The following is a 56,992-nucleotide window of genomic DNA, read 5'->3' on the forward strand; positions in this document are numbered from 1 at the left end:
ACCGAAGGAATCAGCAATATTCTTCGGCATGATGCTCGCCCAGCGACCGGTCTGCACATGCGAAAACAGCACGATCATCGAATTGGATTCCAGCGTCGGCTTTGCCGTTGCGCCTGCCTCGGCAAGATGCCGATTGATGATGCGGCGATTCTGCATGTCGGCAGTCAATAGACAAAGCCGAAGATCGCCGACCTCCTTCCAGGTGACGGTCTTGCGCTCGGAAAACGGGCTGCCCGCCGCCGTGATGAGGTGATAGCGCTCGGCATAGAGCGGTACGCTGGTGACACGGCCGAGCGGCTCGTTTTCCAGATAGGTGATACCGGCATCGATCTCGAGATTTTCAAGCAGGCTCAAAACCTGCAGCGAATTGCGCGATAGAATGGAGAAGGTGACGTCCGGATGCCTTTCCTGGAAAGGCGTGGTGATTTTCTGCACCATCGCAAGCGCTGTCGGAATGGCGGCGATGCGGATATGGCCGGCAAGGCCCTTGCGTGCCGCTCGCATTTCCTCGCGCATGGTGCGGCTGTCGCCGACGATACGGCGCGCCCATTCCAAAACGCGCTGACCCTCAGGCGTCAGTCCCTGGAAGCGGGAACCGCGGCTGACGAGCATCACGCCCAGCTGGTCTTCCAGCTGCCTTATCGCCGCCGACAAGGTCGGCTGCGTCACGCCGCATTCCTCGGCCGCACGGCCGAAATGCTTCTGATTCGCCAGCGCGATGAAGAATTCCAGCTTGTCGATCATCCCGCTCTCCCGAAACGAAAGAGTTAGACCGGCAGCCCGGTGAACGCAACATGCGAGGCTGCTTCAAACCTCAACGTTCGCCCCGACAGAATGCCTTCTGCAACGAATCGACTACGGCGCAGATTTCCGAATGCGCAACGGCGTAGTGAATGAGTCGCCCTTCGCGGCGCGTATCGACGAGCTTGTCCAGACGAAGGCGTGCCAGATGCTGCGAAACGACGGCCTGTGGCAGATCGAGAAGGGCCTCGAGTTCCATCACTGTTTTCTCCCGCTTGGCAAGCATGAAAAGGATCGCCAGGCGGGTTTCGTGGGAGAGTGCTTTCAGCAGGACACTCGCCTTTCGAGCCCTGTCAGTCATTTCCTCGACATCATGCTCTGCGGCACCGCCTTGCGGTGGAGACGACAACATATCACGGCCTCTCGTGAGAACTCACACAGAGAAATGCTTATAATATTATCAAATCAAAAGCTGATTGAGAAAGATACGGAAAACCAAAAAAGGTCCGTTTTTTCAGCAGATAAGCTGGCCGCCATTGATCTCGATCACCTGTCCGGTGATGTAGCCGGACAACGTCGGCGCCGCCAGGAAAAGATAGGCGGGCGCACAATCCTCCGATGTGCCCAAGCGCTGCAGCGGGATCGATTTGCGCGTCTGCTCCAGTTTCTCTCTGGACGAATAACGCTCGTGAAAGTCGGTCGATATCGTGCCGGGCGAGACGCAGTTCACTCGAATGCCGTCCGGCGCCAATTCGCGCGCCAAGGCTTTCGAATAGGTCGAGACGAAGGCCTTGGAGGCGGAATAGATGGCGGAGCCGGGACTGCCGCCGGTGAGCGCGGAAATCGAAACCGTGTTGACGATCGCCGCCTGCCCGGCAGCCCGCAGCAGCGGCAGCAATCCCCGCGTGACCTCCACGACGGAGGTCTGATTGAGATGAACGATCCCTTCATACTGCTCATCCGTCAATTCACCGGCTGGAAAGCGCCCGACCATGGTGCCGGCATTGTTGACGAGGACGTCGACGCGGTCGAAACGCTCGCCGGCGGCGCTGACGAAATCCCGCGTGCCGTGGCCGGTGGCGAAATCGCCGGCAATGAGGAAGGCGCGGCGGTCGGCTTCCGCTTCCATCAGGAAATCAGGCAATTCGCGATCGGCATCACGGCCGATATGGACAAGCACGCGCGCGCCGCAATCGAGAAACTGCCTCGCGACTTCCAGCCCGATACCGCGGCCGGCGCCGGTGACGACGACGTTGCGATTTTCGAATAGCTTCGGATGAAACACGATAACCTCCTAAACCGCACTCAATTCGCGCGTCGGTAATTGCGGAATTTTCACTTTATCATATGATGACGAAAAAACGAAAGAAAGGGAGCGAAAACCATGTTCCTATCCGGACGTCAGACGGAGATCCTCGACATCGCCAAGGCGGAGGGCCGCGTGCTGGTGGAGGAGCTGGCGTTGCGCTTTTCGGTCACGCCGCAAACCATCCGCAAGGATCTCAATGATCTCTGCGATGGCCGCGTATTGTCGCGCGTGCATGGCGGCGCGATCTTTCCCGGCGGAACCGAGAATGTGAAATACGAGGCACGCCGCTCGATCGCCGCGCCCGAAAAGCAGGCGATCGGCCGCGCCGCTGCCAGCATGATCCCCAACAACAGCTCGCTTTTCATCAATATCGGCACGACGACGGAAGCGGTCGGCGAAGCCCTGCTTGGCCATCACGAGCTGATGGTCATCACCAACAACATCAATGTTGCCAATAAGTTGCGGATTTTCCCATCCATCGAAGTCGTCATTGCCGGCGGTGTCGTACGTGGCTCGGATGGCGGCATCGTCGGCGAGGCCGCCGTCGATTTCATCAGACAGTTCAAAGTCGACTATGCCGTCATCGGCGCCTCCGCGATTGATGCCGACGGCGCGCTTCTCGATTTCGATTTTCGCGAAGTGAAAGTGGCGCAGGCCATCATCGCCAATGCCCGCCACGTCATTCTCGTCGCCGACAGCACCAAGTTCGAACGAACCGCCCCGGTTCGCATCGGCCATTTGTCGCAAGTCCACACCTTCGTCACCGACGAATGCAGCATTGAATCCGTACGTTCCATCGCTGCAGAACATGACGTGCGCCTCATTGAGACCGACCGCCGGCCGGGCTAAGCGGCTCGCTTTCCGTCAAGAAACGTTCGTTTGACATTCGTATCTGTTTCGCTTTAGATGGATTAGTTTCGATTTTCCATCTTCACGGGATGGCTGACCTTTGCGGAGGGGCGGGTGAGCGAACAGGTCTACGATATTTTCGTTATCGGCGGCGGCATCAACGGCTGCGGTATCGCCCGCGACGCTGCTGGACGCGGCTACAAGGTCGCGCTCGCCGAGATGAACGACTTTGCCTCCGGCACATCATCCGGCGCCACCAAGCTCATCCACGGCGGCCTGCGTTATCTCGAGCATTATGAATTCCGTCTTGTGCGCGAATCGCTGATGGAGCGCGAAGTGCTCTGGGCGATGGCGCCGCACATCATCTGGCCGATGCGCTTCGTCCTGCCCTATCACAAGGGCGGCATCCGCCCGGCCTGGCTCATCCGGCTCGGCCTGTTCCTCTACGACCACCTCGGCGGCCGAAAACTGCTGCCGCCGACCGCGACGCTGGACATGAAGACGGATCCCGCCGGCAAGCCGCTGAAGGCGCTCTTCACCAAGGCTTTCGAATATTCCGACGGCTGGGTCGACGATGCCCGCATGGTGGTGCTGAACGCACGCGATGCGGCAGACCGCGGTGCGACAATCATGCCGCGAACGAAGGTGATTTCCGCCCGCCGCGACGGCACCACCTGGGCGATCGAAACGGAAGATACGATCAGCGGCCAGAAGCGCCGGTTTCGCGCGCGCATGCTGGTCAATGCCGCCGGTCCCTGGGTCGATCATGTCCTGTCCGATGCCTTCGGCAAGAACCAGGTGCACAATGTCCGCCTCGTTCAGGGCAGCCATATCGTCGTACGCAAGAAGTTCGACGACCCCCGCGCCTATTTCTTCCAGAACCCGGACAACCGCATCATCTTTGCCATTCCCTATGAACAGGATTTCACTCTGATCGGCACCACGGATCGCGACTACAAGGACGATCCTAAGGATGTGAAGATCACCGAGGAGGAAACCGCCTACCTGTGCAACGCGGCCAGCGAATACTTCAAGGAGCCGGTGCGACCCGAGGATATCATCTGGACCTACTCGGCCGTGCGCCCGCTTTATGATGACGGCGCATCCAAGGCACAGGAGGCGACACGCGACTACGTGCTGAAGGTGGAGGGCGAAGAAGGCCAGGCTCCGCTGCTCAATGTCTTCGGCGGCAAGCTCACCACCTATCGCCGGCTGAGCGAGCATGCGCTGGAAAAGATCGGCGAATCCATCGGGCTGAAAGGCACGCCCTGGACGGCCAGGAGCTCGCTGCCGGGCGGCGATTTCCCGGCTCGCGGCTATGACGCCGAAGTCTCGAAGCTGAAATCGCGCTATCCCTTCCTCGCCGACCAGCACGCGCGCCGCCTCATCCGGCGCTACGGCACCCGGGCCGCGATGATCCTTGGCGACGCCAAGGCGATCGCCGATCTCGGCCGCTGTTTCGGAAGCGATCTTTACGAGGCTGAGGTGCGTTACCTGATCGAACAGGAATGGGCCTATAGTGCCGCCGACATTCTCTGGCGCCGTTCCAAGAAAGGGCTCTACCTTTCGAAGGAAGAAGCCGCCGTTCTCGAAAGCTACATGGCCGAAAGCCGCGTCCACGCCTGAGCCTGCAATTTACTCTCCGGGATCGAGCAGCCGCGGTCCCGCCCCCTCCTCGGAAAGCCGGTCCCAGGGATTGCGCAAGGGACAGCTGTCGAGCGAGAGGCAGCCGCAGCCGATGCAGCCGTCCAACTGATCGCGCAGTCCCTGCAGGCGTTTGATCCTGGCGTCGAGATCGTCCTTCCACACTTCCGAGAGCGCCTTCCAGTCGGCCGCGGTCGGCGTGCGTCCCTGGGGTAAGGCTTCCAGCGCCGCCTGGATCTCGGCAAGCGGAATGCCGACACGTTGCGCCACCTTGATGACGGCGACCCGGCGCAGCACCTCGCGCGGATAACGCCGCTGGTTGCCGCGGCTGCGATGACTCTCGATCAGCCCTTTCGCCTCGTAGAAATGCAGCGCGGAGACCGCCACGCCGCTGCGCGCCGCCACCTCGCCGACGGTCAGCTGCCTGGAAAATTGACCAGGTTCGATTTTTCCCATTTTACGCTATTGACCTCAACTTTACTTGAGGTTTTATAACGCCAGCTCCGAACCGCGTAAAGCAGGAGCAAGACATGACAGAAAGAACCCGGCTGGCGATCATTTATGGCAGCACGCGTCGGGGACGGCTATGCGACCGGGTAGTCAACTGGGTCGCTCAGGAACTGGCACACTATCCCCTCATCGACATCGATCTGATCGACCCTCTCGAGTTCGACCTGCCCTTCCAGCATGATCGCGAGCATCCCGGCGTTGCCGCGCTTTCAGCGCGGCTTTCGGAGGCGGATGCCTTCATTGTCGTCACGCCCGAATACAATCACAGCTTCACGGCCTCGCTGAAATTCCTGCTCGATCTCGTCTATGAGCCGTGGCACGGCAAGCCCGTCGCCTTCGTTTCCTATGGCGGAATTTCCGGCGGGCTGCGCGCCGTCGAGCAATTGCGGCTCGTTTTTGCCGAGCTGCATGCCGTCACCGTGCGCGATACGGTGAGCTTCGCCAATCCCTGGGGCAGATTTGCCGAGGATGGCACGCTTGAAAACCCGCTGGACGCCCGGAAGTCGCTGGTGCTTCTAATCGCGCGGCTGAACTGGTGGAGCAACGCCTTGAAGCCCGCGCGCGCAACGCGCCCCTATCGCTCCGTCGCCGCCTGATCCTTTTTCCAACATCCGAATCCGGTCTCTCGTTTCTGGCAGGTACAGGAGACCGGTCGACGCCCGGACCTTGCACCACAGGTTCGGGCGTCGTGCTTTCATGCATCTGCCTTGCCGAAACCGCCGCGATGACCTAACCCAATGGAGACGGAGTTTCGGCGGATACGGGAATGGAGAACGGAAGACGTCTGGGAGGAGCGGATTTCATGCGCGCTGTCGCATGTCTGATGGTGCTTGTTCACCATCTCGTGCTTCGCATGAATTTCTACAAGATCCCACCGGATCTGGACATGACTTTCATAATCGCGCGCTTCGGCAATCACGGCGTCTCGGTCTTCTTCGTCCTCAGCGGCTTTCTGCTTGCCCGCCCCTTCTGGCTGGCGCTGGATAGAGCCGAATCCCTGCCTTCGCTGAAGATCTACGCCATGCGCCGCGCCGCACGCATCCTGCCGGGTTTCTGGTTTGCTCTGACGGTCGGCTTCCTGATCAGCTTCACGATCTACGGCTTTCCGCTCGATGGAGAGCTCGTCGGCCGCTACATCTCCGGTTTCTTCCTGATGAGTCAATGGCACTGGCGCACCTTCTTCCCGGTACAGGGCGATGGGCCGCTATGGTCGATCCCCTTCGAGACGACCTGCTATGTGCTCTTGCCGATCGGTTTCCTGCTGCTGTTTCATCCGAAATCGAGATCGCGTTCCATTCTTGTCAGCCGCCTGCTCTGGATCGGCATCATTGCGATATCATTGATCGGCCATTGGCTTGTCGTCACCTATCTTCCAACGGACACTGCCGGGCGCGGATGGCAATATGGCTTCCAGGGTGGTGCCAAGGAATGGATGCCGCGTTACAATCCCATCGGCTTTTTCGCGATATTCGCGATCGGCGCGCTGGCCGCCGGAATCCAAACCATCCTCCCGGCGCGGCGCTCGGCAATCTATGACATCATCGGCGCGCTCGCGATCGTCATGGGCGCATGGCAATTGCCGCAGTCGATCGGCGGCGCGGGAGAAGGCTATGCCTGGCTCGGCATTCCCTATCAATTCCCGCTGCTTCCCCTCGCGGTCGCGATCGCGCTTTGTGCGCTTCCGCAATCGCTGCTGCTGGCAAAGCTGCTCGACAATCCCGTGAGCCGTTATGTCGCCACCGTCTCCTTCGGCGTCTACATTTGGCAGGATATCGTGCTGACCTTGATGCCTCAGCTCTTTCCCTCATCCTTCGGCGCAGGTTCGGACGACGTTCTCGGCGGCTGGATAGTCTCAAGCCTGATCGCAACCGCCATCATTTTTGCCATCGGCACGCTGAGCTATGTGCTGCTCGAACGCCCCGTCATTCAGTGGGCACGCTCGCGGGAAAACACGCTGATACGGCCTGTCGCTGCGTGATATCGGGCCATCGCATGTGAGACACGTCGGCGGCGCGCTCCCCTTTTCCCCTCGGCGAGAAGGTGCCGTCAGGCGGATGAGGGGGAGCTCCCAAGAGCACGAAAATCCCCCGCATCCAAATCGCTCAACCCCCTCATCCGACCCTTCGGGCCACCTTCTCCCCAAGGGGAGAAGGAGCTGCGGTGTTCACGCACCTCACATGCCAGGCCTTGCTATCTAATTCAGCAGATGCCTTCAGATGCGCGTCGCCTTCAGACGCTCCTCATCGAGAACGATGCCGAGGCCTGGTGCGGCGCCGAGATCCAGCCAGCCGGCCTCGTGCTTGAGCGGCGAGGCCATCGGATAGTCGCGGCGGGCTTCACTCCATTCCGGATTGTCATAGGGGTATTCGAGCCAGGCCGCATCGCCCACTCCGGCGGTCAGATGGGCATTGGCGAGAACGCCGACGCCATTCGTCCACGAATGCGGCGTGAATTGCACACCCGCTTCGCGGGCCTGATAGACCAGCCGCCGGCAGCCCGTGATGCCGCCGACGAGCGCGACATCCGGCTGGATGACGTCGAAAGCGCGCTCCTCGATGATGTCGCGGAACTCGTAGAGCTCGCGCGTCATCTCGCCGCCGACGATTCTGACCGAGGTTGCCTGTTTCAACTCTTTCATGCCCTTGCGGTCGGAGCGGTGAAGCGGCTCTTCCATCCAGTAGACGGCGAGCCGCTCCAGCTCCCTGGCGACGGCAAGCGCATCCTTGAAAGTCCATGGCAGGGTCGTATCCCAGGGCATGCGCCAACCCTGATTGCAGTCGACCATCAGCTCCAGCCGATCACCGACGCGGGCGCGGATCGCTTCCAGTGCCTTGACGTCCTCGCGCCAGCCGCCGCGGCCGCCCGAAGACGAGGAGAAGCGCACCTTCATGGCAGGGAAGCCTTCGTCGATATAACGCTCGGCCTGATCCGCCATGGCAGAGGGCTCGCGCAACACGCCGGAGGAGGCATAGAGCCGCACCCGGCTGGCACGGCCGCCGAGCATCCGCCAGACCGGCTCGCCGGTAATCTTGCCGGAGAGGTCCCACAGCGCCAGATCCATCGGCCAGCAGCGGCCATAATGGAAGCTGATATGCGAGAGGACTTCATAGTGCCGTTCGACGTGCCGGGGATCCTGCCCGATGAACAGATCCTCATGGCCCTCGAAACCCTTCATCAGATCGCCGGAGCCGATGCCTTCGCGACCTTCATCGTCTCGGACGCGCACGATGGTCGCATCGAAATGCCGGCGTGGACGGCCATCCCAGCTCGCCTTGAACGCCGGATCGAGCTGCAGGCGATGATGGGTGATCTCGATGGAAACGATCTTGCTCATGGTCGTACCTCCCTACAAACCTCAGCCGAACTGCTGCCAGATCGTCTTGTAGTCGCAATATTTGTCGATCGCATGCACCGAGCGGTCGCGGCCGAAACCGGACTGCTTGAAGCCGCCGAACGGCGTCGCGAAATTCGACATGTCATAGGTGTTGATCCACACCGTACCCGCATGGATCTCTTCGGAAAAACGGTGGGCGCGATCCATGTCCCTGGTAAAGACCGCTCCGGCCAACCCGTAAATCGTGTCGTTGGCGATCTTCAGTGCCTCCTCCTCTGTATCGAAGGGAATGGCGGCGAGCACGGGGCCGAAGATTTCCTGCCGTGCCAGGCTCATGTCGTTGGTCATGTCGACGAAGACACCCGGCGAAACATAATAGCCGCCGGTCTCGCTCATGACGCGCTCGGCACCGAAGGCTCGGCGCGCGCCTTCCTTCTCGCCGGCCGCAATCATCGCCAGCACCTTGTTCATATGCTCTTCCTCGATCAGCGCGCCAATCTGCGCCGAGGGGTCGAGCGGATGCTTGAGGGCGATATCGGAGCGGGTGACAGCCTCGATCTTCGCGATCAGTCTGTCCTGCACCGAACGCTGCACGATGAGGCGGGTCGAGGCATGGCAAGTCTCGCCAGAATTGTAGAAGCAGCCCCAGGCAGCCGCGACGGCAGCCGCATCGAGATCGGCATCTTCAAAGACGACCAGCGGCGACTTGCCGCCAAGCTCGAGTGCCACCCGCTTGACGTTCGATTGCGCCGCATAACCCATGATCAGCTTGCCGACTTCAGTGGAGCCGGTGAAGGCGATCATGTCGACATCCATGTGCAGCGCCAGCGGCTTGCCGGTTTCCTCTCCGTAACCCGTCACCACGTTGAAGACGCCAGCCGGAAGGCCGGCTTCGACGGCAAGCTCGGCAAGCCGAATCGCGGAAAGCGAGGACTGTTCGGCCGGCTTCAGCACGACGGAATTGCCGGCGGCAATGGCCGGCCCGAGCTTCCAGGCATCGATGATCATCGGATAATTCCAGGGCGTGATCGCCCCGATGACGCCAAGCGGCACCTTGCGCACCAAGGCCCGCGCATTCGGGCCGGTCGGCGCAATCTCGTCATACATCTTGTCGATCATTTCGCCGTAGAACTGGATGCCGTCGGCGCAGAGCCGCACATCGACACCAAGCGACGCCATGACCGGCTTGCCGACATCGATCGTCTCGAGCATGGCCAGCTCGTCACCATGGGCGCGGATGAGATCAGCCCATTTCAACATGATCTTCTTCTTTTCGAGCGGCTCCTTCTTGCGCCAGATACCGCTCTCGAAGGCAGCGCGAGCCGAGGCAACGGCAGCGTCGACGTCAGCGGCATTGCCGCGCGCAAGCTCAGCGCCGGGCTTGCCGTCCATCGGCCGAATGCGGATAAAAGTCTCGCCGGATGCGGCGGCACGATGGGCGCCGTCAATGAAGTGCCGTCCTTCGGGCTTGAGGCCAGAGAGAACGCTTTCCCAATAGTCGCGCGTGTAATTCTTGGTCATTTCAGATTCCTTTCGGCAGCGCCATGACGGCGGCAGCAAAGCGGTCGATATCGGCATCCGTCACGTCACGGATCGTCGAACGCCGCATGGGCTGATTTTCGGTCGCGCGCATCTCGCGGGCGAGATCGGTTTCGTTGAACGGCTTGAATGCAGCCGGCAGCGCGCGCACGATGCCGCAGCGATCCATCCAGTCGGAGACGAAAGCGGGAAGTTCGGCGGCTTTATCGAGGCCGCAGGCCTTAGCCGCGGCATTCAGATCTGCGGTATCGGCCTCGACGAGCCAGGGCAGCGTCACCTCGAAGCCCAGCGCCGTCGCAAGCCCGTGATGGACAGGGCCGAGGCCGGCGAGCGCATGGCTGATATTGTGGGCAATCGCCGTGCCGCAATTGTCGATGGCAATGCCGGCAAAGCAGGAGCCAAGCAGCACGTCGCCCCGCGCCGCCATATCATTGGGCTGCTTGACGGCAGTCTCGAGAGCGCCGGTGATCAAACGCAGCGCCTGATGGGCATAGAACTGGGCGCCGTGATGCGTGTTGCGGTTCGTGGCTGCTTCGAAGGCATGGATGAAAGCATCGAGACCGCACCACGCAGTGAGATTAGCAGGCAAGGTCTTCGTCAGCGCCGGATCGAGGATGACGAGGTCAGCCTTCGTCTCCGGTCCCCAGATCCAGAGCTTCTTGCCCTCAGGCCCGGCAAAGATATTCGTCGCCGATGTCTCCGAACCCGTCCCGGCCGTGGTGGGGATCATGATTTTCTTCAGCGGGTTTTTCGGCAGGGGATTGGCGGCAAGCGCGTAATGCATCGGATCCTTGCCCGACGCGATGCAGCAGGCGACGATCTTGCCGATATCGAGCGCCGAGCCGCCGCCGATGCCGATCACCATATCCGCGCCCTGCCCCGCCACGATCGCCGCATGCAGATGCGCAAGCTTCGGCTCGCCGGCAAAATCGGAAAAGACCCGCGTCTTTACGCCTGCTTCCGCAAGCTCTGCGCTGACCCTGGCAGCAAGTCCAGACTGCGCCAGGAAGGCATCGATGACGAGCAGAACGGTGCGAACGCCATCGAAGGATTTGACCGCAGCGGGAAGGCCGGAGAGCGCACCGTCGCCGAAACGAATGTCAGGAATGGCGGAAATGGAAAAGGACACGTGGGATCCCCTTGGAAAAGCGGCCGAAAATGATGCCACAATCCTGCATCACAATTTCAGATCTTCAAATCCGGGCAATTATCGGGAATATTGATGATTTGAAGTCATGGAGAACAGATGCTGGAGAAAATACCGCTGGAGGCCTTCCGCGTCTTCGACGCGGCAGCGCGTGCCATGAACTTCTCTCGCGCCGGCCGCGAGCTCAACATCACCCAGGCCGCCGTCAGCCGCCGCGTCAAGGGACTGGAGGATCATCTCGGCGCGACGCTCTTCACCCGGCGTGGCCGCAATCTGGCACTGACACCGGACGGCGAGCGGCTGTTTCAGCGCGTCCGCGCCACGCTGGAATATCTGGAGGAAAGCCTGGAGCCCTTTCGCGCAGGCACCGGCGAAATCATCTCGATCGCGGCCAGCGGCTCCATCTCCCATCTCTGGCTCGGGCAACGGCTGCGGGATTTCGGCAAGGAGAGCTCCGGCATCTCCGTACGCCTGCTGACGACCGACGTTCATTCCGAACTCGCCTCGGAGAACAACGATCTCATCATCATCTATTCCACCGGAGAGCATCCGCGCTGGAGCCTGACGCCGCTTTTGAATGAAGTGCTGATCCCAGTTGCCTCTCCGGATTATCTGGCAGCCCGCGGTCTCGACCCGCAGGCACTGACGGCGGCCGACATTGCCGGGCTCGATCTCATCGATTACGAACGCGCTAACGCCCATTGGATCAGCTTCCGCCAATGGTTCGGCCGCGTTGGTGACCCCTTGAAGGGCAAGCTGCCGCGACCGCGCCTGTCCTTCTCGACCTACATCATGGCGGTGGAAGCAGCACTCAGGGGCGAAGGTATCGCGCTTGGTAGCCTCGGTCTCATCGAAGAATATCTGCAATCCGGCGCGCTGGTCACAGTGGGCCAGGATCGTGTCGAGAGCGGCTTCGGATATTATCTCGGTGCGCCGCGCTTTCGTGCGCTGTCTCCGGAGGCGGCACAGCTGTACCGCTTTCTGTTGGAGGGGCAACAGGTCTGATGCGGGCTCGGAAAAATTCCGGCTACCCTACAGGGCAACCGCATGTGAAATCGTTGCCTCCCCACCTTCTCCCCGCTGGGGAGAAGGGATTGCTGAGCTGACACGCCTCATATGCGACTACGCTAACTTCCTCGGTCATGACTTACCGAACAGCAGCACCAGCAAAGGCATGACATCACAACAAAAAAGCGGCCCAGAGGACCGCTTTCATCTCACTCATCGCTGTTCGGATCTCATCAATCCTGCGGGATCGAGCCGCGCAGATGCGAGAGTTCCATGATGAAATGCTCCAGGCGCGACTTGTGCTCATGATGCTCGGCATCTTCAAGCTCGGCCTTGGCGGCATTGATGCGGCGGTCCAGCTCGTCGCGGCTCATGTCTTCGACCGGAACGGCGGATTCGGCGAGCAGCGTGCAGCCGGTCGGCAGGATGTCGGCGAAACCGCCGAAAACGACGTAGTCCTGCTTCTTGCCCGAAGCCGAATGCACCTTGACGACGCCCGGCTTGATCGTGGTCATGGTCGGCGCATGGTTCGCCATGACGGTCATCTCGCCTTCGCTGGCGGGGATGACGACATCGATGACCTGTTCCGACAGCAGCAGGCGCTCCGGAGAAACCAGTTCGAAATTGAAATTGTCAGCCATGGCCCGTCACTTCTCGATTGTCTTATTCGCAAGGCAAGGGCGCGCGGACAAGGCCGCGCGCCGATGGATTGGCCTGATCAGGCAGCCAGCTTCTTGGCCTTTTCGATCGCTTCGTCGATCGAGCCGACCATGTAGAAGGCAGCTTCCGGCAGGTGGTCGTATTCGCCGTTGACGAGGCCCTTGAAGCCCTTGATCGTGTCTTCGAGAGCGACGAGCTTGCCCGGCGAACCGGTGAAGACTTCGGCGACGAAGAACGGCTGCGACAGGAAGCGCTCGATCTTGCGGGCGCGGGCAACGGCCAGCTTGTCGTCTTCGGACAGTTCGTCCATGCCCAGGATGGCGATGATGTCCTGCAGAGCCTTGTAGCGCTGCAGCGTCGACTGAACCTTACGGGCAACTTCATAATGCTCTTCGCCGACGACCATCGGGTCGAGCATGCGCGAGGTGGAGTCGAGCGGGTCGACGGCCGGATAGATGCCCTTTTCAGCGATCGAGCGCGACAGAACGGTCGTTGCGTCCAAGTGGGCGAACGAGGTTGCCGGTGCCGGGTCGGTCAAGTCGTCGGCCGGAACGTAAATGGCCTGAACCGAGGTGATCGAGCCCGTCGTCGTCGTGGTGATGCGTTCCTGCATCTGGCCCATGTCGGTTGCGAGCGTCGGCTGATAGCCCACGGCCGAAGGAATACGGCCGAGCAGAGCCGACACTTCCGAACCAGCCTGCGTGAAGCGGAAGATGTTGTCGACGAAGAACAGAACGTCCTGGCCTTCATCGCGGAAGTTTTCAGCGACGGTCAGACCGGTCAGAGCGACGCGAGCGCGGGCGCCCGGCGGTTCGTTCATCTGGCCATAAACGAGCGCGGCCTTGGAGCCTTCACCGCCGCCGTGCTTGTTGACGCCCGATTCGATCATTTCGTGGTAAAGGTCGTTGCCTTCGCGGGTACGCTCACCCACGCCTGCAAACACCGAGTAACCACCGTGCGCCTTGGCGACGTTGTTGATCAGTTCCATGATGAGAACGGTCTTGCCAACGCCGGCGCCGCCGAACAGGCCGATCTTGCCGCCCTTCGCATAAGGAGCGAGCAGGTCGACGACCTTGATGCCGGTGACCAGGATCTGCGCTTCCGTGGACTGCTCGACGTAGGACGGAGCTTCCTGGTGGATAGCGCGCTTCTTGGAGGTGTTCAGCGGACCTGCTTCGTCGACCGGCTCGCCGATGACGTTCATGATACGGCCCAGCGTCTCGTGTCCAACCGGAACCGAAATCGGTGCGCCCGTGTCCTTGACCGGCTGACCGCGAACCAGACCTTCGGTCGAGTCCATGGCAATGGTGCGGACGGAATTTTCGCCGAGGTGCTGTGCGACTTCGAGAACCAGACGATTGCCGTTATTGTCGGTTTCAAGCGCGTTCAGGATCGCCGGGAGCTCGCCGTCGAAAGCAACGTCCACAACGGCGCCGATAACCTGAGTAACCTTACCGACAGAACCTGCGGGGGTAGCTGCGTCAGCCATATTCTTACCCTCTTTTCCCTAACCTCAGAGCGCTTCCGCGCCCGAAATGATTTCAATCAATTCCTTGGTGATCTGTGCCTGGCGCTGACGGTTGTAGTTCAGCGTCAGCTTGTTGATCATCTCACCAGCGTTGCGCGTCGCATTGTCCATCGCGCTCATCTTGGCGCCCATCTCGCCGGCGACGTTTTCGAGCAACGCGCGGAAGATCTGGACCGAGATGTTGCGCGGGATCAGGTCCGCGAGGATCGAAGCCGCATCCGGCTCGTATTCGTAGACGGCGCCCTTGTGGGCCGCATCTTCTTCGACGACGGCGGGAGCCGAAGCCGGAATGAGCTGCTGTGCCGTCGGGATCTGGCTGATCACCGACTTGAATTCGGAATAGAACAGCGTGCAGACATCGAATTCGCCGGCTTCGAACATCTCGATGATGCGCTTGCCGATGGCGTCGGCATTGTCGAAACCGATGCGCTTGACGTCGCGCAATTCCTTGCGCTCGACGATCAGCGAGGCGTATTCGCGGCGAAGGACGTCATAGCCCTTCTTGCCGACGGTGAAGATCTTCACCGTCTTGCCTTCGGCCAGAAGCTTGCGGGCATGATCGCGGGCAAAGCGCGAAATCTGCGAATTGAAACCGCCGCACAGACCGCGCTCGGCCGTGCAGACGACGAGCAGATGCACATCGCTCTTGCCGGTTCCGGTCATCAGCAGCGGTGCACCGTCAGCATCGCTGACGGCAGCCGAAATATTGGCCAGAACAGCGGCCATGCGCTGCGAGTAAGGCCGGGCGGCCTCGGCCGCCTCCTGCGCACGCCGAAGCTTCGCCGCGGCGACCATTTTCATCGCCTTGGTGATCTTCTGCGTCGCCTTGACGGAGGCGATCCGGTTTTTCAGATCCTTGAGTGAAGGCATCCTTGATCCGTCCTAGAGCTTGGCCCGATTACGCGAAAGACTTGGCGAAGCTGTCGAGAGCAGCGGTGAGCTTGCCCTTCGTCGCGTCGCTGATGGCCTTTTCGGTACGGATGGTGTCGAGGATGTCCTTGCCTTCCGAGCGGAGGTACGACAGCAGGCCCTGCTCGAACTTGCCAACCTGAGCAACAGGCAGCTTGTCGAGGTAGCCGTTGACGCCGGCGAAGATCACCGCAACCTGCTCTTCCGTCTTCAGCGGCGAGAACTGCGGCTGCTTCAGGAGTTCGGTCAGGCGAGCACCACGGTTCAGCAGGCGCTGCGTTGCCGCATCGAGGTCGGAACCGAACTGGGCGAAGGCGGCCATTTCACGATACTGGGCGAGTTCACCCTTGATCGAGCCGGCAACCTGCTTCATCGCCTTGATCTGAGCGGACGAGCCGACGCGCGAAACCGAGAGACCGACGTTAACAGCCGGGCGGATACCCTGATAGAACAGGTCGGTTTCAAGGAAGATCTGGCCGTCGGTGATCGAGATCACGTTGGTCGGAATGAAGGCCGAAACGTCGTTGCCCTGCGTTTCGATGACCGGCAGAGCGGTGAGCGAACCAGCGCCCTTCTCGTCGTTCATCTTTGCAGCGCGCTCGAGGAGGCGCGAGTGCAGGTAGAAAACATCGCCGGGATAAGCTTCGCGGCCCGGCGGGCGGCGCAGCAGCAGCGACATCTGACGGTAGGCAACGGCCTGCTTGGAGAGGTCGTCATAACCGATCAGGGCGTGCTGGGCGTTGTCACGGAAGTATTCGCCCATGGCGCAGCCGGCGAACGGAGCCAGGAACTGCATCGGAGCCGGATCGGAAGCGGTCGCCGCGACGATGATCGAGTACTTCAGGGCGCCGCGCTCTTCGAGCACCTTGACGAACTGGGCGACGGTCGAACGCTTCTGGCCGACAGCGACGTAGACGCAGAACAGCTTTTCACTGTCCGGACCGTTATCCTGAATGGACTTCTGGTTCAGGATCGTGTCGAGGATGATGGCGGTCTTGCCGGTCTGACGGTCACCGATGACGAGCTCGCGCTGGCCGCGGCCAACGGGGATCAGGGCGTCGATGGCCTTGAGGCCGGTCGACATCGGCTCATGAACCGACTTGCGCGGAATGATGCCCGGAGCCTTGACGTCGACGCGCGAACGGCGGGTCGCATTGATCGGGCCCTTGCCGTCGATCGGGTTGCCGAGCGCGTCGACAACGCGGCCGAGAAGTTCCGGACCGACCGGAACGTCAACGATCGCGCCGGTGCGCTTGACGGTGTCGCCTTCCTTGATATCACGGTCGGAGCCGAAGATAACCACGCCGACATTGTCGGCTTCGAGGTTCAGCGCCATGCCGCGGATACCGCCGGGGAATTCGACCATTTCGCCGGCCTGAACATTGTCCAGACCGTAGACGCGGGCGATACCGTCACCGACAGAGAGAACCTGGCCGACTTCGGAGACTTCAGCTTCCTTGCCGAAGTTTTTGATCTGATCTTTCAGAATTGCGGAAATTTCCGCGGCGCGGATATCCATCAGCCGACCTCTTTCAATGCAAGCTTAAGGGTGGAGAGTTTGGTGCGAAGGGACGTATCGATCTGACGCGAACCGACCTTGACGATCAGGCCGCCAAGGATCGACGGATCGACGGTGACGGCAATCGTCACGTCCTTGCCGGTGACGCCCTTCAGCGCCGCCTTCAATTCATCTTCCTGCGCCGGGGTCAGCGCATGGGCCGAGGTGACCTCGGCGGAAATCTCGCCGCGATGCTGGGCGGCGATGATGCGGAAAGCCTTGATCATGCCCGGCAGCGCAAAAAGGCGCCGGTTGCTGGCCACAAGCTTCAGAAAATTGGTGACATAGGCACCGAAGCCGACCTTCTTTGCCAGCGCCTCGATCGCGCCGACCTGCTCTTCAGCCGAAAAGACCGGGCTGAGGACGAAGCGCTTCAGATCGTCGCTTTCGTCGAGCATGGCTTGGAACCGATCGAGATCGGCGGTCACCGCCGGTACGGCAGCCTCTTCAAGGGCCAATTCGAACAGCGACGAGGCATATCGTTCTGCAACGCCAGAAACATGCTGGGATGTGTCTGCCACGGGCACAAAATTCCCTGATTTCAACCCAAGAACCAAACTTCCGGGTGACGGAAGCCATATGTCCTTGAATTCGTTTTGATTTCCCCCAGAAATCAGCAGGAGTGCGCTCCCACCTCATCCGAAATTCGGGGTTCGTCTAACATAGGATATTGAGACTCGCAACACGCGTAATCGACGAATACGCCATTCGGGCGAATTTATGATGGCAAAATTCTAAAAGCATGGGGATAGCGCGGCCGAAAAAGCCCGCATCGGCGCCATTTTCAGCTCAAATATAGCCGAGACCGTAGAGAAAAGGTAGCGCAGCAAGAATCGCCTGCACAACCAGAAGGAGAAGACTCAAAAATACACTGCCCCGATCGGACATCAGCGACAGGATGCGACCGAACACCGCGACGCCGAAGGAAGCACCGAGCGCGAGATAGATCATCGGCTGCGCAAGCAGGATCGCCACCAGCCCGAAGCCAACCATGAAGCCGCCGGCCGAGCGCGCCTCGGCATAAGCTTCGGATCGCCCTTCCTTCACCTGCAGCTTGAGGAAGCGGTAGGTGTAACCCGGCGCAAACATCAGGAAGAGGCCGATCAGCGCCGTGGCGGCAGCCGAACAATAGGCAAGCCGCTCGCCGAATTCTGTCGGAAAATAAAGCTCCATCGGTCGCCCTCAAATCAGCCCAAATCAAATCAATCACAGGAGGAGATCGACATATGGCATGAAGCGCAGGAAGAGGGAATACGGAATGAAAGCACTTCGTCGCAGGATATATGTAACTGCGTTAATGTTTTGAAAATACGTAGATTATCCCTTTTTTTATGTTATTCTTGAGGAAAGGGGATAATTTGCCGCTGACGCCGCCTCTTTGCGGAGGAGAATTTATCCCCTTTTAGCAAGATATTTTTCCAAAAGGGATAAATTGTTTTATTTCAGCGAATTAAAGAGCGATCAAATAAGGCAGACCATCGATACGGAGCAGCTGTTCGAGGCGTGGCTTGCCGTAAATGCCGAGTTGTCCCATCGATTTGCAGGCGCCATGGCGTGGAAAACAGTTTCCGGACGCGACTACCTTTATCGCAAGGCAAAGACCGCATGGAAATCACTTGGCCCACGCTCTTCCGACACTGAGCAAACTTACCACCAATTTCATGAGGGAAGAAACGAACGTCGGCAGCACTTGGCCACATTATCAACCAAGCTCGACGAAATGGCGGCTATCAATCGAGCTATGCGACTTGGCAGAATGCCATTAACAACCGCGCGTATTCTGCGGGCGCTCAATAGGGCCGATCTTATCGGTAGCGCTCTGGATATTGTCGGCACGAATGCGCTTTTTCTCTATGAGAGACTTGGCGGCATCAGGATCGAGAGCGGTCTCCTCGCAACCGGCGACATCGATCTGCTTTTCGACGCGCGAACAAACCTCAATCTTTTGCGAAGGAATATCGGCGCGGAAGGGTTGATGGGTATCCTACGCACTGCCGACAAATCCTTTCATTCACTTGGTAAGCGGAGTTTCCGCGCGGCAAACAAGGATGGATATCTTGTCGATTTGATCGGCCCCATGCCATCGCATCCCATCAGCAATTCAAGGCCCGCCAGTATTGGGCAGAATGAGGATGATCTGGCTGCCGTCGAAATAGAGGGCCTGCAATGGCTGGTTAATAGCCCTAAAGTGGCGGCCATTGTCCTTGATGAACGCGGCTACCCCGTACAATATACGTGCCCCGATCCCAGAAGTTTTGCCTTGCACAAGCTTTGGCTTTCACGCCGGGAAGATCGTGACCCACTGAAGAAACTCCGCGATGAAGCGCAGGCTCATGCGGTCGCAAACATGATAGGCCGTTATCTGCCGCATCTTCGATTTGACGACCCCGTACTCGGCGCTATTCCGAAGGGCCTGCGAAAGCTGTCTCATGAGTTGGAACAAACAGTCTCGAAGTCGCCAGACGATAAAATCGAGCCGAATTGGTAGCCTCACAGAAAGCTTTGCGGATCGATATCGAGCTGCACCTGCACGGAGCCGCGCTCCTTCGGGGATTGCGCCAGCATCGCGCGCAGAAAACCCTGCATGTCGGAATTGCGCCGGCCATGCACGAGCAGGCGGAAGCGATGGCGGCCGCGCACCAGCGCGATCGGCGCTTCTGCCGGACCGAGCACCGAAATACCCGAAACCTGCGGCGCCGCATTGCGCATGCCGCGGGCGTGGGTTTCGGCATCCTGCCTCGTGTCGGCCGAGACGATGATCGAGGCGAGCCGGCCGAAGGGCGGCAAGATGGCCCTCTCCCGCTCCGAAATCTCCCGCTCGTAAAAGGCGCTGGCATCGCCCGAGACGATCGCCTGCATCACCGGGTGTTGCGGCTGGTAGGTCTGCAGCAGACCATGGCTCTTGAGGCCGGTTCGCCCGGCGCGTCCTGTCACCTGCGACAGGAGCTGGAACGTCCGCTCGGCGGCGCGCGGATCGCCATTCGCCAGGCCAAGATCCGCATCGACGATGCCGACCAGCGTCATCAGCGGGAAATTGTGTCCCTTGGCGACGAGCTGCGTACCGATGACGATATCAGCCTCGCCCTTGGCAATGGCGTCGAGCTCCAGTCTCAGCCGCTTGACGCCGCCCATGATGTCGGAGGAGAGCACGATCGTCCGCGCCTCGGGGAAATGCCGCTCCACCTCTTCCGCGATACGCTCGACGCCCGGACCGCAGGCAACGAGATGGTCGAGCGTGCCGCATTCGGGGCAGGCCTCCGGCGTGCGCTCGGCATAGCCGCATTGATGGCACTGGATCTGGTTGCGGAAGCGGTGCTCCACCAGCCAGCTCGAACATTGCGGGCACTGGAAGCGATGACCGCAGACGCGGCAGAGCGTCAGCGGCGCATAGCCGCGCCTGTTGAGGAACAGCAGCGCCTGCTCGCCCTTGGCAACCGTCTTACCGATCGCGCGGATCATCACGGGCGAAAGGAAGCCCCCGCGCTCTGGCGCATGCCGGCGCATATCGATCAGATGCAGGTCGGGAAGAGCCGCATCGCCAAAGCGCGTCGGCAGGTGGATTGTCGTGTAGCGCCCGCTCTGGCCGTTGACCTGACTTTCCACTGATGGGGTCGCCGACACCAGCACCACGGGAAAATCGCCGATGCGGCCGCGCACCACGGCCATATCTCGCGCATTATAATAGACGCGATCCTCCTGCTTGTAGGCAGGGTCATGCTCTTCATCGACGATGATGAGGCCGAGATCCTCGAAAGGCAGGAAGAGCGCCGAACGCGCCCCGGCCACGACCCGCACCTCGCCGGTGACCGCCTGGCGCCAGACTTTCTCGCGCATGCGCGGCGCAAGATCGGAATGCCATTCGGCCGGCTTGGCGCCGAAGCGATCCTGAAAACGCTCCAGAAAGCTTGCCGTCAGCGCGATTTCCGGCAGCAGGATCAGCACCTGCTTGCCACGCCTCAGCGTTTCGGCGATGGCCTCGAAATAGACCTCCGTCTTGCCGGAGCCGGTAACGCCGTCGATCAGGGAAACCGCGAACTCGCCCTTGCGGACATCGGCCAGGATCTCATCGGCAGCATCCTTCTGCGGCCCCTGCAGCCGCGACGCGGTGAATTCGGGATCCGGTTTGGCGACGACGGGCGGCGGCGGCAGGAAGATGGTCTCGAAAATGCCCTGCGCGATCAGCCCGTCGACGACGCTGGTGGACACACCCGCCGCATGCGCAAGCCCAGTGCGTGTCCACGACAATCCATCGGCGGCAATCTCCATCACCTTGGCGCGAGCCGGCGTCAGCCGCTCCGGCTGCCCGCCGATGAAGTGCAAGCCTTCGATCATCGGTTCGGGGTCGAAGGCGGCCGGCGCTCGAAGCGCCATGCGTGCCACCAGCCCCGGCGGCGACAGCGTATAGGCGGCAACCCAATCGATGAAATCGCGCATATGCTTGCCGAGCGGCGGACAATCGAACACATGGCTGATCGGCCGAAGCTTCTTCGGATCGACACCGCCATCATCCTCGCCATCCCAGACGACGCCGATCACCTGCCGCGGCCCGAGCGGCACCTGCACGACCGAACCCGGCTCCACCGCCAATCCCTCGGGCACGGCATAGGAATAGGCCCGCGGCGCCGGCATCGGCACGAGAACGGGAACCGTACGGCTCATCATAGACTTCGCGGGCGCCGCCTCGAAAAGCGCACCGAACAGATCGGAAGAATCTTTGCTCATTGCGCCAGACCATGCCCCGGACAGACAAAAAAGAAAACCCGGATTGCCGCTACTCGTCGTCATCATCGATCTCGCCAGTCGACCTCATGCCGTCGATCCAGGTGGAGCCGTCCTCACGGATCACCCGGCGCGGCTTCGCGCCGCAGCGTTCGCGCACGGCCTCGGCCAGACGTTCGGAATGGGTAACGATCCAGATCTGGCTCGTCTTTGCGGCCTCAGCGATCATGTCGGCAAGCGGCACCAGCATGTCGGGATGCAGGCTCGCCTCCGGCTCGTTGAGCGCGATCAGCGGCGGCAGGCGGTAGGACATCAAGGCGGCGGCGAGACCAAGGAAGCGGATCTGGCCATCGGAGAGCTCGCGCGGCTGGAAGACGCGATTGGGAAACTCGGGCAGCATCAGGCCGAAATCCGCCGTTTCCTGTGGCTCCGGCACCACGAGCCGCGCCCCTCCGAGCGCTGCGGCAAGAACCCGGTCCAGCTCGACAGTATCCTCGCGCGTATGGACGAGGGTTGCGAAAACGGCGGCGATATTGGCGCCATCCTCATCCAGCATGGGAGACGTCACGGCAAGGCAAGGCGCACGCAGCGGCGAGCCGCGATCTGTGCGGAAGCCGTGGTAGAATCGCCAGGCGTCAACGGCGCGCCGGAACGTGCCGACCTCGGGAAAATGACCGGCATCACCCAGCAACGCGACCGCCGTTTCGGAAGTCAGGGCGTTCTCGGGATGCGGCTGCATGCGGCCGCTCACGCCGCGCACGGAAATGCCTGGCCCGTCGCGCTTCATCATCGTCACCGGCCGCCGCCCGGTCTCGACCGAAAGCTCCTCGGCCTTGACCTGCGGCTCCAGCGGAAAGCCGGCGGAGGCGCAGGGCGGCCGCATGCCCGCTTCGATCCAGTAACGGAACGTCGCCGCCCGTTCCATGTCGAGCAGCTCGATATCGAAGCGGATACGAGGGGACTCATGCGAACGCCGCTTGCCCGACCACATGGCCGAGAACATCCCGCCTTCGCTGGAGATTTCATGCGCCAGCCGGCCACGAACCGCCGCCTGCACGAGCTGCAGCGAACGATAGAGATTGGACTTGCCCACCCCGTTCTCGCCGATGAACAGATTGACATCGGAAAGATCCATGCGGATCGAGCGCAGGGAACGATAATTCCGGGCAAACATGGAGCGTAGCTGCATGCCACGCGGTTTAGCCGATTCCCCTGTCAAAGAGAATGCGAAACCAGGGGTTCATCCTGCTTTGGGGGCACAAGCGGCGAGAAGGTTGCGTTTCCATCCGCTGCAAGATCGAAGACCGTATGCTTCTCCAGCGCCTTCGTCACCTCGTTGACGTCGCCGTCCAGATGCTCGACGGGGATGAGATTGCCGACAAGGAAATCGAACCGGTCGCCGCGCTTGTTGAGCAGCTCGTGGAAGACGGTCATGTCGCGCAGCTCTGTCGACCATTTGGCGAACCAGTAGAACAGGCCGGAATTGCGCGCCGTCAGATGCACGGGCAGGATCGGCAGATTGTATTTGCGCGCCAGACCCACGGCCGAGGTCTTCCACGGCCGCTCATTCAGCTTGCCGTTCGCCCAATAGGCGATACGGCCGGATGGGAAGAGCACGGTGACCTTGCCCTCCGCCACGGCACGGTTGGTCAGCTGCAGCGTCTCGCGCGTCTTTGGCTTGCTCTTATATTCCTCGCGCCACTCCACAGGGATGATCATCTCGGCAAAGCGCGGGTTGACGCGTACCGCATCGCGATTGGCAAAGATCATCATATCGGGCCGGCGCGATTTCAGAAGATCGAAGACAGCGACGCCATCGGCAATGCCTGTGGGGTGATTGCTGACGAGGATGAAACCGCCCGAAGCGGGAATGCGGTCGGCATGGGTCACGCCGATATCGAGCCGCAACAAGTCGCTCATATATTCGAAGCACTGGAAGCCCGAAAGCTTGGCGACATCATCGGCGAATTCGATCGCCTTGTTGTAGCGCAGCAGCGTGTAGAGAAACGGGCGCATGAACGGCCAAAGCGGATTGCGCACGATTTTTTGCCCGCGCTCTGCGATCAGAGTATCGACAATATGCCCGGGCTGACCCTGGGACACCAAAGCGATTGCTTCTGCAATCTGTCCCAGTGCAGTTATCGACCCGCGGCGTGCCATGAAGTGTCCTGAATGGTTGGGAAATATTCTATCGCAATCGAATATGATCGAAGCATGACAAGCGCCTCGCATATGGAAGGCGAACCATCCGAGATTCGGAATCGACCATATGCAGTTTCATTGAAGTCGAGCTGCATCCCCGTAGCACGAAGGAAAACGCGCCGGAAGCAGCGGGAAAGTTAGCGATTCCATAACCTTCCTTCCTTCAAAGTGGCAGAAGGAATCCGAATTTCAAGGGGTTTTCCACTGAACGAGTTGTTGATCATCGCCGACCCAGGGTTGATGGCGGAGCGCGGCCGCTGGCTCGACGCACTCGGCCGGGAACGACGGCTCGCGGCTCACACGTTGAATGCCTATGAGCGCGATACGCGGCAGTTTTTGACGTTTCTCACCGGCCATCTCGGCGGTCCGGCGACGATCGCCGATATTCGCGACCTGCGCCCCGCCGACTTCCGCGCCTTTCTTGCCGCGCGCCGCAAGGATGGAGCCGGCGCGCGCTCGCTCGGGCGCAATCTTGCCGGGCTTCGTTCGTTGTTGCGCTACCTCGAAAAGAAGGGTTTGGTCAACGCCGCCGGTGCCGCCGCCGTGCGTTCGCCGAAGCAGCCGAAATCGCTTCCCAAGCCGCTCTCCGACAAGCAGGCGATCACTGTCGTCAGCGATGAGGCGCAGCTGCACGAGGAACCATGGATCGCCGCGCGCGATGCGGCGGTGCTGACCCTGCTTTATGGCTGCGGCCTGCGCATTTCCGAAGCACTGGATCTGAAGCCGCAGGATTTTCCGCCGGGCGCAACCTCGCTGCGCATCACCGGCAAGGGCAACAAGACCCGGCTGGTGCCGTTGCTGCCGATCGTTGTCGAAGCGGTCGGCCACTACCGGGCGATTTGCCCGTATCATCTCGATGCGGACGGTCCGCTCTTTCGCGGTGCGCGCGGCGGCAAGCTGCAGCCGGGCATCATCCAGCACGGCATGCAGAAAATGCGCAGCGCCTTCGGCCTGCCGGATACGGCGACGCCGCATGCCCTGCGCCATTCCTTCGCCACCCATCTGCTCGCCGGCGGCGGCGACCTGCGCACGATCCAGGAACTGCTCGGCCATGCGAGCCTCTCGACGACGCAGGTCTATACAGGCGTCGATTCCTCACGCCTGCTCGAGGTCTACGACCGCGCTCATCCCCGCGCGTAAGGCCTGTTCGCACGTGTAAGAAAAGATTAACTCCTTGCGTTAAGGAAATCTCCGTCTCGTGCGCATAAAGCAGAACCATGTCTCGGCATGCCTCCCGAAAGCCGCTTTCGAGCGTTAGGGATCACGCCTCTGCGAACGGAAGATTTTGATGATTTCTGCCCTCGGATCCAGGACGATGCGGTCGACGAAACCGGCACTCGGCGATATCCTGCTTTGGCTTGCCACGGCTATTCCGTTGATGCTGGCGATCCTGCTGATCGCGACGATGCTGACGCTGCAGCAGGCGCATGCGGAAGGCGCAATCTCCGATAGCTGCGGCGGCAAGGATCTCATGGCCGAACTTCAAAAGACCGATCCAGCCAAATATGCCTCCATCATCGCCGCCGGCGACAAGGTGGAGAATGGCAAGGGCATCTTCTGGAAGATCGAAAAGCCCGGCCTGAAGCCGTCATGGCTGCTCGGCACCATGCATGTCTCGGATTCCCGCGTGCTCACCATGCCGAAAGGTGCAGCCGACGCTGCTGCGGGAGCCGATACGATCATCGTCGAATCCGACGAGATCCTGGATGACAAGAAGGCGGCCCTTGCGCTTTTTTCCAATCCTTCCCTGACGATGCTGACCGACGGATCGACGATCAGCGAGCATCTGTCGCCTGAAGACAATACCCGGCTCGAAGCCGGTCTGAAGGAGCGCGGCCTGACGCTCGCCGCCGTCTCGCGCATGCAGCCCTGGCTGATCTCGAGCTCCTTCGAAATGACCGGCTGCGAGGTCCGCCGCAAGGCAGCTGGTGCAAAGTTTCTCGACCAGAAGCTCGCCGGCGATGCCGCCGCCGAGGGTAAGAAGGTCGTGGGCCTCGAAACGCTGGCCGAGCAGGCCAAGGCCATGAGCGATCTGCCGATCGCGCTGCATCTGAAGTCGCTGATGCAGACGCTCGAAATGGGCAACAAGATCAACGACGTCAACGAAACCATGACCGGCCTTTATCTCGCCGGCAATATCGGCGCGATGATCCCGATGCTGAAGGTGATCGAACCGGACCAGAAGATCACGGACGACGATACCGCCGCCTTCGAGCAGCGCATCATCCTCGATCGCAACAAGGTGATGGCCGAACGCGCCGCGCCGGTTCTCGACAAGGGTAATGCCTTCATGGCCGTCGGCGCACTGCACCTCGTCGGCGACCAAGGGCTCGTTGCGCTGCTGCGCAAGCAGGGCTTTACAGTGACGGCTGCGAACTGACCGCTTGCATCCGCTTACCCAAATTGGCAAGCGTCGTCGCGACGATCAGCCGGTGGAATGGCGTGATGATGGCGAGATAGATCCGGCCAAGCAATATGTTCCGCCGGACGAGCGTCGTGGCATCGATCAGCCGGCATCCCTGATCGTCATCACGCACGTCGATGACGACGCGAAAATCGAGATGCCGATCGTCGAACCCGAGCACGACCTGATTGTCTGATTTGCTGACGACGGGAAAGAAGCCGATCTTTTCCAACTCCTCTGCTCGAAGATCGCTGGTGGATCTCAAGCCGAACAACCCCGTTACCACATCGCGCACTCGTATCAGCAACCGCACCCAATATGGAAAGCGGCTGAGCATCGTTCGGGCGGCAGCAATGGCCGTCAGGTCCGAGTTCGGGATCTTCAGTTCGTAGCAGTCAGCCCAATCGGCATCCGGCAATGCGGGATGCGGCATAAGGGGCTTCACCATCAGAGGCCTTGCGGACATGGTTTCATCCGTCTTTATTCGACGTCTGAAGGCTACCACACATTGCGATGCGACCCGATCGGCAAATGCCGACTGCGGCAATTTGGCCGGCAGATAATGGACTAACGCACCGCCGATCCACCGGCCGGCAATATCTTCATCCGCCAGGAGGTTGCCGGCTTCAGATAGGTGGTCGCGATGGCGCGAACGTCCTGTGCTGTTACAGCCTGGTAACCGCCGATGCCGCTGCGAATCCGTTCGAGGCGACGCGGATCCGTCTGGGCGTTCTGCAGGCTTTGAAGCCAGTAGCTGTTGGTCTGTTGCGACCGTTTGACCTCCTCGATGATCGGAGCCTTCGCGCGCGTCAGCTCATCCGGCGAGACATCTCCGCTGCGCAGATCGCCGGCGATCTTGTCCACTAGATCGAAGAAGTGATCCAGCTTGGCCGGCGTCGTCTCGACATAGGCGTAGGCGAAGCCATAGCCCGGAATCGACCTCGACAGATCGACCTCGCTTTGCGGACTATAGGTTGCTCCCTCGGCGAGGCGGAACTGGTCGATCAGGCGATTCTGCAGGATCGCCCCGGTCACATTGGCGGCCGCGGCTCTCGGCAGATCCGAGAGAAAATCGCCGATCGGCATGGCGACGGCTGCGCCGGCATTGTCGCTTCGACCGTCGTGAAGCCGGATGACCGGCTCCCTGGTCGGTGCGGGAAAATGCACATCGGCGCCATCCACCTGGCCTTGTGCGTCGCTGCGCGGCGGCAGCGCGCCGAAGGTCTCGGCCGTCATGCGAATGGCATCGTCGACCTCGACGTCGCCGGCGATGATGACCTCGATCGGTCCCTTGGAAAGGAGCGGCTGCAGAAGCGTCTCGAAATCTTCCGGCTTGGCATCGAGCAGTTGCGACCGGTTCGGGAATACCCAGCGCGGATCGCCGGAATGCAGGAGACCGGGCAATTCGCGGCCGACCACGCTGCCCGGCGTCGCCTGAAGCTGATCAAGACTGTTCAGATAGGCCTGCTGCACCCGCTTGAAGACGTCCGGACGATAGGCCGGATCCGAAGCATAGGCCGTCAGAAGCTGCAATTGCGCCGCCAGATCGCGCGGCCGCGTGGCACCCTCGAATTTGAAGGTGGCATCCTGGATAGCAAAGTCATTGCCGACGACCTTTTCGGCAAAAGCCTTCTGCATATCGTCATAGCTGATGGCCTTCAGGCCGGACAGCGGCAGCGCCGGCGCCGCCCAGATCGGCAACGGACGGTCCCGCGGCAGATCCAGCCGGCCGTGGCCGATATTGGCCCGCACCAGAACTTCGTCGAGACGGTACTTGGTCGGCTTTACGGTCAGGCGGACGCCATTGGCAAAGCGAACCATGATAATGCCGAGATCGTCGACCGACCGCCGTTCGACGACGGTCCCAGGCTGCCCGAAATTAGTATAGGGCCATGCGACCGCGGCCGCCTGTTCCGGCGCGGTGACCGCAACGGCGCGCGACTCGGCATAGGCCTTCTCGACGGCGGTATTGCCACCCTCGGGCATTTGCGGGATTTGCAGCACGAGCTGCGGACCGTTGCCGGAGAAAACGCGCTGAAGAGTTTGATTGACTTCGCTGGCGCTCAGCCCCTTCATCGCGGCATCGAACAGCGTGAGATCGTCGGCAGGTGAGGTGAAAACCAGGTTCTCGCCGACGCTCCAGGCAAGCGATCCGGCGATATCCGGGCTGGTGCGCGTCGCAGCTCCGCTCGCTGCAGCCTGCAGCGTGGAGCGATATTCGGCAATTTCCCGATCGATCTCGCTTTGGTCGGCACCGAACTGCGCAAGACGGCGCTGCTCCTGATCGATAGCTGCCAGGGCAAGCTGCCACTTGGTGGGATCGCTATCGGCGGCAATCATCGCGACATGGGCCGATTTGAAGAAGTCCTGCGCACCGGCCTGCGCGCTAACGAAGGGCGGATTGGGCTGCTGCGCCAGAAGGGATAGACGCTGGTTGAGAACGGCAAGGCCGATATCCTCCACCAGCTGCGCGCGGCGCTTGACGACCATATCCGGCGAGGCATCATAGGGCCGCGTCCAGGCAAGTTGCACGCGGGTCGCACCGCCAGGCACGACGACTGTGCCGACCCGCTTTCCATAGCTTTGGAGAGTACCGAGGTCAGGGTCGGCGGGCGCCGCGCTGGCGGCGGCCCAATTGCCGAACCGGTTGCGGATATCAGCTTCGATGGCGGCGGCATCGATATCGCCGACGACGATCAGCGTGGCGCGATCCGGGCGATAATAGCTGCGGTAAAAGTCTCGGACGAGATCGACCGGAGCATTGCGGATGATATCGGTCTTGCCGATGGGCGGGCGCTGCGGCACACGCTGCCCCGGCAGCAGCTGAGCAAGCAAACCGGTGCCGCCACGATATTGCGGCGTGTCGCGCAGTTTCTCTTCCGAGAGAATCACTCCCCGCTCGCGGTCGAAGGCGCCGGCATCGAGCGTCAACTTGCTGGCCGTCTCCCGCATCAGCATCAATCCGGTCGAGACCGTCTCCGGATTGGCTTCGGGAAGATCCAGCGCATAAACGGTTTCGCCGTAGCTTGTGGAAGCGTTCGTATCCGCGCCGAAAGCCAAACCCAGGCGCTGGAGGGTGCGCACCATCTCGCCTTCAGGAACATGGGTCGAGCCCTTGAAGGCCATATGCTCGAGGAAATGCGCCAGACCCTGCTGATCGTCGCGCTCCTGCAGCGAACCGGCGCCGATACGGAAGCGGATCGCCACCTGGCCGGCCGGTGTCGCATTGTGCATGACGGCAAAGCGCATGCCGTTCGGCAAAGTCCCGAAGCGGATTCCTTGCTCCACCGGCAGATCGCTGACCGCCTGAGGCCAGCCCGCGGCCAGCGATTCGGCATGCACAGGTGCCGCAACGACAACGAGGAATGCAAGCGCCGTCGCAACGAAAAGTTTCAGGGATGGGTAAGCGGCTGGGTTTTGACGTGACATGCTTGCTTTGTCGGTGAGAACGATTGGATGATGCGATGCACGGGAGCTCTGTACATCGCATCATCAGGCAAGCATTGCAATCCCGGCGCTTGTCGCGTCGGGATCGTCCGATCTTACATATGGATCGGTTTGAAGAAGGTCGCGAGCGCGGCTTCCTTGACGGCTTCCGACATGGTGGGATGCGCGTGGCAGGTGCGCCCGAGGTCCTCCGACGAACCGCCGAATTCCATCAGCACGGCGATCTCGTGGATCATTTCACCGGCGCCGAAGCCGACGATATGGCCGCCGAGAACGCGATCCGTTTCCTTGTCGGCGAGGATCTTGACGAAACCGTCCGTCGCCAGCATGGCGCGGGCGCGACCGTTTGCCGAGAACGGGAACTTGCCGACCTTGTAGGCGATGCCCGCAGCCTTCAGCTCTTCCTCGGTCTTACCGACGGAGGCGACTTCCGGCTGCGTGTAGACGACGCTCGGAATGACATCGTAGTTCACATGGCCGGCCTGGCCGGCGAGGATCTCGGCAAGCGCAACGCCCTCGTCTTCCGCCTTATGTGCCAGCATCGGCCCCTTCACGACGTCGCCGATGGCATAGATGCCGGCGAGGTTGGTCTTGAAGTGGCCATCGATCTCGACGCGGCCGCGATTGTCGAGCGCCACACCGGCTTCCTCGAGGCCGAGGCCTGCCGTGTACGGCTTGCGGCCGGCGGCGACGAGAACGACATCGGCATCGAGCACGACCTTGTCGCCGCCCTTGACCGGTTCAAAGGTGACCTTCGCGCCGTTGCCGGTTTTTTCGACTCCGACGACCTTGGCGCCGAGATGGAATTCGATACCCTGCTTGGCGAGCATGCGCTGGAACTGCTTGGAGACTTCGCCGTCCATGCCGCCGAGGATGGTGTCGAGATATTCGACGACGGTGACCTTGGCGCCGAGACGGGACCAGACCGAACCGAGCTCAAGGCCGATGACGCCGCCGCCGACCACGATCATCTTGCCCGGAACCTTGTCGAGCGCGATGCCGCCGGTCGACGAGATGATGACCTTCTCGTCGATCTCGAGCGGCACGCCCGGGATGCCGGCGACGTCGGAGCCGGTGGCGATGACGATATTCTTGCCTTCGATCTCGGTGACCTTGCCGTCGTCAGCCGTGACGGAAACCTTGCCGGCCGAAACGATCTTGCCGGTGCCCTGGAAGGCATCGATCTTGTTCTTCTTGAACAGGAAGGCGACGCCGTCGACGTTCGACTTCACGGTCGCATCCTTGTGCGCCAGCATCTTTTCAAGATTGAGCTTCGGTGCGTCGACTTCGACGCCGAGGGCATCCATGCCATGGCCGGCATGATGGAACACTTCGGAAGCGTGCAGCAGCGCCTTGGACGGAATGCAACCGACATTGAGGCAGGTGCCGCCATAGGTCGCGCGCTTTTCGACGACCGCGACCTTCAGGCCGAGCTGCGCTGCCTTGACTGCGCAGACATAGCCGCCGGGGCCGGTTCCGATAATGATCACATCGTAGGACATTTTTTAATTTCCTTGTTTTGTATCTGTTTTAGAGCATGATGCCGAAAAGTGTGAGCGGTTTTCGGACGACATCATGCTCTACTTCTTTGATTCTAGAGCGGATTCAGATTTTAGGTCGATTCGACCTAAAATCATCCGGCTCTAATCGGTCGCCCGTGCCAAGGCGAGGCGGATGCCGAAGCCGACGAGCGCCGCTCCGGTGATGCGGTTGAACCATTTGCCCGATGCGATGAAGCGATCGCGGACCGGCTTGACGGTGAAGAAGGTGGAAACGCCGGCAAACCAGGCGACAAGCGCCGTTGCCATGCCGATGCCGTAGCTGAACTGGATGAGCGCCGGCGTATCGTGATGGACGAGCGTCGAAAACAGCGACAGGAAGAACAGCACCGGCTTCGGGTTCAGCGCATTGGTGATGAAGCCCGTCGCCAGGCAGCGCCAGACGGAAACCGGCTTGCGATCTTCCTCGGTGATCTCGACATCCTTCACCTGAAAGCCGGATTGGCGGAAGGATTTGAAGCCGAGATAGACGAGATAGAGAACGCCAGCCCATTTGATCAGGCTGAACAGGACAAGCGACTGCGACACGATCAAGCCAAGGCCGAGAATGGTGTAGCTGATGTGGAAGAGCAGGGAGAAGCCCATGCCGAGCCCCGTCATCATGGCGGCGCGGCGGCCATGCAAGATGCTCTGCCGCAGGATCACGGCGAAATCGGCGCCCGGAACGACGATGAAGATCGAGAACACCGCCATCAGGCCGAGAAATTCGAGAATATACTGCATGTCATCCATCCGTTCTGATCAGCGGCCACCGCTCACATCGAGCACGGCACCCGTTATATAGGATGCGTGCGGGCTCAAGAGATAGAGGATGGCGTCGGCAACCTCATCGGCCGTTCCCGCCCGTTTCATCGGCAGTTGCGGTGCGATATCGCGCGCCCGATCCGGCAGGCCGGCAGCTGCATGGATATCGGTATCGATGATGCCCGGCCGCACCGCATTGACGCGGATGCCTTCCGCCGCCGCCTCGCGCGCGAGCCCCACAGTGAACGTATCGATTGCGCCCTTGGAGGCGGCATAGTCGACATATTGCCCGCCGCCGCCAAGCGTTGCCGCCATGGAGGAGAGATTGACGATCACTCCGCCCTTGCCGCCATGCCGGGTCGACATGCGGCGCACGGCTTCGGCGGCCGCCAGCATCGAGCCAGTGATGTTGATGCGGAACATGCGGTCGAGCCGCTCCGGCGTCATCTCGTCCAGGCGCTGGATGGTATCGACGATGCCGGCATTGTTGACGAGTCCGTCGATGCGGCCGAAATGCGTGTCGACTTTGGCAAACATGGCTTTGATATCCTCGGGCTTGCCGACATCGGCGGCGATTGCAATCGCCTCACCGCCGGCCTCGCGGATCGTTGCCACCACAGCCTCGGCCGCATCCTTGTTGGACGCATAATTGACCGCCACGGCCCAGCCATGCTGAGCGGCAGCCAGACAAACCGCAGCGCCGATGCCGCGGCTGCCGCCGGTCACGAGAAGCACAGGTGTATCGTCGGTCATTGATTGCATCCTTTCAGACTAAGGACATCCCAGGGCGCGACAGTTGCCTTGCCCTTGCCCCAGAGGGACGACTTCTGGATCGAAGGACCAAGTGCCGGCAGGAACAGCCGGTCTGCAGCGCTCTCGCCTTCCGCCGGCAATGCCCGGATATGGCCCTTCAGATCGGAGGCGTAGACCATGCCCTGCCAGACGGTACAGGCCCGGAGATCCGCGCCGGTGACATCGCCCTCGGGGCATTCGAACATGATCCGGCCATCGGCGCGCAGCCGATCGTCACTGCGCATCACGATGCCTTCGGCCACGATGGTGGTATTGCGCACGGCGAGCTTGAACCTATTGCTGACCGATGATTCCGAGCCCATCGGCTCGAACCGCAACTCATAGGCATTGTCCATATCGACGTAGACGGCCTTTTCCTGCACGCATTCTTCCGCATGGACAGAGACGGGAGCGACCACACAGGCGAATGTTATCAAGAGCATCGAGGCCAGCCGTGCCATCATGTTCTGAGCCGGCATGGTCATTCCCCTTCCGGCTCATGCCGGCCATCGGCATTTTCAGTCACGCCGAAATCGGTAAACAGAACGAGCGGCCGGCCGCGGGCATCGAGCCCCCAGAAGACCGGATAGAAGCCGTCGCCCCAGCCGCTCCAGAAAATAGCGACGTTGCCGCGCTTGCCCGCTATCGGCCGATGCATGACATAGCTGTCGCTGTTGGCGCTCAGTTCGGACGCGAGAACATCATCATAGTAATTGATGTCGGACGACGCCTTCTCCAGCTGGACCTGCTTTTCGCGTTCCTGGATCAGCGCATAGGTGTCGGCATCCATGTAGCAGCCGAGACCGGCATCGACCGGATAGCCGAAGAATTCGTCATTCTTCAGCGAATTGATGTCCTGGCCGGGGATTACCGCCAGTTCCCAGCGCACCGACCTGCCCTCGGCAAAGCGCATGCTGGCTGCGGCGATGCGGCCGAAAGCCTGATAGAGAGTGACGGGATAATCACCGGGGGAAACGGTGCGAGTGAGCGCCGGGCGATCAGGCCCGACGAGCGGATCGCTGGCGACGATGCGCCCGGAAGTCAGCTCGACCTTGCCGATGCGCAGCACGCTGATCGAGCGGGCCGCAAGATCGGCGTCGCCAAGCGACGCCAGATCGAGATTGCTGCTGAACTTGGAAATGTCGATCTCGGCCGTCGCTGCGGACGATGGCACCCATGCGGCGACGGCGCACATCAATCCGCGCAGCATCCGCATGGGCCATGTCGACATGATCCAACGCTCCCATTAGAGATCGAGAACGAGACGTTCCGGATCTTCCAGGCTTTCCTTGACGCGCACGAGGAAGGTAACCGCTTCCTTGCCGTCCACCATACGATGGTCGTAGGAGAGCGCCAGGTACATCATCGGGCGGATGACGACCTGACCGCCGATGGCGACCGGGCGCTCCTGGATCTTGTGCATGCCGAGAATGCCCGACTGCGGCGCATTCAGGATCGGCGAGGACATCAGCGAACCGTAGACGCCACCATTGGTGATGGTGAAGGTGCCGCCCTGCATGTCGGCCATCGACAGCGAGCCGTCGCGGGCAGCCTTCGCCAGACGGCCAAGTTCCTTCTCGACTTCGGCGATCGACATCTGGTCGGCATCGCGGATAACAGGAACGACGAGGCCCTTGTCGGTACCGACAGCCATACCGATGTGGCAGTAGTTCTTGTAGATGATGTCGGTGCCGTCGATCTCGGCGTTGACAGCAGGCAATTCCTTCAGCGCGTGCGTAACGGCCTTGGTGAAGAAGCCCATGAAGCCGAGCTTCACGCCATGCTTCTTCTCGAAGACGTCCTTGTACTTGTTGCGCAGGTCCATGACAGCCTTCATGTCCACCTCATTATAGGTGGTGAGCATGGCGGCGGTGTTCTGTGCATCCTTGAGGCGGCGCGCAATCGTCTGGCGCAGGCGCGTCATCTTCACGCGCTCTTCGCGATTGACATCCTCGACGGCGGTCGGGGCACGGGCGGCAACGGGCGCGGCCGGTGCGGCGGCCGGCGCCGAAGCAGCCTTGGCGACGGCGGCGATGGCATCACCCTTCAGGACCTGGCCGCGCTTGCCGCTGCCTTCGACCTGATCGGCGGAGAGATTGTTTTCGGCGAGCAGCTTGGCTGCAGCCGGTGCCGGCGGCATGGAAGACGCCGGAGCGGAAACGGCAGGCGCTGCAACCGGTGCAGCCGCGGCCGGTGCCGGAGCAGCCGGAGCCGCGGGTGCGGCAGCCTGTGCCGGAGCGGCGGCAGCGCCGTTGCCGGCGGAGATCTGGCCGAGCAGCGCGCCGAGGCCTACGGTTTCGCCGGCCTGGGCAACGATTTCGGAAAGCGTACCGGCGGAAGGTGCCGGAACTTCGATCGTGACCTTGTCGGTTTCAAGTTCGAGAAGCGGCTCATCAGCCTTGATGGCATCGCCGACCTTCTTGAACCAGGTACCGACGGTCGCTTCGCTGACGGATTCGCCGAGGGTAGGAACGCGGATTTCAGTGGCCATTGTTCAAATCCTGATTTTCGTCATTTTGAGTTAGATGGAATTCCGGCGACAGAGGACCGGCGGACGGGTGACACACCGCGACGCTGGCGCCCGGACAACATCAGCGGCCGACCGGGCTTTTGCTTGATCGTGGCGATAGGCTGCATGTTGCTGCATGACGGCCATCTTCTCCCCCGTCGCATCAAGCGGAAGGCTGGAGCGCGACGACGCAATTTTCAAACGAAAACGCGTCATCGCGCAACCCCTCACCCGCCGAGCGCGTCCTCGAGGAACGCCGCAAGCTGCGACAGATGCTTGGACATCAGGCCCGTCGCCGGAGAGGCGGCGGCCGGACGGCCGGTGTAGCGAACGCGCTGGTACTTGGCATCGATATGGGCAAGCACCCATTCCAGATAGGGATCGATGAAGGACCATGCGCCCATGTTCTTCGGCTCTTCCTGGCACCAGACCATTTCCGCATTGCGGAAGCGGCTGAGCTCATTGATGAGCGCCTTGGCCGGGAACGGATAGAGCTGTTCGATGCGCAGCAGGTAGATATCGTCGATGCCGCGCTTCTCGCGCTCTTCCAGGAGATCATAGTAGACCTTGCCCGAGCAGATGACGACGCGACGGATCTTGTTGTCCTTCTGCAGCTTGATCGGGCCATCCTTGATCACTTCCGCATCGTCCCACAGCAGGCGATGGAAGGAGCTCTCGCCCGCCATCTCCGTAAGCGTCGACACGGCGCGCTTGTGGCGCAGCAGCGACTTCGGCGTCATCAGGATCAGCGGCTTGCGGAAGTCGCGCTTCAGCTGACGGCGCAGGATGTGGAAGTAGTTCGCCGGCGTCGTGACGTTGGCGACCTGCATGTTGTCTTCGGCACAGAGCTGCAGGTAGCGTTCCAGACGGGCCGAAGAATGTTCCGGACCCTGGCCTTCATAGCCATGCGGCAGCAGGCAGACGAGACCGGACATGCGCAGCCACTTGCGTTCGCCCGACGAGATGAACTGGTCGAAAACGACCTGTGCACCATTGGCGAAGTCGCCGAACTGGGCTTCCCAGAGGGTCAGCGCATTCGGACGGGCGAGCGAATAGCCGTATTCGAAGCCGAGAACCGCTTCTTCCGAGAGCATCGAGTTGATGACTTCGTAGCGGGCCTGGGTGGGCGAAAGATTGGCGAGCGGAATGTAGCGCTCTTCGGTCTCCTGATCGTAGAGAACCGAATGACGCTGCGAGAAGGTGCCGCGTTCGCAATCCTGACCGGACAGGCGGATCTTGTGGCCTTCGACCACGAGCGAACCGAATGCCAGGGCTTCCGCCATTGCCCAGTCGATGCCTTCGCCCGTCTGCACCATGTTGGCGCGGTTTTCCATGAAGCGCTGGATGGTGCGGTGGGCGTGGAAGCCGGCCGGGATTTCCGACAGCTTACGGCCGATTTCCTTCAGCGACTTCATCGGCACGGCGGTCTTGCCGCGGCGCTGCTCGTCGGCATTGTCGGCCGTATGCAGGCCGGACCACTCGCCGTCAAGCCAGTCGGCCTTGTTCGGCTTGTAGGACTGGCCGGCCTCGAACTCCTGCTCGAGGTGGGCGCGCCAATCGGCCTTCATCTTCTCGACTTCGCCTTCGGTCAGCACGCCTTCGCTGATCAGACGCTGCGAATAGATCTGCAGCACCGTCTTGTGGGCGCGGATGACCTTGTACATGTTCGGCTGCGTGAAGGACGGCTCATCGCCTTCATTATGGCCGTACCGGCGGTAGCAGAAGAGGTCCACCACAACGGGCTTGTGGAACTTCATGCGGAATTCGGTCGCGATCTTCGCGGCATAAACAACCGCTTCCGGATCGTCGCCGTTGACGTGGAAGATCGGCGCTTCGATCATCTTGGCGACGTCGGACGGATAGGGCGACGAGCGCGAGAAGGCCGGATTGGTGGTGAAACCGATCTGGTTGTTGATGATGACATGCATCGTGCCGGCAACGCGGTGACCGCGCAGGCCGGAGAGGCCGAGGATTTCGGCAACAACGCCCTGGCCGGCGAAAGCCGCGTCACCATGGATCAGCAGCGGCACGACCTTGGCGCGTTCGGAGAGCGGGATGATATCGCCGTCCCACTGGGTGGCGCCCATGTCCTGCTTGGCGCGGGCCTTGCCCATGACCACCGGATTGACGATTTCCAGATGCGACGGGTTTGCCGTCAACGAGACGTGCACCTTGGCGCCGTCGAAATCGCGGTCCGAGGAGGCGCCGAGATGGTACTTCACGTCGCCCGAACCTTCGACTTCGTCAGGCGCGTAGGAGCCGCCCTTGAACTCGTGGAAGATGGCGCGGTGCGGCTTGCCCATAACCTGGGACAGCACGTTCAGGCGGCCGCGATGGGCCATGCCGAACACGGCTTCCCTGAGACCGAGCTGGCTGCCGCTCTTCAGGATCTGTTCGAGCGCCGGGATCAGCGATTCGCCGCCGTCGAGGCCGAAGCGCTTGGTGCCCTTGAACTTGACGTCGAGGAACTGCTCGTAGCCTTCGGCTTCGATGATCTTCTGGAGGATGGCCTTCTTGCGCTCGGGATTGAAAGCGATGCCCTTGTCCGGCCCTTCGATGCGCTCCTGAATCCAGGCCTTTTCCTCCGGGTTGGAGATGTGCATGAATTCGACGCCGAGGGTGGAGCAATAGGTGCGCTCAAGGATCTCGATCATCTCGCGAAGGGTCGCGAATTCGAGGCCGAGCACGTTGTCGATGAAGATCTTTCGGTCGAGGTCGGCCTCGGTGAAGCCGTAGGCTTCCGGCGACAGCTCCTTGTAGTCTTCAACGGGAGCGGCGATGCCGAGCGGGTCGAGCTTGGCGTGCAGATGGCCGCGCATGCGATAAGCGCGGATCATCATGATGGCGCGCACGGAATCGCGCGTCGCCTGCAGGACATCGGTTGCGCTCGCCGGCGCGCTGGCGGTTTCGGCCTTCGCCTTCAGCTTGGTTTCGATAACCTTCTCGACAACGCCCCAATCGCCGTCGAGCGCGGAAACGAGATCGCCCTTTGCCGGGATCGGCCAGTTCTTACGCTGCCAGGAGGCGCCCTTGGCCGCCCTCTTCACGTCGTCGGGGCTATCCTCGAGCGCCTTGAAGAAAGACCGCCATTCGTCGGTCACCGACGAAGGATCGTCCTCGTAGCGCGCATAAAGCTGCTCGATATAGGCAGCGTTGGCGCCATCCAGGAACGAGGTGATCTGAAATTGCTCGTTGGCTTCTTGCCTTGCCATGGTGAATCTGCGGGCGCTCTCGCCCGTCTCCCAACTTGTTTGCATTGCCGGTTTTCGGGTTCCCGGCGACCGTATTTCATCTGAGGCCATCAAGGCCGTCGGTATGCACTTGCGAATGTCTAAACCGGACGGGACAAGGCGTCTGCCGCCCCGTCCGGCCTTGCTATAGGTAGGCTCAGCCCTTCAGGACTTCCACCAGCGTCTTGCCGAGACGCGCCGGCGACGGCGACACGCGGATGCCTGCCGATTCCATCGCCGCGATCTTGTCTTCCGCGCCGCCCTTGCCGCCGGAGATGACAGCGCCGGCATGGCCCATCGTGCGGCCGGGAGGTGCCGTGCGGCCGGCGATGAAGCCGACCATCGGCTTCTTGCGGCCCTTCTTGGCTTCGTCCTTGAGGAACTGTGCGGCGTCTTCTTCCGCCGAGCCGCCGATTTCGCCGATCATGATGATCGACTTGGTTTCGTCGTCGGCAAGGAACATTTCCAGGACGTCGATGAATTCGGTGCCCTTGACGGGGTCGCCGCCGATGCCGACAGCCGTTGTCTGGCCAAGGCCTTCATTGGTGGTCTGGAACACGGCTTCATAGGTCAGCGTGCCGGAACGCGAGAGAACGCCGACGGAGCCCTTCTTGAAGATGGAGCCCGGCATGATGCCGATCTTGCACTCGTTCGGGGTCAGGACGCCCGGGCAGTTCGGTCCGATCAGGCGCGACTTCGACTTGATCAGGCGATCCTTGACCTTGACCATGTCGGCGACCGGAATGCCTTCCGTGATGCAGACGATGAGCGGGATCTCGGCGTCGATCGCTTCGAGGATCGCAGCTGCGGCGCCCGCCGGCGGAACGTAGATGACCGAGGCGTTGGCGCCGGTAGCGTCCTTGCCTTCGGCGACGGACATGAAGATCGGCAGCTTTTCGCCGTCCTTGCCGGTCCAGGTTTCACCGCCCTTGGAAGGATGGATACCGCCGACCATCTTCGTGCCGTGATAGGCAAGCGCCTGTTCGGTGTGGAAGGTACCGGTCTTGCCGGTCAGGCCCTGAACCAGAACCTTGGTGTCTTTGTTGATGAGAATAGACATGCGAGGCCTTTGTTACGAGAGGTTGGAAGACGCGGAGGCAACGCGACGGTACAAGCCGCTGACGACCTCCTGCCATGTATCGCTGCCGGCGGGCGAGAACGTGACGCCCATGCGGTAGCAGTCTTCATTTTCGAACTGAAAGAGAGTGCGTTGTTGACCGCGCGGCGAGACCTTGGTCAGCACAAGCTTGTCGTCGATCCATTCGCCGGAAGCCGGCGCGGCAGGCGTAAAGCCCACCGTATCGAACTGATAGAGCTTGTAGGCCTGATCCGCAGCGTCGAAGCCGAGAATGTTCCGGGCTTCGAACGATGTGGCGCCGTCCCGCTTCTGGACATAGCGCTGTTCGACGAAAAATCCGCCGAACAGACACTCGGCCGTGAGCTGCGCGGTTGCCGTGCCTTCCTTCGTCCAGGCCGAAGCCGCGACACGCTCCTCCCCTTCCCAGGTGCCGGCAAAGGCACCGAGGCGAAGATGAGCAGCCGTTGGAGCGAAGGAAGCAGCCATCCCGATCAGCCCTTGACTGCCTTCACGATCTTCTGGGCGGCATCGTCCAGGTCATCTGCGGAGATGACGTTGAGACCGGATTCGTTGATGATCTTCTTGCCGAGCTCGACATTGGTGCCCTCGAGGCGCACGACGAGCGGAACCTTCAGACCGACTTCCTTGACGGCTGCGAGCACGCCTTCGGCAATGACGTCGCACTTCATGATGCCGCCGAAGATGTTGACCAGAATGCCCTGGACAGCCGGATCGGCGGTGATGATCTTGAAGGCGGCCGTGACCTTTTCCTTGGTAGCGCCGCCGCCGACATCGAGGAAGTTCGCCGGCTCAGCGCCGTAGAGCTTGATGATGTCCATGGTTGCCATGGCGAGACCGGCGCCATTGACCATGCAGCCGATGTTGCCGTCGAGGGCGACATAGGCGAGATCATATTCGTGGGCCTGGATTTCCTTCTCGTCTTCTTCCGTCGTGTCGCGCAGCGCGCGGATATCTTCATGGCGGAAGAGCGCATTGCCGTCGAAGGAAACCTTGGCGTCGAGAACGCGAAGGCGGCCATTGGTCATCACGATCAGCGGGTTGACCTCGAGGAGCGCCATGTCCTTTTCGACGAAGGCCTTGTAGAGGATCGGAAAGAGCTTGGCGGCATCTTCGCGGGCAGCACCCTCGAGCTTCAGCGCGTCGGAAAGGGCAGCCGTGTTGGCAGCCGTCACACCCGTCGACGGTTCGATGGCCACGGTGATGATCTTTTCCGGCGTGTCGTGCGCGACGGTCTCGATGTCCATGCCGCCTTCGGTCGAAACGACGAAAGCAACCTGACCGACGGAGCGGTCGACGAGGATCGAGAGGTAGAGTTCGCGATCAATGTCGGCGCCGTCTTCGATATAGAGGCGGTTGACCTGCTTGCCGGCCGGCCCGGTCTGCTTGGTCACCAGCGTGTGGCCGAGCATTTCCTTGGCGTTGGCGACAACATCGTCAACGGACTTGGCGAGGCGAACGCCGCCCTTGGCGTCCGGGCCGAGTTCCTTGAACTTGCCCTTGCCACGGCCACCAGCGTGAATCTGGCTCTTGACGACGTAGAGCGGGCCGGGGAGCTGCTTGGCAGCGGCGGCGGCTTCATCGGCGGAGAAGATGGCAACGCCGTCCGCGACGGGGGCGCCATAGCTCTTCAACAGCGCCTTGGCCTGGTATTCATGAATGTTCATGGGTCTATCCCTGTTGGAAGGCGGAAATTACTTCAGCGACGGCGCGATCGTGGCGCAGGCTTCGCAAAGACCCGCAACGGCTGCGACCGACTTGTCGAAGGCTTCCTTTTCGGCCTTGTTCAGGTCGATCTCGATAACGCGCTCGATGCCGCCGGCACCGATGACGGTGGGAACGCCGACATACATGTCCTTGACGCCATACTGGCCATCGAGGTGCGCGGCGCAAGGCAGGACGCGCTTCTTGTCCTTGAGGTAGGATTCAGCCATGGCGATGGCGGAAGCGGCCGGAGCGTAATAGGCAGAACCGGTCTTGAGCAGGCCGACGATTTCGGCGCCGCCGTCACGGGTGCGCTGGATGATTTCTTCGAGGCGCTCGGCGGTCAGCCAGCCCATGGTGACGAGGTCGGTCAGCGGAATGCCGGCAACGGTGGAGTAGCGGGCGAGCGGAACCATCGAGTCGCCGTGGCCGCCGAGAACGAAGGCCGTGACGTCTTCGACCGATACGTTGAATTCTTTGGCGAGGAAGAGGCGGAAGCGCGACGAGTCGAGCACGCCGGCCATGCCGACGACCTTGTTGGTCGGCAGGCCCGAGAACTTCTGCAGCGCCCAGACCATGGCGTCGAGCGGATTGGTGATGCAGATCACGAAAGCGTTCGGAGCATACTTCTTGATGCCGGCGCCGACCTGCTCCATGACCTTGAGGTTGATGCCGAGAAGATCGTCGCGGCTCATGCCCGGCTTGCGGGGAACGCCGGCGGTGACGATGCAGACGTCAGCGCCTTCGATCGCGGAATAGTCGCTGGCGCCGGTGAGGTTGGCGTCGAAGCCTTCGACCGGGGAGGACTGGGCGATGTCGAGGCCCTTGCCCTGAGGAATGCCGTCCGCGATGTCGAACAGGACGATGTCGCCCAGTTCCTTCAGGCCGGCGAGATGCGCCAGCGTGCCACCAATCATGCCAGAACCAATAAGTGCGATCTTGTTGCGCGCCATTTCGGTGTATCCTTTGCGATCAAAATCCGTGGCGGGATACCGTGAAAGGCATCCACAATAGCCGCCAATCGCATAGACCCAAAGGGCGAAATTGGCAATTGATTATTTTGAGATCAGGAATTTCAATCGGTTAGATCGAAAATGTCTTACGTAAACGTAAGACATTTCGTCACCGAATTGTTACTCGGCGGCACGTCTGGCCGGAGTCTGAGCCAGATATTCGGCGCTGCGCATCTCGAAAAGCCTCGACGCTGTGCGGTCGAATTCGAAGCCTTCCGTCCCCCGCCGCTCCTCAAGCAAATCTTCCGGCATGGCAGCCGCGGAGACGTAAAGGCGGATATTATGATCGTAGAGCGTATCGATCAAAATGATAAAACGCTTCGTTTGGTTCCGCTTATCCGGACCGAGCTTCGGCACGTGATCGAGGAAGATCGTGTCGAAACGCTCGGCGATGGTGAGGAAATCGGCAGGCCCGAGTGGCGCATCGCAGAGATCGGCGAAGGAGAAGCGCGCCATGCGATCGACGGAAAGCGGCACATGGATGGAGCGCCCCTTCATGGGGATTTCCATCGGCTGCGCCTTGCGCCCGTGCAATGCCTGCATCCAGGAGGCGTCCATCGCCATGTCGGCGCGTTGGTCGAGCGGAGTGAGATAGACAGGCTGGCTGTTCAGCTTCTCCATGCGGTAATCGGTCGGCGAATCCAGCGTCACCACATCGACATGCTTCTTGAGCAGATCGATGAAGGGCAGGAAGAGGCCACGATTGAGCCCGTCGCGATAGAGATTGTCCGGCTCGACATTCGACGTCGCGATCAGCACGCAGCCGAGCGAGAACAGCTCGGAAAACAGCCGTGAGAGGATCATCGCATCGGCAATGTCGGTGACGGTGAATTCATCGAAGCACAGCAGTTCGGCTTCGGCGTAGAGATCGGCTGCAACAGGCGGTATGGGATCGGACTGCTTGGTCTCGCCATTCTTGAATTTCAGCCGCTGCGCCGCAATGCGATTGTGCACATCGGCCATGAACTCGAAGAAATGCGCCCGACGCTTCTTCTGGCAGGGCGCCATCGAGAAGAACATGTCCATCAACATGGTCTTGCCGCGTCCGACGCTGCCGTGAATATAAAGGCCTTTGATCGTCTCGGCGGACTTCTTGCGCGCGGCAAACATCCAGCCGAGCGCGCTGGATTTGGCAGCCGGCCGCTTCCGCTTGAGATCGGCAAGCACTCGGTCCAACATTTTCGCCACATCCATCTGCGCCGAATCCACCTGAAGGGATCCGGACGCCGTCAGCGCCTTTAGCTGTTCGCAGACGCTGAGCGCGTAATCTGGCATGGGCTGCATGGGGAAATATCCGCCTGTGCAAATGGGGCGCATCCAAGGGATGCCGCCCCTTCAAATAAGCTTATCGGCTGAGGCTGAGCGGCTGGCCGGAGGCGGTCGAGCCGTCAAAGCGGGAATCTGCTGTCTTGTAGACCGTGCCGATCGTCGAGCCGTCACGATTTTTCAGGAGAACCTGCTTGCCGGAAACTTCCCACGAACCCATCGAGGTCAGTTCGCCGGCGCAACCGCGCGTACCGCCGCGCGAGCCGCCGCCGAGGTTCGTCAGCGTCAGGAACATGTCGCAGCTCGATCCGCCATTGCTGACCTTCCAGCTGCCGACCATCGATTCCTTCGTAACATCCATGGCGGAAGCCGCCATCGCCTGCTGCTGCGCGGGATTGGCCCCATTCGGCGCGCTCGCCGGAGCAGCCGGGAATTGCGAACCGTTACCGGCGCCTGGGGGCGGAAGCTGGCTGGACTGGACGGAAGGAACAGGCTGAGCCTGCAGTGGTGCCGGAGACGAATAACTGTCGTTATTGTATGCCGTGCGCTGGCAACCGGCAAGCGACAGGCCAATCGCCGCAGCCGTCACTGCATATCTAAACTGCATCATCACACTCCTAGTTGATTGTCCACCGCTGACATCTGCGAAGTCATGTTTAATGATGTCCGAATTATCGTATTTCACTTTGGTTAATCAAGTCGATACCGCTACAAATTGCCGTAGGCGATAGCTGGACAAGAATCGGGTGGTTTCAAGGCTAATCTCTGCCAGCCTCGCCCAAAATGGATGCAGGTGGCAAATTTCGCCGTCCTGACCGATCTCATCCGAGACGGATGATATCTCATCTCGTCTGGCGACCACTCGGGCGCTTCGGCAAATCTGCCGAAGCATTATCTCCTTGTTCGCGGTCAAATGGCCGGAAACGGCGGGCTTAAACCCGCCGCTCGACCATCATCTTCTTGATTTCGGCGATCGCCTTGGCCGGGTTCAGACCCTTCGGGCAGGTCTGGGCGCAGTTCATGATCGTGTGGCAGCGATAGAGGCGGAAGGGATCCTCGAGGTTGTCGAGGCGTTCGCCCTTGGCTTCGTCTCTGGAATCGATCAGCCAGCGATAGGCCTGCAGCAGGACGGCCGGGCCGAGATAGCGGTCGCCGTTCCACCAGTAGCTCGGACAGGAGGTCGAGCAGCAGGCGCAGAGAATGCATTCGTAAAGACCGTCGAGCTTCAGGCGGTCTTCATGGCTTTGCTTCCATTCCTTGGCCGGCGGCGGCGAGACCGTCTTCAGCCAGGGTTCGATCGAGCGGTGCTGCGCGTAGAAGTTCGTCAGATCGGGGACGAGATCCTTGACGACGGGCATATGCGGCAGCGGATAGATCTTCACGGTGCCCTTAATCTCGTCCAGACCCTTTGTGCAGGCGAGCGTGTTGGTACCGTCGATGTTCATCGCGCAGGAGCCGCAAATGCCTTCGCGACAGGAGCGGCGCAGCGTCAGCGTCGGGTCGATCTTGTTCTTGATGTAGAGCAGACCGTCGAGCACCATCGGACCGCAGTCGTCGACATCGATATAATAAGTATCGATGCTCGGGTTCTGGCCATCATCCGGGCTCCAGCGATAGACGCGGAATTCGCGCGTATTCTTGGCGCCGACCGGCTTCGGCCAGACCTTGCCTTCGCGCATCTGAGAGTTCTTGGGGAGAGCGAGTTCAACCATGGTCAGTTCCTCTCAGATCAGTACACGCGTGCCTTCGGCTCGATCTTGTGCGGATCGATGCCTTCGGCGATCAGGTCGGTGTGAACCGGACGATAGTCGAGCTTCACGTCGCCTGCCTCATTGACCCAGGCAAGCGTATGCTTGCGCCAGTTTTCGTCGTCGCGGCCGGCGAACTTGCCCTCCGTATAGTCCTCGCGGGCATGCGAGCCGCGGCTTTCCTTGCGGGCCTCGGCGCCGTAGATCGTCGTGATGGCATTGGCCATCAGATTGTGCAGCTCCAGGGTCTCGACAAGGTCGGAATTCCAGATCAGCGAGCGGTCGGTGACCTTGATGTCAGGCAGCTCCTTCCAGATCTCCGACAGGCGGCGGCAGCCGGATTCCAGCGATTCCTGCGTACGGAACACGGCGGCGTCTTCCTGCATGGCGCGCTGCATCTTCTCGCGCAGTGCTGCCGTCGGCGTCGAGCCGCTGGCATGGCGCAGGCGATCGAAGCGCTCCATGATCTTGTCGCAGGCGGCAACGTTGACCGGCGGAACCGGGCTGTTGCGGTCGATGACCTGACCGGCGCGGATGGCGGCGGCACGGCCGAAGACCACGAGGTCGATCAGCGAGTTGGAGCCGAGGCGGTTGGCGCCGTGCACCGATGCGCAGCCGGCTTCGCCGACGGCCATCAGGCCCGGCAGCACGCGCTCGGGATTGCTGCTGTCGGCATTCAGCACTTCGCCCCAATAGTTCGTGGGAATACCGCCCATATTGTAGTGAACGGTCGGCAGGACAGGAATCGGATCGCGGGTCACGTCGACGCCGGCGAAGATACGCGCGCTCTCGGAAATGCCGGGCAGGCGCTCGTGCAGCACGGCCGGATCGAGATGGTCGAGATGCAGGAAGATATGGTCCTTGTTCTTGCCGACGCCGCGTCCTTCGCGAATTTCCAGCGTCATGCAGCGCGAAACGACGTCGCGCGAGGCAAGGTCCTTCGCCGAGGGAGCATAGCGCTCCATGAAACGCTCGCCCTCGGAATTGACGAGATAACCGCCTTCGCCGCGCGCGCCTTCGGTGATCAGGCAGCCCGACCCGTAGATGCCGGTCGGGTGGAACTGCACGAACTCCATGTCCTGCAACGGCAGGCCGGCGCGAGCCACCATGCCGCCGCCGTCGCCGGTGCAGGTATGGGCAGACGTCGCCGAGAAATAGGCGCGGCCGTAGCCGCCGGTCGCCAGCACCACCATCTTGGCGGCGAAGCGATGGATCGTGCCGTCATCGAGGCACCATGCAACGACGCCGGTGCAGCGGCTGCCATCGTCGGACATGATGAGGTCGAGCGCGAAATACTCAATGAAGAATTCCGCATTGTTGCGCAGCGACTGGCCGTAGAGCGTGTGCAGGATGGCGTGGCCGGTACGGTCGGCGGCAGCACAGGTGCGCTGTACCGGCGGTCCCTCGCCGAAGTTCTGCATGTGGCCGCCGAACGGGCGTTGATAGATCTTGCCTTCTTCGTTACGCGAGAAGGGCACGCCGTAGTGCTCGAGCTCGTAGACGGCCTTCGGCGCTTCCATGACCATGTACTGCATGGCGTCGACATCGCCCAGCCAGTCGGAGCCCTTGACGGTGTCGTAGAGGTGCCACTGCCAGCTGTCCGGCGTCATGTTCTGCAGCGAGGCGGCAATGCCGCCCTGGGCTGCGACGGTGTGCGAACGGGTGGGGAAGACCTTGGTGATGCAGGCGGTGCGGAAGCCCTGTTCGGCCATGCCGAGCGTGGCGCGCAGACCCGCGCCGCCGGCGCCGACGACGATCACGTCATAGGAGTGGTCGATATACTTGTAGGCTTTCCCGTTCTGAGCGGGCCCATTCTGAGCAGAAGAGTTCGGTGCCATGATGCAATTATCCTACGAACGCGATCTTCAGAATGGCGAAAAGACAGAGCCCCGCCACGACGACCGCGAAGAACGTGTTGAGCATGAGAAGGACGATCTTGCCGAATTCGCCGTGGACATAGTCCTCGATGATAACCTGCATGCCGATCTTCATATGAATGATGGCGGAGATCACCATCAGGCCGAAGATGACGGCGACGATCGGGTTCGAGATCGCATGCACGACTTCAGCGTAGGGCGCGCCGGCATAGATTAGCAGGAAGATGACGAAGAAGAGAAAGAGCGGAACGTTGGCAACGGCGGTCAGGCGCTGGCGCCAGAAATGATCGGTACCTTCCTTGGCGGAACCGAGACCGCGGACTTTGCCCAGGGGAGTGCGCATATCCATGAGAAATATCCTTTAAAGCATGATCCCGAAAGGCATCCGAGCGCTTCCGGGAGCGGTCATGCCAATCAACCCAGCCGGATGACGATGCCGATGATCCAGACCAAAGCGGTCAGACAGATCGAGCCGACGAGCGTGGCCTTGGCCATCCTGGTCGAAACGGCGGGATCGAAACCATGCCCGAGATCCCACACGAAATGGCGCAGACCGCCAAGCATGTGGTGCAGCAGCGCCCAGGTGTAGCCAAGCAGGATGATGCGGCCGATGATCGTGCCCATGATCCAGTTGACCAGCTCGAAATAGCCCTGGCCCGTCGCCGCGGCGATCAGCCACCAGGCGACCAACAACGTGCCGAAGTAGAGCGCGCCGCCGGTAATGCGGTGAACGATCGACATGACCATGGTAGGGATGGGTTTGTAAATTTGCAGGTGCGGCGACAGAGGCCGGTTTTGTGTGACGTTCGCCATCAGAACCTCGCGGCGTTACGATACGCTTAGAACCCGGTTATCCGGGGCAACGCCCTTACAAAGACATGTAGTGTGCGTTGCATCATTGCGACCATTAATCACCCGGACGCCTATCGACAAGCACAATTGATGCCTGCCTTGAATTTAATCGATTCGGATCGCTCTGCACTTTAGCGAGTATGCAGAGAAGAGCTTTCCAATCCGGGCCGTTTACCATTTCATCAACCCTGGCGTGGACTTCGTTGCGGTCTTGGGGCAATCTGTCGTTAAGATTTCATTAACCGGCCGAAGCGGAGCGAATCATGAAGCCGCATCTTTTCAAGGCAGCAGCGCTCGTTTTGGCGGCAGCAGCCACTCTTTCCTTCGCCCCGGCCTCGGCGGGCGACTACCGCCACTGGCATCATCACGATCGCTCCGGCTTGGTGCACCTGAGCCAAATATCCCAGCCCCAGAGGCGCGAGCAGCAACCTGCCCGGATCGTCATCATGGAACGGCATGACGCGGCAAACGCCGGCAGCTATGCCGGCTCGGCCGATGTCTATCGGGCTGATGGCGGCACCTATGTTATCGGCTATGGCGGCTACAATCCCTATGCCCGCCCCGCCGCGATTCAGCCGAGGCCAAAGGCGAAAGTCATCGATGTCCGCTATGCCGCCAACCCCTGCTCATACGAAGCGGGCGTCTGCGTCATCCGGCACTGACGATCTTTACCCGGCAAGAAATCGCCAAACCGTCGTTTTCTTGACTTCGCTATCCTCAAGTGCCCGCGTGACCGGCACTTGATAGGTGGCCTGTGCCTCCAGACGATCCTTCGGAAGATAGGCCCTGCCGGGATCGCCGACCAGAACGGTCTTCCCGTCGCCCGCCAAACGTCTTAGCCAGGGAACGAGGCTCGCGGCAAAATCGCGATCATAGAAGACATCGCCGGCAAGAATGACGCCCTCATCCACGGCCTGCCCGATCATATCGTCGCCGGAAAAATCCAGGGCCACACCATTTTCAGCAGCATTGAGCCGGATCGCCGTGCCGGCCCATGGATCGATATCGACGGCCAACACATGTCGCGCACCCGCACGTTTGGCAGCAATCGCGACAAGCCCGGAGCCGCTCGCAAAATCCAGCACTGTTCTGCCGGCAACGATCTCCGGATGATCGAGTATATAGCGCGCCAGACCCTGGCCGCCGGCCCAGGCAAAAGCCCAGAAGGGCGGCGGCAGGCCGATCGCTTCCAACTCCTCCTCCGTCTTCAGCCACAGCTCATGCGCCTCGCTTGCCAGCTGCAGCCGGATTTCCGGCACATGCGGCGGCGCCATGAGGCTGGTATTGGCACGGATGAAGCTCTCGGGATCGGTTTTCACTCAACCTCCAGTCGGATCAGACCGGCGGATTGTCCAGACCGCCCATGCGGCAGACTTCCAGCCATTCCTCATCCTTCACGGGCTGCACCGAAAGCCGCATGGAGGTGACGAGCGACATTTGCGAGAGCTTCGGATTGGCCTTGATATCCTTGAGCGACACCGGGTTCGGCATATCACGGACGGCGCGGATGTCGACACATTCCCAGCGCGGATCGTCCTTGGCGGTCGAATCCGGATGCGCGAGTGCGCAGACCTCGACGATACCAACGATTTCGAGCCCGTCATTGGAATGATAGAAGAAGCCCTTGTCGCCGATCTGCATGGCCCGCATGTTGTTCCGGGCGAGATAGTTGCGCACGCCGGTCCATTCGGTGCCTTTTGCGCCGGCATCCTTCTGCTGCTGCCAGGACCAGGAGGACGGCTCGGATTTATAAAGCCAGTGCGCCATCTCTCATGCCTCCGGATTGTTGAAGACCCAGTTGAACGGCTTGATTTCGACGCTCTCGAACAGGCCGGCCTTCGTATAGGGATCGGCATCGGCAAGCGCCTTGGCCGCCTCGATGTTCTCGGCATCGACGACCACGAGGCTGCCGTTCGGCTTGCCCTCCGCGTCCAGGAAGGGACCGGCCATCTTCAGCGTCCCTTCGGCATTGAGCTTGTTCAGATGCTCCAGATGCGCCGGACGCGTCTCCATGCGAACATTCAGATGACCGGGCTTGTCCTTGCAGACAAAGGCAAACAGCATGGTTTAATTCTCCCAAGAAAATCGAAACTATTGATGGCGATGGATAAGGCCTTACTTGCGGCACGTCATCCTGTTTCTGCGCGAAGGGGGTTGATGATATCGAGGCCCCAAAAGTCTTTTTCGTTGTCCGTGGCCAAAACACAATCGTTCACGACAGCTATAGAGGCGATAATCATATCAAAGGCATTTCTTGGGCGCCCAATCGACCGCCCTTCGGCCATGAGTTGCGCCCAGATCAATCCAGCGCGCTCGTCAAAAGGAAGGATTCGCCCGGCAAATACTGTCTGCGGTCCTGCAAAGCTTGAAAACCATGCTTCCAGCAAACTGCGCCTGCGACCCACCGGCATGATTAAAATACCGCGCCGAATCTCGGCCACCACGAGAGATGGAACAAATAAATCGTCATCCGCTTGCTCCGCATACCATGCCAAAAGCGCCTGCGAAGGCTCCGGTTTGATCGCATTGCTAACAATGTTGGTATCCAGCAGGTAGCGCGTCACAGATCGATCTCACGCGGCTCGGTCCGCAGCCGTTCGAGATCCAGTTCAGCGTCTTCGAGAGGAAAACTTCGGAGCGCGGCAATGACACCGCCCTTTTTTGAAGGCTCTTTCGAGATCGTCTTGGTGACGACATCGCGAATGCGGGCCGCTTCGGCACCATCCTCGGCTAAATGCCGTGCCAGCGAGCGAAGGAGCGCCTTATCCTCATCGAGCCCCAGCACCTCGAAGCGTGCCAGACCGCGCTCGCCAAGACGGGAGCGGTAATTCTGCACTGCGCGTTTCTGCGAGCTGGTCATCAGGGTCTCCTATATATCCAGTAATATATCCAGAGACGCCCTGTTATTCAATCTATTCCGTGGTGATCGGCCGCGTCATCAATTGCCCGATGGCTGTGGCTATGTCGAGCTTGCCGTCGATAATGGCGGACACCGCGTCGGTGATCGGCATGTCGATGCCGAGTTCGTGGGCGAGCCGCGAAGCGATGGAAGCGGCATAGGCGCCTTCGACCAGCGCGCCATGCGTCGGATCGCCGGCCTTGCCTTCACCCAGCGCGATACCGAATCGCAGGTTGCGTGATTGATGGCTGGTAGCCGTCAGCACGAGATCGCCAAGACCGGAAAGCCCGCGCACGGTCTCGGCTTTGCCGCCCTTGGCCGCAACGAAGCGAGACATCTCGGCAAGACCGCGGCTGATCAGCGCCGCACGGGCGGAATCGCCGATCCCGCGGCCCTCGACGATGCCGCAGGCAATCGCGAGCACATTCTTCAAGGCACCGCCGAGCTGCACGCCAATGCGGTCATCCGAGGCGTAGAGGCGGAAGGTCGGGCCGGAAATCGCCTGGGCAAGCCGTTCCGCCACCGCCATGTCTGCGGCAGCGATCGCCATGGCAGTCGGCAGGCCCTTGGCGATGTCGGCGGCAAAGCCCGGCCCGGAAAGAACGGCGATGGCATGCTCCGGCAGCTCCCGCTCCAGCATGTCGGTCAGCAGATCGCCGGAAACCTTGTCGATACCCTTGGCGCAGGTGACGACGACGGCATCCTTGGTGAGATAAGGACCATAATGGCGGGCAGCATCGGCCTGCGCCTGCGAGGGCATGGCGAAGAGAATGATGCCGGCATTGGAAACGGCATCCGCCTCGGCCGAAAACCCCAGCGAATCCGGCAGCTCGACCCCGGGCAACACGGCATCATGCATGCGATCGGCGGCGAGATCCGCCATCAAACCGGCCTTGCGGCCGACGAGGGTGACGTCGCTGCGGCCGGTCAACGCGATGACGGCGGCAAGCGCCGTGCCGAAAGCGCCGGCGCCGATGACTGCGATCCGCTCGTTGCCGCTCATGCCTTTGCTCCTCGTTTGCCGTGTCCGAGCAGGGTTTCCGCCTTCTGATCCAGCGGCCAGCGCGAGCGCGGCTGCACATCGAGATCGTCAGGCACCGCTCCCGTTGCCATGCGCTCCAGTCCCGCCCAGGCGATCATGACGGCATTGTCCGTACACAATCTCAATGGCGGCGCGATGAAGCGGAAGCCATTGGCATCGCAAAGCTCCTGCAGCGTGCGGCGCAGTTCGAGATTGGCGGCGACACCGCCGGCCACGACAAGCGACGGCTTTTCCTCGGTCTTCGGGAACTCCGTCTTGAAGCGTTGCAGGCCTCGGCCGATGCGATCCTTCAGCGTGCGCGAGATTGCCTTCTGGAAGGAGGCGCAGATATCGGCAATATCCTGCTCGGTGACAGGAGCAATCGCAGTGGCCGCCTGCCGCACCGCCGTTTTCAGCCCGGAAAAGGAAAAATCGAGACGCGTCTCGCCGACCAGCGGCCGCGGAAGATCGAAACGGTCCGGATTGCCGTTTTTCGCGGCTGCTTCCACGGCCGGGCCGCCGGGATAGGGCAGTCCCAGAAGTTTGGCCGTTTTGTCGAAAGCTTCGCCGAGCGCATCGTCAATGGTCGTACCCCAGCGCTCGTATTGGCCGACACCGCGCACCAGGATCAGCTGCGTGTGGCCGCCGGACACGAGCAGCATCAGATAGGGAAACGCAAGTCCGTCCGTCAGCCGCGCCGTCAGGGCATGGCCTTCGAGATGGTTGATGGCGTATAATGGCTTGCCTATCGCCCGCGAGATCGCCTTGCCGGTCATCAGCCCGACGAGCAGGCCGCCGATGAGGCCGGGACCGGATGTGGCGGCAATGGCATCGACGTCCGAGAGCGACACATTGGCGCGTTTCAATGCTTCGTCGATCAGCGTATCGAGCGCCTCGACATGCGCCCGCGCGGCGATTTCCGGCACGACGCCGCCATAGGCGCTATGCTCGTCCAATTGGCTGAGGACGACATCGGAACAGACCATGGGCGTGCCGTCATCCCGGCGCTCGACAATGGCCGCGGCGGTTTCGTCGCAGCTTGTTTCGATGCCGAGAATACGAAGAACGGATGCCATGGAGAAAGTTCGTTGCCTACAGGTCGATTGCGGTAAAGCGGAAATATGGTTACGGGAACTGTCGGTAACAACGGATCAAAGCGGATGCAAACAAAACCTTTCCGGATCGGCACGCGCGGCAGCCCGCTGGCGCTCGCCCAGGCGCGAGAAGCGCGCGACCGCCTGATGGCGGCCCACGGCCTTCCGGAGGAGATGTTCGAAATCGTCGTTCTCACCACCAAGGGCGACCGCATCACCGACCGCTCGCTCGCGGCAATCGGCGGCAAGGGCCTGTTCACCGAGGAGCTGGAAGAAAAACTGACGTCGGGCGAGCTCGACTTCGCCGTGCATTCGGCCAAGGATATGGCGACGAAGCTGCCCCAAGGCCTCGGGCTTACCGCTTATCTGCCGCGTGAAGATATCCGCGATTCCGTCATCGGCCGCACCGCGCCGAAACTGATCGAGCTGCCGTACGGCGCCACCGTCGGCTCGGCATCGCTGCGCCGCCAGGCGCTGATCCGCCGTCTGCGCCCGGATATCAATGTCATCACCTTCCGCGGCTCCGTCCAGACGCGTCTGCGCAAGCTGGAAGAGGGACAGGCCGACGCCACCTTGCTGGCGCTTGCCGGGCTGAAGCGGCTTGGCATGGTCGAGGTCATCACCGATATTCTCGACCCCGATGATTTTCCGCCGGCACCCGCGCAAGGCGCAATCGCCATCGAAAGCCGGATCGACGATCAGCGGATGAATAACCTGCTCGCCGCCATCAATGACGGGCCGACCTTCGACGCCGTATCCTGCGAACGTGCCTTCCTGGCGGCACTTGACGGTTCATGTCGCACGCCAATAGCCGGCTACGCAATTTGCGAAGGCGATCATCTGCGCTTCTTCGGCATGATCCTCACTCCGGATGGCAGGCAGGTACACACAACAACTATCGAGGGCCACCGGCGCGATGCCGAGGCACTCGGCGTCAATGCCGGCCAGGCGATTCGGGCCGAGGCCGGCAGCACCTTCTTCGAAGACTGGACCTGATGAAAGATGCGCGTCGTCGTCACCCGCCCCCAGCATTCGGGTGAACGCACCGTGCGGCGACTGGCGCAGATGGGGCACGAAGCCCTCCTGCTGCCGCTCGCGGAGCCCGTGCATCATGTCGCAGAAGCAGGGCGGGCGCTCCTGAGCACGCGCGGCGCCATCGCCGTCACCAGTGCCGAAGCAATCCGCACGCTTGCATCATTAGGCGCGGATCTGGCGCCGCATTTAGGTCGCCGTCTTTTTGCTGTCGGAAAGGCCACAGCAAAGGAAGCCGCCGATCTCGGATTCAGCAATGTCGCCGTGTCCGAAGGTGGCGGCGCCGAGCTTGCCACCTTGATATCAGGCCATCCGGCCAGCCCAGGTGGGAACCCCCTGCTCTATCTCGCCGGCTCTCCGCGCGCGCCCGGTTTCGAAGCCGGATTGACGGAGCTGCAGCTGCCTTTCGTCACTGTAGAATGCTACCGGATGCATGACATCACTCCCGAAAATGCCGTTCTTCGCCGGCTTTTTACAGACGCCCGCGCCGATGCCGTGCTGCTTTACTCCCGTCAAACGGCACAGCGCTTTTTCGGCCTACCCTTCGTCCGGCAAAATCCGGAAGCCTTCACCGAAACGCGATTCCTCTGCCTGAGCGAAGCGATCGCCGAAGCCGTTCCGGCGCGGATGCATTCCCAAACCGACATCGCCGACATGCCGAACGAAGACCGTCTTCTGTCGTTCCTGATCCAGGCGTAACGCCGCAATTTTGATCTAAGGCCTTTCCATAATCGTCTTGTCTGTCTAACTTCGTTGCAGCGCATGATAAAGAGGACCTCATGGTATCGCGAAAACCGCCTAACCATTCGAAGCCCAACGACGAACCGGTCACGATCGACCTGGAAGCCGAAAAAACAGCGCAGGACGCAGCTTCGGAAGACGTGACGGAGCGCAGTCATGATGAACCTGGCTCCTCCTCCGCCAATGAAGTGGAAATGCCGCTCGAAACGGACAAGGAGCCGCTTCCCGAGGAATCCAAGGAGTCCATCTTCGCCGCCACTCCGCAAGAACGGCAAACGACGACACAGCAGGCAGAGCCTGAGCCTCCTCACGCCGACCGGCCGCGGCAGCCGCCGCGCGAAGGCTCGACCTCGGGCCTTATTGCGGCCGGCATTGTCGGCGGCTTGATTGCCCTCATCTGTGCCGGCGCCTTGCAATATGCCGGTTTCCTGCCCGGCAGCCGCGCCGCCAAGGACAATTCCGCCGACATAGCCGCATTGAATGCCGAGATCGACGGGCTGAAGCAGAGCATCGCCAATCTCGCTGCCGCGCCGGCGGCCAAGCCCGACGAGACCCTAACAGCCCGCGTCGCAGCGCTGGAGACAAGCGTAGCCAACGGCACGTCTGCGGGCGGATCGGGTGGGGCTGCAGGCGCAGCATCCGACCAGAAGATCGCGTCGCTGACCGGCGAAGTCGAGCAGCTAAAGGCGGACCTCAGCAAGGCGACCCAGAGCCAGGCAACCTCGGATGCCGAAGTCAACAAACGTCTCGACGACGCCGAAAAGAAGCTGAGCGGACCGAGCCAGGAAAGCGCTGTGGCCCGCGCCATCGCCGCAGCTGCGTTGAAGGCGGCGATTGACCGCGGCGGTCCCTTCCAGCCCGAGCTTGATACCTTCGCCAATGTCGCGCCGGACGATCCTGCCGTTGCCGATCTCAAGAATTTCGCCCAAACCGGCGTGCCCTCCCGCGCCGACCTGATCCGCCAGGTCTCCGATGTTGCAACCGCAATCGTCGCAACGGCACAGACGGACGATCCGAACCAGAGCTGGAGCAGCCGCCTGATGGCGGGCGCCAAGTCGTTGGTGCAGGTCCGCCCCGTTGGTAATGTCCCCGGCGACAGCATCGATGCCATCGCCGCCCGCTTCGAGGATAAGGTCAGGAATGGCGATCTGCCGGGCGCGGTTACCGAATGGAACGGCCTGCCCGATGCGGCCAAATCGGCCTCGGCCGCCTTCAAGCAATCGCTGGAGGCCCGCATCCGCGTCGAGGATCTGGTAAGCGACGCCCTGTCGAAGGCGATCGCCAATACCGGGAAACAGAATTAAGGACGGAGTATAGCAATGATCAGACTGCTTATCTTCGCCATTCTTGTCCTGGCCCTCGGCTATGGTTTCTCCTGGCTCGCGGATCGTCCCGGCGATCTCTCGCTGGTCTGGGAAGGCCAGCTTTATCAGACGAAGCTGATCGTCGCCGCCGCGATCCTGATTGCGATCGTGGCGACTGTCATGATCGTCTGGTGGTTCGTGCGGCTGATCTGGACCTCGCCGCATTCCATCACCCGCTATTTCCGCGCCCGCAAGCGCGATCGCGGCTATCAGGCGCTGTCGACGGGCCTGATTGCAGCCGGCGCCGGCAATTCGCTGCTCGCCCGCAAGATGGCGGCCCGCACGCGCGGCCTTATCCGCGCCGATCAGGAGCCGCTCATCAACCTGCTTGAGGCCCAGGCCGCCTTGATTGAAGGTAAGCATGACGAGGCCCGTCAGAAGTTCGAGCAGATGGCCAATGATCCCGAAACGCGCGAACTCGGCCTGCGCGGCCTCTATCTCGAAGCCAAGCGCCTCGGCGCACACGAAGCAGCGCGGCAATATGCCGAGAAGGCGGCCGACCAGGCGCCCTACCTGCCCTGGGCGGCTCAGGCGACGCTGGAATATCGCAGCCAGGCCGGCCGTTGGGATGATGCCATCAAGCTGCTCGATCAGCAGAAGGTTGCCCATGTCGTCGACAAGGCAACCGCCAATCGTCAACGCGCCGTGCTGCTGACGGCCCGCGCCGACGAGAAATTGGAAAGCGATCCCGCCGGCGCGCGCGACGATGCGCTTGCGGCATTGAAGCTCGTGGACGATTTTGTGCCCGCAGCGTTGATCGCCGCCAAGGCGCTCTTCCGCGAAGACAAGGTGCGCAAGGCCGCCTCCATCCTTGAGCAGGTCTGGAAGGCGCATCCGCACCCCGAGATCGGCAGGGCCTATGTACGAGCCCGTAGCGGCGATTCCGTGACCGATCGCCTGAAGCGCGCCGAACGGCTGGAAGCGATCCGCCCCAACAATGTCG

55 protein-coding genes (2 of these 55 cut by a window edge) are annotated in these 56,992 nt (G+C 61.3%); 13 read left to right on the forward strand and 42 right to left on the reverse strand.

Going from position 1 to position 56,992, the window contains the following annotated elements; all coding sequences use genetic code 11:
• The 3 genes from FHT84_RS06745 to FHT84_RS06755 form a co-directional block, all read right to left on the reverse strand.
• Positions 1-744 carry the 5' portion of a LysR family transcriptional regulator gene (locus FHT84_RS06745; protein ID WP_183761493.1) on the reverse strand. The gene continues 150 nt to the left of window position 1, outside the view, so 744 of the gene's 894 nt are visible here — the first part of the coding sequence; the start codon lies at positions 742-744; the stop codon falls past the left edge of the window.
• A 70-nt stretch (positions 745-814) separates the two neighbouring features.
• Entirely contained in the window at positions 815-1,153 is a 339-nt protein-coding gene (locus FHT84_RS06750; protein ID WP_112341340.1) for a metalloregulator ArsR/SmtB family transcription factor, read from the reverse strand.
• Positions 1,154-1,255: 102 nt separating this feature from the next.
• Positions 1,256-2,026 carry an SDR family oxidoreductase gene (locus FHT84_RS06755; RefSeq protein WP_112341341.1) on the reverse strand — a complete coding sequence of 257 codons (771 nt, stop codon included), beginning with the start codon at positions 2,024-2,026 and terminating at the stop codon, positions 1,256-1,258.
• Positions 2,027-2,125: 99 nt separating this feature from the next.
• Here FHT84_RS06755 and FHT84_RS06760 point away from each other — a divergent pair, with 99 nt between their 5' ends.
• Together FHT84_RS06760 and glpD are read left to right on the forward strand one after the other, a co-directional pair.
• Complete coding sequence (locus FHT84_RS06760; RefSeq protein ID WP_112341342.1) at positions 2,126-2,899, forward strand: DeoR/GlpR family DNA-binding transcription regulator; 774 nt, start codon at positions 2,126-2,128, stop codon at positions 2,897-2,899.
• Positions 2,900-3,013: 114 nt separating this feature from the next.
• Positions 3,014-4,525 carry a glycerol-3-phosphate dehydrogenase gene (gene glpD, locus FHT84_RS06765; RefSeq protein WP_183761496.1) on the forward strand — a complete coding sequence of 504 codons (1,512 nt, stop codon included), beginning with the start codon at positions 3,014-3,016 and terminating at the stop codon, positions 4,523-4,525.
• A 9-nt stretch (positions 4,526-4,534) separates the two neighbouring features.
• Here glpD and soxR read toward each other — a convergent pair whose 3' ends face one another.
• On the reverse strand, positions 4,535-4,999 hold the full coding sequence (soxR, locus tag FHT84_RS06770; protein WP_183761499.1) for a redox-sensitive transcriptional activator SoxR: 465 nt from the start codon (positions 4,997-4,999) through the stop codon (positions 4,535-4,537).
• Between the two features lie 74 nt (positions 5,000-5,073).
• Here soxR and FHT84_RS06775 point away from each other — a divergent pair, with 74 nt between their 5' ends.
• A complete protein-coding gene (locus FHT84_RS06775) occupies positions 5,074-5,649 on the forward strand; it encodes an NAD(P)H-dependent oxidoreductase (RefSeq protein ID WP_183761502.1) in 576 nt (191 codons plus the stop codon).
• A gap of 170 nt (positions 5,650-5,819) precedes the next feature.
• On the forward strand, positions 5,820-7,031 hold the full coding sequence (locus tag FHT84_RS06780; RefSeq protein WP_183761505.1) for an acyltransferase: 1,212 nt from the start codon (positions 5,820-5,822) through the stop codon (positions 7,029-7,031).
• A 234-nt stretch (positions 7,032-7,265) separates the two neighbouring features.
• Here the strand turns inward: FHT84_RS06780 and FHT84_RS06785 are convergent, their stop codons facing one another.
• From FHT84_RS06785 to FHT84_RS06795, 3 genes are read right to left on the reverse strand one after another with little or no spacing between them, the layout of a single operon-like run.
• Positions 7,266-8,387, reverse strand: a complete 1,122-nt coding sequence (locus FHT84_RS06785; protein ID WP_183761508.1) for a mandelate racemase/muconate lactonizing enzyme family protein — start codon at positions 8,385-8,387, stop codon at positions 7,266-7,268.
• Between the two features lie 21 nt (positions 8,388-8,408).
• Positions 8,409-9,908, reverse strand: coding sequence for an aldehyde dehydrogenase family protein (locus FHT84_RS06790; protein ID WP_183761511.1), 1,500 nt, complete (start codon positions 9,906-9,908; stop codon positions 8,409-8,411).
• A 1-nt stretch (position 9,909) separates the two neighbouring features.
• Positions 9,910-11,055 carry an iron-containing alcohol dehydrogenase gene (locus FHT84_RS06795; protein ID WP_113249128.1) on the reverse strand — a complete coding sequence of 382 codons (1,146 nt, stop codon included), beginning with the start codon at positions 11,053-11,055 and terminating at the stop codon, positions 9,910-9,912.
• Between the two features lie 117 nt (positions 11,056-11,172).
• Here FHT84_RS06795 and FHT84_RS06800 point away from each other — a divergent pair, with 117 nt between their 5' ends.
• Positions 11,173-12,078 (forward strand): LysR substrate-binding domain-containing protein, encoded by a 906-nt coding sequence (locus FHT84_RS06800; RefSeq protein ID WP_113249129.1) that lies wholly within the window; start codon positions 11,173-11,175, stop codon positions 12,076-12,078.
• A 236-nt stretch (positions 12,079-12,314) separates the two neighbouring features.
• Here the strand turns inward: FHT84_RS06800 and FHT84_RS06805 are convergent, their stop codons facing one another.
• The 6 genes from FHT84_RS06805 to FHT84_RS06830 form a co-directional block, all read right to left on the reverse strand.
• Complete coding sequence (locus FHT84_RS06805) at positions 12,315-12,722, reverse strand: F0F1 ATP synthase subunit epsilon (RefSeq protein ID WP_095436050.1); 408 nt, start codon at positions 12,720-12,722, stop codon at positions 12,315-12,317.
• 77 nt (positions 12,723-12,799) lie between these two features.
• Complete coding sequence (atpD, locus tag FHT84_RS06810; protein ID WP_069613407.1) at positions 12,800-14,230, reverse strand: F0F1 ATP synthase subunit beta; 1,431 nt, start codon at positions 14,228-14,230, stop codon at positions 12,800-12,802.
• A 24-nt stretch (positions 14,231-14,254) separates the two neighbouring features.
• Positions 14,255-15,139 (reverse strand): F0F1 ATP synthase subunit gamma, encoded by an 885-nt coding sequence (locus tag FHT84_RS06815; RefSeq protein ID WP_015341388.1) that lies wholly within the window; start codon positions 15,137-15,139, stop codon positions 14,255-14,257.
• 28 nt (positions 15,140-15,167) lie between these two features.
• The gene (gene atpA, locus FHT84_RS06820; RefSeq protein ID WP_069613405.1) at positions 15,168-16,697 is read right to left on the reverse strand and encodes a F0F1 ATP synthase subunit alpha; all 1,530 of its coding nucleotides are present in this window, start codon (positions 16,695-16,697) and stop codon (positions 15,168-15,170) included.
• On the reverse strand, positions 16,697-17,263 hold the full coding sequence (locus FHT84_RS06825; protein ID WP_113249130.1) for a F0F1 ATP synthase subunit delta: 567 nt from the start codon (positions 17,261-17,263) through the stop codon (positions 16,697-16,699). The genes atpA and FHT84_RS06825 overlap by 1 nt, the downstream gene beginning before the upstream one ends.
• A 262-nt stretch (positions 17,264-17,525) precedes the next feature.
• Positions 17,526-17,909 (reverse strand): DUF4345 domain-containing protein, encoded by a 384-nt coding sequence (locus tag FHT84_RS06830; RefSeq protein ID WP_113249131.1) that lies wholly within the window; start codon positions 17,907-17,909, stop codon positions 17,526-17,528.
• Between the two features lie 259 nt (positions 17,910-18,168).
• Between FHT84_RS06830 and FHT84_RS06835 the strand changes: the two genes are divergently transcribed.
• On the forward strand, positions 18,169-19,224 hold the full coding sequence (locus tag FHT84_RS06835; RefSeq protein WP_113249175.1) for a nucleotidyltransferase domain-containing protein: 1,056 nt from the start codon (positions 18,169-18,171) through the stop codon (positions 19,222-19,224).
• 2 nt (positions 19,225-19,226) lie between these two features.
• Here the strand turns inward: FHT84_RS06835 and FHT84_RS06840 are convergent, their stop codons facing one another.
• From FHT84_RS06840 to FHT84_RS06850, 3 genes are read right to left on the reverse strand one after another with little or no spacing between them, the layout of a single operon-like run.
• On the reverse strand, positions 19,227-21,458 hold the full coding sequence (locus tag FHT84_RS06840; RefSeq protein ID WP_113249177.1) for a primosomal protein N': 2,232 nt from the start codon (positions 21,456-21,458) through the stop codon (positions 19,227-19,229).
• A 49-nt stretch (positions 21,459-21,507) separates the two neighbouring features.
• Positions 21,508-22,644, reverse strand: a complete 1,137-nt coding sequence (locus tag FHT84_RS06845; protein WP_112341352.1) for an AAA family ATPase — start codon at positions 22,642-22,644, stop codon at positions 21,508-21,510.
• Positions 22,645-22,670: 26 nt separating this feature from the next.
• The gene (locus tag FHT84_RS06850) at positions 22,671-23,615 is read right to left on the reverse strand and encodes a 1-acyl-sn-glycerol-3-phosphate acyltransferase (RefSeq protein WP_112341353.1); all 945 of its coding nucleotides are present in this window, start codon (positions 23,613-23,615) and stop codon (positions 22,671-22,673) included.
• A 246-nt stretch (positions 23,616-23,861) separates the two neighbouring features.
• Between FHT84_RS06850 and FHT84_RS06855 the strand changes: the two genes are divergently transcribed.
• Together FHT84_RS06855 and FHT84_RS06860 are read left to right on the forward strand one after the other, a co-directional pair.
• Positions 23,862-24,797 (forward strand): tyrosine recombinase XerC, encoded by a 936-nt coding sequence (locus tag FHT84_RS06855; RefSeq protein WP_183761739.1) that lies wholly within the window; start codon positions 23,862-23,864, stop codon positions 24,795-24,797.
• A 148-nt stretch (positions 24,798-24,945) separates the two neighbouring features.
• Positions 24,946-26,037 (forward strand): TraB/GumN family protein, encoded by a 1,092-nt coding sequence (locus tag FHT84_RS06860; RefSeq protein ID WP_112341354.1) that lies wholly within the window; start codon positions 24,946-24,948, stop codon positions 26,035-26,037.
• Here the strand turns inward: FHT84_RS06860 and FHT84_RS06865 are convergent.
• The 19 genes from FHT84_RS06865 to sdhC all read right to left on the reverse strand — a co-directional run bounded on the left by FHT84_RS06865 (position 26,015) and on the right by sdhC (position 47,859).
• Entirely contained in the window at positions 26,015-26,527 is a 513-nt protein-coding gene (locus tag FHT84_RS06865) for a DUF2867 domain-containing protein (RefSeq protein WP_169645136.1), read from the reverse strand. The two genes, FHT84_RS06860 and FHT84_RS06865, sit on opposite strands and share 23 nt — an antisense overlap.
• 101 nt (positions 26,528-26,628) lie before the next feature.
• On the reverse strand, positions 26,629-29,490 hold the full coding sequence (locus FHT84_RS06870; protein WP_113249133.1) for an insulinase family protein: 2,862 nt from the start codon (positions 29,488-29,490) through the stop codon (positions 26,629-26,631).
• Between the two features lie 113 nt (positions 29,491-29,603).
• Positions 29,604-31,010: a dihydrolipoyl dehydrogenase gene (gene lpdA, locus FHT84_RS06875; protein WP_183761514.1), complete on the reverse strand. Its 1,407-nt coding sequence runs from the start codon at positions 31,008-31,010 to the stop codon at positions 29,604-29,606.
• Positions 31,011-31,151: 141 nt separating this feature from the next.
• Entirely contained in the window at positions 31,152-31,790 is a 639-nt protein-coding gene (locus FHT84_RS06880; protein ID WP_113249179.1) for a LysE family transporter, read from the reverse strand.
• Positions 31,791-31,808: 18 nt separating this feature from the next.
• Entirely contained in the window at positions 31,809-32,564 is a 756-nt protein-coding gene (locus FHT84_RS06885; RefSeq protein ID WP_113249135.1) for an SDR family oxidoreductase, read from the reverse strand.
• Positions 32,561-33,088, reverse strand: a complete 528-nt coding sequence (locus tag FHT84_RS06890; protein WP_246698481.1) for a hypothetical protein — start codon at positions 33,086-33,088, stop codon at positions 32,561-32,563. The genes FHT84_RS06885 and FHT84_RS06890 overlap by 4 nt, the downstream gene beginning before the upstream one ends.
• A complete protein-coding gene (locus FHT84_RS06895) occupies positions 33,085-33,834 on the reverse strand; it encodes a DUF4241 domain-containing protein (RefSeq protein ID WP_113249136.1) in 750 nt (249 codons plus the stop codon). Before FHT84_RS06895 ends, FHT84_RS06890 begins: the two co-directional genes overlap by 4 nt.
• A 15-nt stretch (positions 33,835-33,849) precedes the next feature.
• The gene (odhB, locus tag FHT84_RS06900; RefSeq protein WP_113249137.1) at positions 33,850-35,094 is read right to left on the reverse strand and encodes a 2-oxoglutarate dehydrogenase complex dihydrolipoyllysine-residue succinyltransferase; all 1,245 of its coding nucleotides are present in this window, start codon (positions 35,092-35,094) and stop codon (positions 33,850-33,852) included.
• 245 nt (positions 35,095-35,339) lie between these two features.
• Entirely contained in the window at positions 35,340-38,324 is a 2,985-nt protein-coding gene (locus FHT84_RS06905; RefSeq protein WP_112341361.1) for a 2-oxoglutarate dehydrogenase E1 component, read from the reverse strand.
• 175 nt (positions 38,325-38,499) lie between these two features.
• Positions 38,500-39,402: a succinate--CoA ligase subunit alpha gene (sucD, locus tag FHT84_RS06910; RefSeq protein WP_183761517.1), complete on the reverse strand. Its 903-nt coding sequence runs from the start codon at positions 39,400-39,402 to the stop codon at positions 38,500-38,502.
• Positions 39,403-39,414: 12 nt separating this feature from the next.
• Positions 39,415-39,906, reverse strand: a complete 492-nt coding sequence (locus tag FHT84_RS06915; RefSeq protein ID WP_112341362.1) for a DUF1579 family protein — start codon at positions 39,904-39,906, stop codon at positions 39,415-39,417.
• A gap of 5 nt (positions 39,907-39,911) precedes the next feature.
• The gene (gene sucC / locus FHT84_RS06920) at positions 39,912-41,105 is read right to left on the reverse strand and encodes an ADP-forming succinate--CoA ligase subunit beta (protein WP_113249138.1); all 1,194 of its coding nucleotides are present in this window, start codon (positions 41,103-41,105) and stop codon (positions 39,912-39,914) included.
• 27 nt (positions 41,106-41,132) lie between these two features.
• Positions 41,133-42,095 carry a malate dehydrogenase gene (gene mdh / locus FHT84_RS06925; protein WP_015341411.1) on the reverse strand — a complete coding sequence of 321 codons (963 nt, stop codon included), beginning with the start codon at positions 42,093-42,095 and terminating at the stop codon, positions 41,133-41,135.
• Between the two features lie 180 nt (positions 42,096-42,275).
• Positions 42,276-43,439: a cell division protein ZapE gene (gene zapE, locus FHT84_RS06930; protein WP_113249139.1), complete on the reverse strand. Its 1,164-nt coding sequence runs from the start codon at positions 43,437-43,439 to the stop codon at positions 42,276-42,278.
• A 61-nt stretch (positions 43,440-43,500) separates the two neighbouring features.
• Positions 43,501-44,028 (reverse strand): protease inhibitor Inh/omp19 family protein, encoded by a 528-nt coding sequence (locus FHT84_RS06935; protein WP_112341365.1) that lies wholly within the window; start codon positions 44,026-44,028, stop codon positions 43,501-43,503.
• 325 nt (positions 44,029-44,353) lie between these two features.
• Complete coding sequence (locus FHT84_RS06940; protein ID WP_075853671.1) at positions 44,354-45,133, reverse strand: succinate dehydrogenase iron-sulfur subunit; 780 nt, start codon at positions 45,131-45,133, stop codon at positions 44,354-44,356.
• Positions 45,134-45,150: 17 nt separating this feature from the next.
• Positions 45,151-47,007, reverse strand: a complete 1,857-nt coding sequence (gene sdhA / locus FHT84_RS06945; protein ID WP_112341366.1) for a succinate dehydrogenase flavoprotein subunit — start codon at positions 47,005-47,007, stop codon at positions 45,151-45,153.
• Between the two features lie 7 nt (positions 47,008-47,014).
• A complete protein-coding gene (sdhD, locus tag FHT84_RS06950) occupies positions 47,015-47,395 on the reverse strand; it encodes a succinate dehydrogenase, hydrophobic membrane anchor protein (protein WP_112341367.1) in 381 nt (126 codons plus the stop codon).
• Between the two features lie 65 nt (positions 47,396-47,460).
• Complete coding sequence (gene sdhC / locus FHT84_RS06955) at positions 47,461-47,859, reverse strand: succinate dehydrogenase, cytochrome b556 subunit (RefSeq protein ID WP_112341368.1); 399 nt, start codon at positions 47,857-47,859, stop codon at positions 47,461-47,463.
• Between the two features lie 302 nt (positions 47,860-48,161).
• Between sdhC and FHT84_RS06960 the strand changes: the two genes are divergently transcribed.
• Positions 48,162-48,560, forward strand: a complete 399-nt coding sequence (locus FHT84_RS06960; protein WP_113249140.1) for a hypothetical protein — start codon at positions 48,162-48,164, stop codon at positions 48,558-48,560.
• A 6-nt stretch (positions 48,561-48,566) separates the two neighbouring features.
• On the opposite strand, the gene FHT84_RS06965 is transcribed toward FHT84_RS06960, so the two are convergent.
• From FHT84_RS06965 to tsaD, 7 genes are all read right to left on the reverse strand, one after another.
• Complete coding sequence (locus tag FHT84_RS06965) at positions 48,567-49,217, reverse strand: methyltransferase (protein ID WP_113249141.1); 651 nt, start codon at positions 49,215-49,217, stop codon at positions 48,567-48,569.
• Between the two features lie 16 nt (positions 49,218-49,233).
• Positions 49,234-49,665: an EVE domain-containing protein gene (locus FHT84_RS06970; RefSeq protein WP_113249142.1), complete on the reverse strand. Its 432-nt coding sequence runs from the start codon at positions 49,663-49,665 to the stop codon at positions 49,234-49,236.
• A 3-nt stretch (positions 49,666-49,668) separates the two neighbouring features.
• Positions 49,669-49,962: a YciI-like protein gene (locus tag FHT84_RS06975; protein ID WP_112341372.1), complete on the reverse strand. Its 294-nt coding sequence runs from the start codon at positions 49,960-49,962 to the stop codon at positions 49,669-49,671.
• A 65-nt stretch (positions 49,963-50,027) separates the two neighbouring features.
• Positions 50,028-50,462 carry a PIN domain-containing protein gene (locus tag FHT84_RS06980; protein WP_113249143.1) on the reverse strand — a complete coding sequence of 145 codons (435 nt, stop codon included), beginning with the start codon at positions 50,460-50,462 and terminating at the stop codon, positions 50,028-50,030.
• The gene (locus FHT84_RS06985; RefSeq protein WP_113249144.1) at positions 50,459-50,758 is read right to left on the reverse strand and encodes a hypothetical protein; all 300 of its coding nucleotides are present in this window, start codon (positions 50,756-50,758) and stop codon (positions 50,459-50,461) included. Before FHT84_RS06985 ends, FHT84_RS06980 begins: the two co-directional genes overlap by 4 nt.
• Positions 50,759-50,810: 52 nt before the next feature.
• Complete coding sequence (locus tag FHT84_RS06990) at positions 50,811-51,800, reverse strand: NAD(P)H-dependent glycerol-3-phosphate dehydrogenase (RefSeq protein WP_113249147.1); 990 nt, start codon at positions 51,798-51,800, stop codon at positions 50,811-50,813.
• On the reverse strand, positions 51,797-52,894 hold the full coding sequence (gene tsaD / locus FHT84_RS06995; protein WP_113249148.1) for a tRNA (adenosine(37)-N6)-threonylcarbamoyltransferase complex transferase subunit TsaD: 1,098 nt from the start codon (positions 52,892-52,894) through the stop codon (positions 51,797-51,799). The genes FHT84_RS06990 and tsaD overlap by 4 nt, the downstream gene beginning before the upstream one ends.
• 84 nt (positions 52,895-52,978) lie before the next feature.
• Here tsaD and hemC point away from each other — a divergent pair, with 84 nt between their 5' ends.
• From hemC to FHT84_RS07015, 4 genes are all read left to right on the forward strand, one after another.
• Positions 52,979-53,908 (forward strand): hydroxymethylbilane synthase, encoded by a 930-nt coding sequence (gene hemC, locus FHT84_RS07000; protein WP_113249150.1) that lies wholly within the window; start codon positions 52,979-52,981, stop codon positions 53,906-53,908.
• Positions 53,909-53,914: 6 nt separating this feature from the next.
• Positions 53,915-54,643 carry a uroporphyrinogen-III synthase gene (locus FHT84_RS07005; protein WP_113249151.1) on the forward strand — a complete coding sequence of 243 codons (729 nt, stop codon included), beginning with the start codon at positions 53,915-53,917 and terminating at the stop codon, positions 54,641-54,643.
• Positions 54,644-54,723: 80 nt separating this feature from the next.
• Positions 54,724-55,989, forward strand: a complete 1,266-nt coding sequence (locus tag FHT84_RS07010; RefSeq protein WP_113249153.1) for a mitofilin family membrane protein — start codon at positions 54,724-54,726, stop codon at positions 55,987-55,989.
• Positions 55,990-56,004: 15 nt separating this feature from the next.
• Positions 56,005-56,992: the 5' portion of a heme biosynthesis protein HemY gene (locus FHT84_RS07015; RefSeq protein WP_113249154.1), read on the forward strand. It continues 620 nt past the right edge of the window; 988 of the gene's 1,608 nt are visible here — the first part of the coding sequence; its start codon is at positions 56,005-56,007; its stop codon lies off the right edge, out of view.

Source organism: Rhizobium sp. BK289 (assembly GCF_014193575.1).
GTDB lineage: Bacteria > Pseudomonadota > Alphaproteobacteria > Rhizobiales > Rhizobiaceae > Rhizobium > Rhizobium tropici_C.

Bases quoted from the DNA above. Each gene is read 5' to 3' on its own strand.
- FHT84_RS06750 (WP_112341340.1), bottom strand. From the start codon at position 1,153: ATGTTGTCGTCTCCACCGCAAGGCGGTGCCGCAGAGCATGATGTCGAG.
- FHT84_RS06760 (WP_112341342.1), top strand. From the start codon at position 2,126: ATGTTCCTATCCGGACGTCAGACGGAGATCCTCGACATCGCCAAGGCG.
- soxR (WP_183761499.1), bottom strand. From the start codon at position 4,999: ATGGGAAAAATCGAACCTGGTCAATTTTCCAGGCAGCTGACCGTCGGC.
- FHT84_RS06775 (WP_183761502.1), top strand. From the start codon at position 5,074: ATGACAGAAAGAACCCGGCTGGCGATCATTTATGGCAGCACGCGTCGG.
- FHT84_RS06780 (WP_183761505.1), top strand. From the start codon at position 5,820: ATGGAGAACGGAAGACGTCTGGGAGGAGCGGATTTCATGCGCGCTGTC.
- FHT84_RS06785 (WP_183761508.1), bottom strand. From the start codon at position 8,387: ATGAGCAAGATCGTTTCCATCGAGATCACCCATCATCGCCTGCAGCTC.
- FHT84_RS06790 (WP_183761511.1), bottom strand. From the start codon at position 9,908: ATGACCAAGAATTACACGCGCGACTATTGGGAAAGCGTTCTCTCTGGC.
- FHT84_RS06800 (WP_113249129.1), top strand. From the start codon at position 11,173: ATGCTGGAGAAAATACCGCTGGAGGCCTTCCGCGTCTTCGACGCGGCA.
- FHT84_RS06805 (WP_095436050.1), bottom strand. From the start codon at position 12,722: ATGGCTGACAATTTCAATTTCGAACTGGTTTCTCCGGAGCGCCTGCTG.
- atpD (WP_069613407.1), bottom strand. From the start codon at position 14,230: ATGGCTGACGCAGCTACCCCCGCAGGTTCTGTCGGTAAGGTTACTCAG.
- FHT84_RS06815 (WP_015341388.1), bottom strand. From the start codon at position 15,139: ATGCCTTCACTCAAGGATCTGAAAAACCGGATCGCCTCCGTCAAGGCG.
- atpA (WP_069613405.1), bottom strand. From the start codon at position 16,697: ATGGATATCCGCGCCGCGGAAATTTCCGCAATTCTGAAAGATCAGATC.
- FHT84_RS06830 (WP_113249131.1), bottom strand. From the start codon at position 17,909: ATGGAGCTTTATTTTCCGACAGAATTCGGCGAGCGGCTTGCCTATTGT.
- FHT84_RS06840 (WP_113249177.1), bottom strand. From the start codon at position 21,458: ATGAGCAAAGATTCTTCCGATCTGTTCGGTGCGCTTTTCGAGGCGGCG.
- FHT84_RS06845 (WP_112341352.1), bottom strand. From the start codon at position 22,644: ATGCAGCTACGCTCCATGTTTGCCCGGAATTATCGTTCCCTGCGCTCG.
- FHT84_RS06850 (WP_112341353.1), bottom strand. From the start codon at position 23,615: ATGGCACGCCGCGGGTCGATAACTGCACTGGGACAGATTGCAGAAGCA.
- FHT84_RS06860 (WP_112341354.1), top strand. From the start codon at position 24,946: ATGATTTCTGCCCTCGGATCCAGGACGATGCGGTCGACGAAACCGGCA.
- FHT84_RS06865 (WP_169645136.1), bottom strand. From the start codon at position 26,527: ATGTCCGCAAGGCCTCTGATGGTGAAGCCCCTTATGCCGCATCCCGCA.
- FHT84_RS06870 (WP_113249133.1), bottom strand. From the start codon at position 29,490: ATGTCACGTCAAAACCCAGCCGCTTACCCATCCCTGAAACTTTTCGTT.
- lpdA (WP_183761514.1), bottom strand. From the start codon at position 31,010: ATGTCCTACGATGTGATCATTATCGGAACCGGCCCCGGCGGCTATGTC.
- FHT84_RS06880 (WP_113249179.1), bottom strand. From the start codon at position 31,790: ATGCAGTATATTCTCGAATTTCTCGGCCTGATGGCGGTGTTCTCGATC.
- FHT84_RS06885 (WP_113249135.1), bottom strand. From the start codon at position 32,564: ATGACCGACGATACACCTGTGCTTCTCGTGACCGGCGGCAGCCGCGGC.
- FHT84_RS06890 (WP_246698481.1), bottom strand. From the start codon at position 33,088: ATGACCATGCCGGCTCAGAACATGATGGCACGGCTGGCCTCGATGCTC.
- FHT84_RS06895 (WP_113249136.1), bottom strand. From the start codon at position 33,834: ATGTCGACATGGCCCATGCGGATGCTGCGCGGATTGATGTGCGCCGTC.
- odhB (WP_113249137.1), bottom strand. From the start codon at position 35,094: ATGGCCACTGAAATCCGCGTTCCTACCCTCGGCGAATCCGTCAGCGAA.
- FHT84_RS06905 (WP_112341361.1), bottom strand. From the start codon at position 38,324: ATGGCAAGGCAAGAAGCCAACGAGCAATTTCAGATCACCTCGTTCCTG.
- sucD (WP_183761517.1), bottom strand. From the start codon at position 39,402: ATGTCTATTCTCATCAACAAAGACACCAAGGTTCTGGTTCAGGGCCTG.
- FHT84_RS06915 (WP_112341362.1), bottom strand. From the start codon at position 39,906: ATGGCTGCTTCCTTCGCTCCAACGGCTGCTCATCTTCGCCTCGGTGCC.
- sucC (WP_113249138.1), bottom strand. From the start codon at position 41,105: ATGAACATTCATGAATACCAGGCCAAGGCGCTGTTGAAGAGCTATGGC.
- mdh (WP_015341411.1), bottom strand. From the start codon at position 42,095: ATGGCGCGCAACAAGATCGCACTTATTGGTTCTGGCATGATTGGTGGC.
- zapE (WP_113249139.1), bottom strand. From the start codon at position 43,439: ATGCAGCCCATGCCAGATTACGCGCTCAGCGTCTGCGAACAGCTAAAG.
- FHT84_RS06935 (WP_112341365.1), bottom strand. From the start codon at position 44,028: ATGCAGTTTAGATATGCAGTGACGGCTGCGGCGATTGGCCTGTCGCTT.
- FHT84_RS06940 (WP_075853671.1), bottom strand. From the start codon at position 45,133: ATGGTTGAACTCGCTCTCCCCAAGAACTCTCAGATGCGCGAAGGCAAG.
- sdhA (WP_112341366.1), bottom strand. From the start codon at position 47,007: ATGGCACCGAACTCTTCTGCTCAGAATGGGCCCGCTCAGAACGGGAAA.
- sdhD (WP_112341367.1), bottom strand. From the start codon at position 47,395: ATGGATATGCGCACTCCCCTGGGCAAAGTCCGCGGTCTCGGTTCCGCC.
- sdhC (WP_112341368.1), bottom strand. From the start codon at position 47,859: ATGGCGAACGTCACACAAAACCGGCCTCTGTCGCCGCACCTGCAAATT.
- FHT84_RS06960 (WP_113249140.1), top strand. From the start codon at position 48,162: ATGAAGCCGCATCTTTTCAAGGCAGCAGCGCTCGTTTTGGCGGCAGCA.
- FHT84_RS06970 (WP_113249142.1), bottom strand. From the start codon at position 49,665: ATGGCGCACTGGCTTTATAAATCCGAGCCGTCCTCCTGGTCCTGGCAG.
- FHT84_RS06975 (WP_112341372.1), bottom strand. From the start codon at position 49,962: ATGCTGTTTGCCTTTGTCTGCAAGGACAAGCCCGGTCATCTGAATGTT.
- FHT84_RS06985 (WP_113249144.1), bottom strand. From the start codon at position 50,758: ATGACCAGCTCGCAGAAACGCGCAGTGCAGAATTACCGCTCCCGTCTT.
- FHT84_RS06990 (WP_113249147.1), bottom strand. From the start codon at position 51,800: ATGAGCGGCAACGAGCGGATCGCAGTCATCGGCGCCGGCGCTTTCGGC.
- tsaD (WP_113249148.1), bottom strand. From the start codon at position 52,894: ATGGCATCCGTTCTTCGTATTCTCGGCATCGAAACAAGCTGCGACGAA.
- hemC (WP_113249150.1), top strand. From the start codon at position 52,979: ATGCAAACAAAACCTTTCCGGATCGGCACGCGCGGCAGCCCGCTGGCG.
- FHT84_RS07005 (WP_113249151.1), top strand. From the start codon at position 53,915: ATGCGCGTCGTCGTCACCCGCCCCCAGCATTCGGGTGAACGCACCGTG.
- FHT84_RS07010 (WP_113249153.1), top strand. From the start codon at position 54,724: ATGGTATCGCGAAAACCGCCTAACCATTCGAAGCCCAACGACGAACCG.